The sequence below is a fragment of the Arthrobacter sp. TMT4-20 genome, from assembly GCF_054510775.1.
Genome location: NZ_JBTNDW010000012.1, coordinates 1 through 55,312 on the forward strand (window position 1 = coordinate 1; position 55,312 = coordinate 55,312).

54 protein-coding genes, 1 tRNA gene, 1 pseudogene and 2 riboswitches are annotated in these 55,312 nt (G+C 64.3%); of the genes and pseudogenes, 21 read left to right on the forward strand and 35 right to left on the reverse strand.

Annotated features, from left to right (window positions below; genetic code table 11):
- Nucleotides 1-134 (forward strand): annotated as a pseudogene (locus ACX80Z_RS12175) (IS30 family transposase); the annotation flags it as partial.
- Between the two features lie 549 nt (nucleotides 135-683).
- Here ACX80Z_RS12175 and ACX80Z_RS12180 read toward each other — a convergent pair.
- The 3 genes from ACX80Z_RS12180 to ACX80Z_RS12190 form a co-directional block, all read right to left on the reverse strand.
- Complete coding sequence (locus tag ACX80Z_RS12180; protein WP_459316057.1) at nucleotides 684-878, reverse strand: PLD nuclease N-terminal domain-containing protein; 195 nt, start codon at nucleotides 876-878, stop codon at nucleotides 684-686.
- 252 nt (nucleotides 879-1,130) lie between these two features.
- Nucleotides 1,131-1,838, reverse strand: coding sequence for a class I SAM-dependent methyltransferase (locus ACX80Z_RS12185; RefSeq protein ID WP_459316058.1), 708 nt, complete (start codon nucleotides 1,836-1,838; stop codon nucleotides 1,131-1,133).
- A gap of 118 nt (nucleotides 1,839-1,956) precedes the next feature.
- On the reverse strand, nucleotides 1,957-2,808 hold the full coding sequence (locus tag ACX80Z_RS12190; protein ID WP_459316059.1) for a phosphotransferase: 852 nt from the start codon (nucleotides 2,806-2,808) through the stop codon (nucleotides 1,957-1,959).
- A 258-nt stretch (nucleotides 2,809-3,066) separates the two neighbouring features.
- On the opposite strand from ACX80Z_RS12190, the gene ACX80Z_RS12195 reads away from it, so the two are divergent.
- The 6 genes from ACX80Z_RS12195 (at nucleotide 3,067) to ACX80Z_RS12220 (ending at nucleotide 8,341) form a co-directional block, all read left to right on the forward strand.
- On the forward strand, nucleotides 3,067-3,651 hold the full coding sequence (locus ACX80Z_RS12195) for a recombinase family protein (RefSeq protein WP_459316060.1): 585 nt from the start codon (nucleotides 3,067-3,069) through the stop codon (nucleotides 3,649-3,651).
- 369 nt (nucleotides 3,652-4,020) lie between these two features.
- Nucleotides 4,021-4,821, forward strand: a complete 801-nt coding sequence (locus tag ACX80Z_RS12200; RefSeq protein WP_459316061.1) for an SRPBCC family protein — start codon at nucleotides 4,021-4,023, stop codon at nucleotides 4,819-4,821.
- A 5-nt stretch (nucleotides 4,822-4,826) separates the two neighbouring features.
- Entirely contained in the window at nucleotides 4,827-5,507 is a 681-nt protein-coding gene (locus tag ACX80Z_RS12205) for a DUF4166 domain-containing protein (protein WP_459316062.1), read from the forward strand.
- Nucleotides 5,508-6,807: 1,300 nt separating this feature from the next.
- A complete protein-coding gene (locus tag ACX80Z_RS12210; protein ID WP_019481111.1) occupies nucleotides 6,808-7,692 on the forward strand; it encodes an aminodeoxychorismate lyase in 885 nt (294 codons plus the stop codon).
- A gap of 124 nt (nucleotides 7,693-7,816) precedes the next feature.
- Nucleotides 7,817-8,002, forward strand: a complete 186-nt coding sequence (locus tag ACX80Z_RS12215; RefSeq protein ID WP_459316111.1) for a YciI family protein — start codon at nucleotides 7,817-7,819, stop codon at nucleotides 8,000-8,002.
- Entirely contained in the window at nucleotides 8,003-8,341 is a 339-nt protein-coding gene (locus ACX80Z_RS12220; RefSeq protein WP_116778431.1) for a YciI family protein, read from the forward strand. It abuts the gene before it with no gap.
- A 120-nt stretch (nucleotides 8,342-8,461) separates the two neighbouring features.
- On the opposite strand, the gene ACX80Z_RS12225 is transcribed toward ACX80Z_RS12220, so the two are convergent.
- Genes ACX80Z_RS12225 through ACX80Z_RS12235 form a run of 3 tightly spaced genes read right to left on the reverse strand, consistent with a single transcriptional unit; the run spans nucleotide 8,462 to nucleotide 11,381 of the window.
- Complete coding sequence (locus ACX80Z_RS12225) at nucleotides 8,462-9,265, reverse strand: energy-coupling factor transporter transmembrane component T family protein (protein WP_019481762.1); 804 nt, start codon at nucleotides 9,263-9,265, stop codon at nucleotides 8,462-8,464.
- A complete protein-coding gene (locus tag ACX80Z_RS12230) occupies nucleotides 9,262-10,758 on the reverse strand; it encodes an ABC transporter ATP-binding protein (RefSeq protein ID WP_459316063.1) in 1,497 nt (498 codons plus the stop codon). Before ACX80Z_RS12230 ends, ACX80Z_RS12225 begins: the two co-directional genes overlap by 4 nt.
- A gap of 5 nt (nucleotides 10,759-10,763) precedes the next feature.
- A complete protein-coding gene (locus ACX80Z_RS12235) occupies nucleotides 10,764-11,381 on the reverse strand; it encodes an ECF transporter S component (protein ID WP_024477112.1) in 618 nt (205 codons plus the stop codon).
- A 68-nt stretch (nucleotides 11,382-11,449) separates the two neighbouring features.
- Nucleotides 11,450-11,567: riboswitch (TPP riboswitch) on the reverse strand.
- A gap of 137 nt (nucleotides 11,568-11,704) precedes the next feature.
- Between ACX80Z_RS12235 and ACX80Z_RS12240 the strand changes: the two genes are divergently transcribed.
- On the forward strand, nucleotides 11,705-11,965 hold the full coding sequence (locus tag ACX80Z_RS12240; RefSeq protein WP_459316064.1) for a DUF4235 domain-containing protein: 261 nt from the start codon (nucleotides 11,705-11,707) through the stop codon (nucleotides 11,963-11,965).
- Between the two features lie 7 nt (nucleotides 11,966-11,972).
- On the opposite strand, the gene mnhG is transcribed toward ACX80Z_RS12240, so the two are convergent.
- The 6 genes from mnhG to ACX80Z_RS12270 are packed head-to-tail and all read right to left on the reverse strand — an operon-like array spanning nucleotide 11,973 to nucleotide 18,313.
- Nucleotides 11,973-12,368, reverse strand: coding sequence for a monovalent cation/H(+) antiporter subunit G (gene mnhG / locus ACX80Z_RS12245; RefSeq protein ID WP_024477114.1), 396 nt, complete (start codon nucleotides 12,366-12,368; stop codon nucleotides 11,973-11,975).
- 3 nt (nucleotides 12,369-12,371) lie between these two features.
- Nucleotides 12,372-12,629, reverse strand: a complete 258-nt coding sequence (locus tag ACX80Z_RS12250) for a monovalent cation/H+ antiporter complex subunit F (protein ID WP_019481757.1) — start codon at nucleotides 12,627-12,629, stop codon at nucleotides 12,372-12,374.
- A complete protein-coding gene (locus tag ACX80Z_RS12255) occupies nucleotides 12,626-13,210 on the reverse strand; it encodes a Na+/H+ antiporter subunit E (RefSeq protein WP_459316065.1) in 585 nt (194 codons plus the stop codon). The genes ACX80Z_RS12250 and ACX80Z_RS12255 overlap by 4 nt, the downstream gene beginning before the upstream one ends.
- On the reverse strand, nucleotides 13,207-14,817 hold the full coding sequence (locus ACX80Z_RS12260; protein ID WP_116778434.1) for a Na+/H+ antiporter subunit D: 1,611 nt from the start codon (nucleotides 14,815-14,817) through the stop codon (nucleotides 13,207-13,209). Before ACX80Z_RS12260 ends, ACX80Z_RS12255 begins: the two co-directional genes overlap by 4 nt.
- Entirely contained in the window at nucleotides 14,814-15,308 is a 495-nt protein-coding gene (locus tag ACX80Z_RS12265) for a Na(+)/H(+) antiporter subunit C (RefSeq protein WP_019481754.1), read from the reverse strand. The genes ACX80Z_RS12260 and ACX80Z_RS12265 overlap by 4 nt, the downstream gene beginning before the upstream one ends.
- On the reverse strand, nucleotides 15,305-18,313 hold the full coding sequence (locus tag ACX80Z_RS12270) for a Na+/H+ antiporter subunit A (RefSeq protein WP_459316066.1): 3,009 nt from the start codon (nucleotides 18,311-18,313) through the stop codon (nucleotides 15,305-15,307). Before ACX80Z_RS12270 ends, ACX80Z_RS12265 begins: the two co-directional genes overlap by 4 nt.
- A 221-nt stretch (nucleotides 18,314-18,534) precedes the next feature.
- Here ACX80Z_RS12270 and ACX80Z_RS12275 point away from each other — a divergent pair, with 221 nt between their 5' ends.
- On the forward strand, nucleotides 18,535-19,950 hold the full coding sequence (locus tag ACX80Z_RS12275; protein ID WP_459316067.1) for an MFS transporter: 1,416 nt from the start codon (nucleotides 18,535-18,537) through the stop codon (nucleotides 19,948-19,950).
- Nucleotides 19,951-19,970: 20 nt separating this feature from the next.
- Here ACX80Z_RS12275 and dcd read toward each other — a convergent pair whose 3' ends face one another.
- Complete coding sequence (gene dcd, locus ACX80Z_RS12280) at nucleotides 19,971-20,546, reverse strand: dCTP deaminase (RefSeq protein ID WP_459316068.1); 576 nt, start codon at nucleotides 20,544-20,546, stop codon at nucleotides 19,971-19,973.
- A 34-nt stretch (nucleotides 20,547-20,580) separates the two neighbouring features.
- The gene (gene kynA, locus ACX80Z_RS12285) at nucleotides 20,581-21,435 is read right to left on the reverse strand and encodes a tryptophan 2,3-dioxygenase (protein ID WP_459316069.1); all 855 of its coding nucleotides are present in this window, start codon (nucleotides 21,433-21,435) and stop codon (nucleotides 20,581-20,583) included.
- Nucleotides 21,436-21,562: 127 nt separating this feature from the next.
- Between kynA and ACX80Z_RS12290 the strand changes: the two genes are divergently transcribed.
- Nucleotides 21,563-21,636, forward strand: a tRNA-Gly gene (locus tag ACX80Z_RS12290).
- A gap of 18 nt (nucleotides 21,637-21,654) precedes the next feature.
- Here ACX80Z_RS12290 and ACX80Z_RS12295 read toward each other — a convergent pair.
- The gene (locus tag ACX80Z_RS12295) at nucleotides 21,655-21,993 is read right to left on the reverse strand and encodes a YnfA family protein (protein WP_019481749.1); all 339 of its coding nucleotides are present in this window, start codon (nucleotides 21,991-21,993) and stop codon (nucleotides 21,655-21,657) included.
- Between the two features lie 95 nt (nucleotides 21,994-22,088).
- Nucleotides 22,089-23,468: an MFS transporter gene (locus ACX80Z_RS12300; RefSeq protein ID WP_459316070.1), complete on the reverse strand. Its 1,380-nt coding sequence runs from the start codon at nucleotides 23,466-23,468 to the stop codon at nucleotides 22,089-22,091.
- Nucleotides 23,469-23,581: 113 nt separating this feature from the next.
- Between ACX80Z_RS12300 and ACX80Z_RS12305 the strand changes: the two genes are divergently transcribed.
- The 8 genes from ACX80Z_RS12305 to ACX80Z_RS12340 all read left to right on the forward strand — a co-directional run bounded on the left by ACX80Z_RS12305 (nucleotide 23,582) and on the right by ACX80Z_RS12340 (nucleotide 32,292).
- Nucleotides 23,582-24,442, forward strand: a complete 861-nt coding sequence (locus ACX80Z_RS12305; RefSeq protein ID WP_019481747.1) for a LysR substrate-binding domain-containing protein — start codon at nucleotides 23,582-23,584, stop codon at nucleotides 24,440-24,442.
- 103 nt (nucleotides 24,443-24,545) lie between these two features.
- Nucleotides 24,546-24,974 (forward strand): aspartate 1-decarboxylase, encoded by a 429-nt coding sequence (gene panD, locus ACX80Z_RS12310; protein ID WP_024477119.1) that lies wholly within the window; start codon nucleotides 24,546-24,548, stop codon nucleotides 24,972-24,974.
- A 172-nt stretch (nucleotides 24,975-25,146) separates the two neighbouring features.
- Nucleotides 25,147-26,466, forward strand: a complete 1,320-nt coding sequence (locus ACX80Z_RS12315; RefSeq protein ID WP_035766329.1) for an extracellular solute-binding protein — start codon at nucleotides 25,147-25,149, stop codon at nucleotides 26,464-26,466.
- 53 nt (nucleotides 26,467-26,519) lie between these two features.
- Nucleotides 26,520-27,428: a carbohydrate ABC transporter permease gene (locus tag ACX80Z_RS12320; RefSeq protein ID WP_050994835.1), complete on the forward strand. Its 909-nt coding sequence runs from the start codon at nucleotides 26,520-26,522 to the stop codon at nucleotides 27,426-27,428.
- Complete coding sequence (locus ACX80Z_RS12325; protein ID WP_019481743.1) at nucleotides 27,425-28,273, forward strand: carbohydrate ABC transporter permease; 849 nt, start codon at nucleotides 27,425-27,427, stop codon at nucleotides 28,271-28,273. Before ACX80Z_RS12320 ends, ACX80Z_RS12325 begins: the two co-directional genes overlap by 4 nt.
- Before the next feature lie 52 nt (nucleotides 28,274-28,325).
- Nucleotides 28,326-29,654, forward strand: coding sequence for an ABC transporter ATP-binding protein (locus ACX80Z_RS12330; RefSeq protein ID WP_019481742.1), 1,329 nt, complete (start codon nucleotides 28,326-28,328; stop codon nucleotides 29,652-29,654).
- A gap of 3 nt (nucleotides 29,655-29,657) precedes the next feature.
- Entirely contained in the window at nucleotides 29,658-31,280 is a 1,623-nt protein-coding gene (locus ACX80Z_RS12335) for a helicase HerA-like domain-containing protein (protein WP_459316071.1), read from the forward strand.
- A 46-nt stretch (nucleotides 31,281-31,326) separates the two neighbouring features.
- Complete coding sequence (locus ACX80Z_RS12340; protein ID WP_019481740.1) at nucleotides 31,327-32,292, forward strand: hypothetical protein; 966 nt, start codon at nucleotides 31,327-31,329, stop codon at nucleotides 32,290-32,292.
- Here the strand turns inward: ACX80Z_RS12340 and ACX80Z_RS12345 are convergent.
- The 10 genes from ACX80Z_RS12345 to ACX80Z_RS12390 form a co-directional block, all read right to left on the reverse strand.
- On the reverse strand, nucleotides 32,289-34,295 hold the full coding sequence (locus ACX80Z_RS12345; protein ID WP_116778438.1) for an NHL domain-containing thioredoxin family protein: 2,007 nt from the start codon (nucleotides 34,293-34,295) through the stop codon (nucleotides 32,289-32,291). The genes ACX80Z_RS12340 and ACX80Z_RS12345 overlap by 4 nt on opposite strands.
- Nucleotides 34,292-36,475 carry a cytochrome c oxidase assembly protein gene (locus tag ACX80Z_RS12350; RefSeq protein WP_459316072.1) on the reverse strand — a complete coding sequence of 728 codons (2,184 nt, stop codon included), beginning with the start codon at nucleotides 36,473-36,475 and terminating at the stop codon, nucleotides 34,292-34,294. The genes ACX80Z_RS12345 and ACX80Z_RS12350 overlap by 4 nt, the downstream gene beginning before the upstream one ends.
- A gap of 127 nt (nucleotides 36,476-36,602) precedes the next feature.
- Nucleotides 36,603-36,893, reverse strand: coding sequence for an HU family DNA-binding protein (locus ACX80Z_RS12355; protein ID WP_019481737.1), 291 nt, complete (start codon nucleotides 36,891-36,893; stop codon nucleotides 36,603-36,605).
- 142 nt (nucleotides 36,894-37,035) lie between these two features.
- Complete coding sequence (locus ACX80Z_RS12360; RefSeq protein ID WP_162148057.1) at nucleotides 37,036-38,202, reverse strand: MFS transporter; 1,167 nt, start codon at nucleotides 38,200-38,202, stop codon at nucleotides 37,036-37,038.
- Between the two features lie 112 nt (nucleotides 38,203-38,314).
- Entirely contained in the window at nucleotides 38,315-38,620 is a 306-nt protein-coding gene (rpsN, locus tag ACX80Z_RS12365; RefSeq protein WP_019481735.1) for a 30S ribosomal protein S14, read from the reverse strand.
- Between the two features lie 4 nt (nucleotides 38,621-38,624).
- On the reverse strand, nucleotides 38,625-38,792 hold the full coding sequence (gene rpmG / locus ACX80Z_RS12370; RefSeq protein ID WP_019481734.1) for a 50S ribosomal protein L33: 168 nt from the start codon (nucleotides 38,790-38,792) through the stop codon (nucleotides 38,625-38,627).
- Nucleotides 38,792-39,028, reverse strand: a complete 237-nt coding sequence (rpmB, locus tag ACX80Z_RS12375) for a 50S ribosomal protein L28 (protein ID WP_019481733.1) — start codon at nucleotides 39,026-39,028, stop codon at nucleotides 38,792-38,794. Before rpmB ends, rpmG begins: the two co-directional genes overlap by 1 nt.
- A gap of 228 nt (nucleotides 39,029-39,256) precedes the next feature.
- Nucleotides 39,257-40,372, reverse strand: coding sequence for a glucose-1-phosphate adenylyltransferase family protein (locus ACX80Z_RS12380; protein WP_459316073.1), 1,116 nt, complete (start codon nucleotides 40,370-40,372; stop codon nucleotides 39,257-39,259).
- Nucleotides 40,369-40,866, reverse strand: coding sequence for a MarR family winged helix-turn-helix transcriptional regulator (locus ACX80Z_RS12385; protein ID WP_024476546.1), 498 nt, complete (start codon nucleotides 40,864-40,866; stop codon nucleotides 40,369-40,371). Before ACX80Z_RS12385 ends, ACX80Z_RS12380 begins: the two co-directional genes overlap by 4 nt.
- A 58-nt stretch (nucleotides 40,867-40,924) precedes the next feature.
- On the reverse strand, nucleotides 40,925-41,695 hold the full coding sequence (locus ACX80Z_RS12390; protein ID WP_459316074.1) for an SGNH/GDSL hydrolase family protein: 771 nt from the start codon (nucleotides 41,693-41,695) through the stop codon (nucleotides 40,925-40,927).
- 108 nt (nucleotides 41,696-41,803) lie between these two features.
- Between ACX80Z_RS12390 and ACX80Z_RS12395 the strand changes: the two genes are divergently transcribed.
- A complete protein-coding gene (locus tag ACX80Z_RS12395; RefSeq protein ID WP_459316075.1) occupies nucleotides 41,804-42,766 on the forward strand; it encodes a diacylglycerol/lipid kinase family protein in 963 nt (320 codons plus the stop codon).
- 27 nt (nucleotides 42,767-42,793) lie between these two features.
- Here the strand turns inward: ACX80Z_RS12395 and ACX80Z_RS12400 are convergent, their stop codons facing one another.
- The 7 genes from ACX80Z_RS12400 to ACX80Z_RS12430 form a co-directional block, all read right to left on the reverse strand.
- Entirely contained in the window at nucleotides 42,794-43,432 is a 639-nt protein-coding gene (locus ACX80Z_RS12400) for a M23 family metallopeptidase (protein ID WP_459316076.1), read from the reverse strand.
- Nucleotides 43,433-43,493: 61 nt separating this feature from the next.
- A riboswitch (cyclic di-AMP (ydaO/yuaA leader) is annotated at nucleotides 43,494-43,677 on the reverse strand.
- 105 nt (nucleotides 43,678-43,782) lie between these two features.
- Nucleotides 43,783-44,919 carry a siderophore-interacting protein gene (locus ACX80Z_RS12405; RefSeq protein ID WP_459304013.1) on the reverse strand — a complete coding sequence of 379 codons (1,137 nt, stop codon included), beginning with the start codon at nucleotides 44,917-44,919 and terminating at the stop codon, nucleotides 43,783-43,785.
- Nucleotides 44,916-45,803, reverse strand: coding sequence for an ABC transporter ATP-binding protein (locus ACX80Z_RS12410; RefSeq protein ID WP_459316077.1), 888 nt, complete (start codon nucleotides 45,801-45,803; stop codon nucleotides 44,916-44,918). The genes ACX80Z_RS12405 and ACX80Z_RS12410 overlap by 4 nt, the downstream gene beginning before the upstream one ends.
- Nucleotide 45,804: 1 nt before the next feature.
- Nucleotides 45,805-46,914 carry a FecCD family ABC transporter permease gene (locus ACX80Z_RS12415; protein WP_459316078.1) on the reverse strand — a complete coding sequence of 370 codons (1,110 nt, stop codon included), beginning with the start codon at nucleotides 46,912-46,914 and terminating at the stop codon, nucleotides 45,805-45,807.
- On the reverse strand, nucleotides 46,911-47,966 hold the full coding sequence (locus tag ACX80Z_RS12420; RefSeq protein WP_459316079.1) for a FecCD family ABC transporter permease: 1,056 nt from the start codon (nucleotides 47,964-47,966) through the stop codon (nucleotides 46,911-46,913). The genes ACX80Z_RS12415 and ACX80Z_RS12420 overlap by 4 nt, the downstream gene beginning before the upstream one ends.
- 205 nt (nucleotides 47,967-48,171) lie before the next feature.
- A complete protein-coding gene (locus tag ACX80Z_RS12425) occupies nucleotides 48,172-49,164 on the reverse strand; it encodes a glutathione S-transferase family protein (RefSeq protein ID WP_459316080.1) in 993 nt (330 codons plus the stop codon).
- A gap of 92 nt (nucleotides 49,165-49,256) precedes the next feature.
- Nucleotides 49,257-50,366, reverse strand: coding sequence for a YihY/virulence factor BrkB family protein (locus ACX80Z_RS12430; protein ID WP_019481396.1), 1,110 nt, complete (start codon nucleotides 50,364-50,366; stop codon nucleotides 49,257-49,259).
- A 91-nt stretch (nucleotides 50,367-50,457) separates the two neighbouring features.
- Here ACX80Z_RS12430 and ACX80Z_RS12435 point away from each other — a divergent pair, with 91 nt between their 5' ends.
- Nucleotides 50,458-51,528 carry an NAD-dependent epimerase/dehydratase family protein gene (locus ACX80Z_RS12435; RefSeq protein WP_459316081.1) on the forward strand — a complete coding sequence of 357 codons (1,071 nt, stop codon included), beginning with the start codon at nucleotides 50,458-50,460 and terminating at the stop codon, nucleotides 51,526-51,528.
- Between the two features lie 56 nt (nucleotides 51,529-51,584).
- Here the strand turns inward: ACX80Z_RS12435 and ACX80Z_RS12440 are convergent, their stop codons facing one another.
- Both ACX80Z_RS12440 and ACX80Z_RS12445 read right to left on the reverse strand, forming a co-directional pair.
- Nucleotides 51,585-52,673, reverse strand: a complete 1,089-nt coding sequence (locus ACX80Z_RS12440) for a mechanosensitive ion channel family protein (RefSeq protein ID WP_459316082.1) — start codon at nucleotides 52,671-52,673, stop codon at nucleotides 51,585-51,587.
- Between the two features lie 98 nt (nucleotides 52,674-52,771).
- Nucleotides 52,772-53,593: a CPBP family glutamic-type intramembrane protease gene (locus ACX80Z_RS12445; RefSeq protein ID WP_459316083.1), complete on the reverse strand. Its 822-nt coding sequence runs from the start codon at nucleotides 53,591-53,593 to the stop codon at nucleotides 52,772-52,774.
- Nucleotides 53,594-53,700: 107 nt separating this feature from the next.
- Here ACX80Z_RS12445 and ACX80Z_RS12450 point away from each other — a divergent pair, with 107 nt between their 5' ends.
- Entirely contained in the window at nucleotides 53,701-55,086 is a 1,386-nt protein-coding gene (locus ACX80Z_RS12450) for a dihydrolipoyl dehydrogenase family protein (protein ID WP_019481392.1), read from the forward strand.
- Nucleotides 55,087-55,312: the final 226 nt, after the last annotated feature.

Here is a 55,312-nt window from a genome sequence, read left to right on the forward strand (position 1 = left end):
CCCAGCGGTTGCTCGAGGTCGCGGCCGAACTCAATGACCGGCCGCGTAAAACCCTCGGCGGAATCACCCCCGCATACGCCATGCAACAACTACTATTCGAACCAGAAACCCTTACCGTTGCGACGACCGCTTGAATACACCGATCCTTTCCGGGCGATTTTTTGCCACTGTCGTGAGGCCAATGGAGAACCGCGCAGTGAGGACGGTAGATCTGGGTACCGAAGGAAGTGCGTCGACCTTTATCGAAGGAAGGTGGTGGAGAAGCTGCCGGGTTCGCACTGGCATCCATGGCGGTAATGCTGGGAGCGTACTACGGTGCCGGCTGGGGCGGTCGGCAAGCAACCAAAACCGAGGAGTATCGCCAAGAACTTCTCGGAAACAAGCGACGCCGACGACTTACTACTATGACGATGGCTCTTGAAGTGACGACCCGGTTGAGGACAGTGAAGCTTCTCGAGATGCCGATCGATAAAGCTAACCCTCTTGCATGCCTGCTTGAATCGGGCGACTTCAGAGCACAACTACTCGAGTATTCGTGTTGATTTTGTTTGCTGCTCCATGCTTCGCCCCCCATAGTTTTACAGGACCTCATGTCGCGGGGGTCCCCCACCGCGACAGACACTTGCGGCCGGCTTTTGGATGGGCGCTCTCACGGGTGGGTCCGTGAACGGTGGTCTTTGCTACTAGCGGGAGTTGACTAGGGGTTCACTGTCTGCGGGAGCGCTGCGGCGACCGAAAAGGAACCAGGCGGCTGGGCCAAAGAAGGGAAAAATAAGCGTTGCCAACACCCAGGCTACCTTGGTGCTGCTCGTGAGGTGCTGGGTGCGGAGTATGTCGATGAGTGCCGCTATGAAGAGCATCAGGGCCAGGACAGCCATTCCCAAGACGGTAAACTCCCATGCATTCGGCACAAGGGGATTCGAACCCTCAACGGCTAGTGACAGCACCTAAAACCCCCATCGCGACAGCGTCTTTCCGGACGAAGCTTGAACAAATCAGACCAAAGAAGTAGGTAGCAGCCTACAGCCCGAAATTGCTAGAACGGTTGCGCTTCGAATATCGGGAGCCCTAGGGGATCCTTGACCGCGACACTCAAGCCGGCATCTCGCCTGCTCGTCCGAAAACTGCGCTCAAATCGCTTTGGTCAGGGTGTGGAGAAGATAGCCATAAGAAAGCTTTGTTTGATTCGCGTGGTCTTGGAGCCAGGACCGCGCCGTGCCCGGAGGGAATTCCATGGCAACTACCTCTTCCAGGTCGTGAACCGAGCGAAAAGTCCAACTACTCATGACCTTTTCGGTAGTAGCGCCTCGGTCCCGCCACCACTGCAGAATAAATTCACCAGGCCCTTGATACTTGGCAACGTTGCCAGCCCGAAGGAGATCAGCGAAGTCGCCATTTTCCTGGTCATTGTCTATGACCACCAGCGAGCCGCCGGGTCTGAGAACACGGATCACTTCAGCCAATCCGGCTGAGCAATCGTTGCTTGGCGAGGGAAAGAAGTAGGCAAACCGAGCATGCACAACGTCGACAGAGGCATCCTGCAGTGGGATGTGTTCCGCCGACCCATGGAGCACCTCCGCAGCTGGCGTCCTACTAGCGGCCGTCTCCAGAAGCGTCGTGTCCGGTTCCACGCCGTAAAGTCTGCGTGTGTTCGGAGAGTAGCGAGGTAACCAATATCCGGTGCCGCATCCCAGATCCAGAAGGTCTTTCCCGTCCCACGGCGCAGTTGCCTCAAGTGCGCGCCAGAGCGTTCCCTCATGGTCGATCGCTTCGTTCTCCTTCTCGTAGAGGAGGACGTTCTGACCTTGGTTCCACGCCCTGGTGAAATCAGTAAACATAAAGTCGACCCTCCCACAGATTGGTTGGTATCCGGGAAACTGGCGTCTTCCCAGCGATCCTCAGCGAGATGCGGATAAAGACTTGCTTGGCGACTCGCAAGAGCTCCTCGACGCAGTTCTAAAAGCGGGAGATCGCGTCTTCCAGCATCCGGTGTCCCTGTGTTTCAAACTCAACGTCACCTACCAAAAAGGCCCATACCGCGGTGCCGATGGCCTCACGCAGCAAATCCATCGACCAGACATGAGCTTCACGTGGGTCCGCGCCGTAGCCGTCCAAGAAGGCGGCCTCTAACGCGGGAAGCTCCTTCCACTGCTGGGTGGCAAGTCGACAGAAGTCCGTAGCTGGTGGCCGGAAGTCGAACCGGCCGAAGTCAATAACTCGCACCCGTTCTCGTTCGATCAGCCAGTTTCGCGGCTGCCAGTCGCCGTGCGTCGGTGCGACAACGATCGACGCCGGACGGTACGCACTGAGGACCCGCCTCGCTTCGGCCTCGACTGCCGGGGCGATTCTGTGCTTTCGATCTAGCCAGGCGTTCGCCTTCTCTGTCGCACGGATTTCGTACTCACCATCCAAGCGTGAATGCTGATTGTGGAACGCCCGAAGTGCGGAGCCTGCCTGCGCGTGAACGTCCGGAGCGAACTCATGAGATGTCCCCTCGACCAGCGTGCCGGGTTGATACGTAGATATCAGTATGTTGACGGCTCGATCGGCAGCTACGAGTTGTCCGGTTCGAGCAAGTCTGACGAGCGGCTCGGTATAGGTTTCGTGTGCCGTGATTTCTCGCCCGATGTGATGGTTGGTTACTGGCGCAGCCTTCACTACGAAGTCCACGTCGTCAGCACGCACATGAAGAACCTTCGTGTCTACGAGCCCCCAAGACAAGTCCTCGATCACCACAGGCGCTCCAAGCAGCCGCGCGACGTACTCGGATTGCGTTCTATCCAGAAGTTCTAAATCCCAGCTGGTCATCGAAACAGCCTATGCGACGGTGTCCGTAAGCCGGTCGATCACCGGGTGCTGCTGGTCCGGCCAGGCACTGAGGCTGCGCGGTTGTGTGCGGACCGGTTACCCCATCCGATGTGAATGCCCCGCAAAGCTCCACATCGTGACTTCAAAAGCTGTCCGTGTTGGCGGAACCATCAGGATTCATAATTCTCATATCTATGCCTCGAAACCCTATGCTCGAATCAGTGTACGAAACATTAGATACGAGACACTTGGAGCGATATGACAAAGCTGATCGGATACGCACGAGTCTCAACTCGGCCTCAGTCGACAGATCGGCAGGAGGCAGACCTGATAGCCGCCGGGGTACGGCGTGATGACTTGTATGTTGACCAGGGGGTGTCCGGGGCTCGGGCGACGAGACCCCAGTTCGATCAAGCACTCGCTGCGTTGGAAGCGAAGGATACGCTCGTGGTGACGACCCTGGACAGGCCGGGACGTTCCACACAGAACATGCTCGACTTCGCCCAGGAACTCCGCAGCCGAGGAGCTGGTCTTCGGGTGCTGAACCTCGGCGGCGGCGACGTCGACACGTCCACCCCGATGGGCTCAATGTTGTTCACGATCATGGCGGCGCTGGCGCAGATGGAACACGACATCAAGCGAGAACGGATCATCGACTCGATCGGGAAACGGCGAGACGCCGGGAAGGATCTAGGAGGAAGGCCACGCCTGATCAGTGACAGCAAAATCCGAAACGCTCTCAGACTCGTCGACAGTGGTGAGCCGGCCGCGCAGGTCGCCCGCGACCTTGGCATGTCCCGTGCAACCTTCTACCGCCGGTCACGGGAGCTGAACGCGAGGTAGAACACGCCGCTTACCGCTGCGAACGGCGCCACTCAGCGTTGCGACTCAGACATGTGGGATTGTTGGCGCCGGAGGAGCGGTGAAAAAGTGTTGCGGTGAATGGCCGGCTTACGGGCGGGCCCTTTGTCTGCATGATGTTGGAACGGCCCAGTTGAACTGAGGCGGCGGTCACTGGGCCCGTAGGGTGTGGTTATGAGAGCACGCATGAATGATCCGTGTTAACTGCACTATTGACACTGCTGCCTTTCGAGCGTGTGTACGGTTTGGGTGTATCGCCCGACTCTTATACCGGACGAGCGCCTCGGTACACGGAGAGCATCGTGAGCCTTGCCCGGCAGGCCACTCCACGCTGTAGTCTACGATGCTGTGATGGGGGAAAGAACTCGCAGGGCGACGTCTGTTTCACGCACACCGCTCTACGTTGAGGCCACAATCCGGGCGTCATTGGACCGGGTGTGGAAGCTCAGTCAGGACCCGGAGTCGCATCCCCGATGGGATCTGCGCTTCTCACGTATCACCCTGATCGAAGCGGACGATGACGGATTTGTTCGATTCCGGTACGAGTTCTACCTGCCACTACACATCATCCGCGGAACAGGCACATCCTTGGGCAACCGGGTCAGATCCGACGGGCAGGCCACCTCGGTCCTGAAGTTCGACACTAACGACCCGATCTCACCCATCGGCCAGGGATCCGGCTACTGGCGCTACATCCCCACCGAGGACGGCATCCGCTTCATCACCGGTTACAACTACCAACCCGGAATGGGCGCCCTCGGGAAGGTCCTGGACTCCTGGTTGATCCGCCCAGCCCTGGGCTGGGCCACCGCGGTGAGCTTCGACCGATTACGACTATGGGCGGAAACCGGCCTCGCCCCCTCCGACGCCCGCAATCGCTGGCTGCTCGACACCACGGCAAGAGCCACCGGCTTCCTCACCGCCTGCGTCCTCCTCCGCAACGCATTAGCCGAGCGATCAGCCGGCACCGCAGCACTAGCCCTGACAGGGGCCCTAGTTACACTGCTCGCCCCGCCCCACTCCACGGTTCCGAGAGCCGCGCGATGCCTACGCAAGGCACCCGATCCACGATCCGCGCGCGCCCCGTCCGCACTGGAGGATCTACCGGAGCCAGCCACGCGGGAGCAGAGCGCAGACCGGGGAGAGCGGTAACACCTATGGCGTCGATCTTCGAGAAAACACTCGGCGAGGACTTTCACCGCATGCACCCCATGCTGCAGAAACGCTTCGGCGTCGATACCGACGCAGGGTACGCGTGCGTGGGACGAGGGACCTTCTCAGAGGTCCGCCGCGGGGCCCGATGGACAGTCCCGTTCCTGCAACTGGGTGCGTACCGGAACATCCTCTTCCCGGACCAGGGGCAAAACATTCCATTCACGATTGAGAACTACCCCTACATCGACGGATTCGGCCGCCCCACGGTCACCTTCGTCAGGACCCTCGACTTGGGCACGACCACACGCCGGTTCGACGCCACCATGATCCACAGCGACCATCGCGGCGGCATCGTCGACTACCTCGGCACACACCAGCACCTCGTCACCGACTTGGCATTGGAGGTCCTGACTGACGGGTCACTTCACCTGCGATCGGGACCCCAAAGGTTCTACGAAGGCTTCGCCGGCTTCACGTTCCCAGCCATCTTCACCGGCACAGCGGACCTCTACGAAAACTTTGACGACACCCGAGGCGTCTTCACCATCCAGATGCAAGTGCGTAACCCCCTCCTCGGATTCCTCTTTGGATACCGCGGCGAGTTCACCTGCACCTACCCGACACTCCACAACGGCAAAATCCCCGAGCACCTGAAACCCGTCAGGGAAGAACACCGCGAATAAGACAACTCACCTGGCAACACCTCGCCCGAATCGTTACAGGGCTCTTCAGGAAAATGCAGGCGGAGCGGCGACAAGCTTGGAGGTCAGCTCCTGGCTGTAGGTAGAGAAGACAGCGAGTAGGGGTGCGGCATCAGGATGGTCATCGAATTGCGCGATCAATGCCTGCTCGGTATGCCAAAGGTACGGAGCTGACGATCGCATCTACGCGCGAAAATGCAATGGCTTCAATCTGTGTTCGCCCGACACCGTCCCCAGAAGAAACCAGACAGCGCGCTCAGTTGCCGGCGCTAGTGCAGAGAATGCCCGAAATCTCTCTTCGGTGCTTGCCGGTCTGGATGATGCAGGTATCAAGGCGCTCATTGATACTGGCGTGCCGGTTGGCATGGGAATTGGGGGGACAATTGAGCCACGCGAGTTCATCCCAAGGTCTCCGCCCTGCTGAGGTAGTCAACTGATAGGGAAATAGCGTAGGTGCGCGGAAGCTGCTGCTAATGTCGGCCCATGGTCACCATCCATCGGGTAAGCAGCAACTCCTCAGAGGGGGCGCCGGTTGCCCTGGCACTTCCAGGTGCTGGGTACACAGTGCAAGCGCCATTGCTCTATTGGCCAGTCCTCGCTCTCGTCGAGGCTGGCTTAGATGTGTGGACTATAGACTGGCATACTGAATTCCGCGAGGCAGGCGGCCAAGACAAGCTGAGTTTTGTGGAATCTGCTTTAGCCCGCTTGGACGACACGATACCCACACAGCCAGAGATAGTGATTGCGAAGTCGTTGGGAACTTACGCTCTCCCTCATTTCGCGAAAGAACAAGTGCGAGCTGTGTGGCTGACTCCCATTCTCAGTGATCCTGTAATCGCCAGGGCCATGGCAGGAGTCTCCTTTGGACAGCACCTCGCAATAGGTGGATCGGCTGATCCTTCCTGGCGACGGGACCTGGTTGGGGACACACAAGCCCAGCTTGTGACCGTCGAGTCCGCCAATCACCGGCTCGAAACGGTTTCGGTCGGCTGGCGCGAGTCAGCAAACACACAGCTCAGCATCATCGATCAAGTCATCGACTATCTCGGTGTCCGGTGAGAGAAACTTTGACGCACCATTGAATTGCAGTCGGGGGCAGGTAGAGGTCCGTTTTGCCCTATACAGAGCCGCGTATAAGTTTTCGAGGCCGTTTGTCGTGTTGGGGGATCACAGAATAGGACGACAGAACCGCCAACTGAAGCTGAGATTAACCGCCATTTCTGGCTAACAGACACAGGTGCGGCACCGTCATCCGCGTCAGTGAGGCAACTAAGCTGATCGCATGACTGTTCTTGTGTTCCTGGATCCCGCCCACGACGACGGCCGCGTCGTCGACGCATCACTGCCACAGCTCATGGCGACCGACCTTGGCGCAACGCGCGGGGACGGCATATTCGAGTCCCTGCTGGCCCTCAACGGAGAAGCCCGGAAGGTGCAGGCGCACCTGGACCGGCTCGCCTCATCAGCCCGGGCCCTTGACCTTGATCTCCCGTCCGAGGATGCCTGGCGGCGGGCCATCACCACCGCACTCGACGAGTACGCCGCCGGGGCTCATGTCCAGGCGGATACTGAGCTTGCCGTGAAGCTCATGGTCACCCGTGGGGTTGAGGGAGCTGACGCCCCGACGGCGTGGGTTCAGGTGGCGCCGGTGCCGGCGAAGACCCAGCAGCAGCGCAGGGATGGGCTTGCGGTCCTGTTCCTGGAGCGCGGGTATGACAGCACGGTGGCGCAGCGGGCACCGTGGCTGCTCATGGGTGCCAAGACGCTGTCCTACGCGGTCAACATGGCGGCGGTCCGGTACGCGCGGGCGCACGACGCCGACGACGTCATCTTCACCTCATCGGACGGCAAGGTCCTCGAGGGTCCGACGTCGACAGTCCTCCTGGCACGGGTCCGGGACGGCGTCAAGACCCTACTGACCCCGCAGCTGGAAAGCGGGATCCTCCCCGGCACATCGCAGAGTGCGTTGTTTACCGTAGCGAAGGCCGCCGGCTGGGAACTCGGGTACGGCCCGCTGGTGCCCGCTGACCTGTACGACGCCGACGGCGTGTGGCTGATTTCCAGCATCCGTCTCCTCGCACCGGTCAACTCCCTTGACGGTCAGCCGATCACCACCACCCCGGAGCTGACCAGGGAGCTGTCGGAGTTGGTGGCGAAAATTTCCTGAGGCCGGTTGTCGAACCCGGCCTGCCCCAACCGTCAGGGGAAGGAGTTCGCCAGGCGCTGCGCCGAGGGCCGGCACCTCATGACGGGCGGCGCCGAACTGCAGCCGCCCACCCACGGCACGGATCCTGCGCGGTGGGAGCGTTGGTATGGCCGACGGCCCGTACCCGGAGACCGCCGAACGGCTGGGCGGTTTCTCCCTGGTGGAAACCGACGACCCGGAGGCACTGGCGGAATTCGTCAATGAGTTGTTGGCTGATACCACCGGGCCGGCTGAAAGCCGGGCCATCATTCGACCACGCGAGGGCAGCTAAATGAAAATTGCAGTGTTTCTATACCAGGATGAGTCGATCTGGGCCAACGCCACCGAGGCCGAAGTGGAACAGTACATGGCCCAGCACGACGCCTTTTCCGAGGCGGCCCGCCAGCAGGGAAAGATCGTCGCGGGTGAGGCGCTCCCCAGCGTCTCGACCGCGACGACGGTGCGCCGCCGCGGTGACCAGGTGAGTCTCACCGACGGCCCGTTCGCCGAAACGGCCGAGCAGTTGGGTGGTTTTTACGTGTTGGACGTCCCCGATCTGGGTGTGGCGGTGGAACTGGTGAAGTTGCTGCCCGAATACACGGTTGAGTTGCGCCCCATCACCGACTACTGACCGGATTCCTGACCGCTGCCAGGCCCGTCCGACGACGCAGCCGCTGCACTTGAGCGGGCCTGGCAGGGGCGCTGGGCTCGGCTGCTTGCGCTGCTCGTGGGCCACTTCGACCCGGCGCCCCTAGGAGGCGCCGATCAGGAAGTTCCACGTCCCCGCCCACACCGCCGCGGCCACCGCGGTCCCGGCGATCAGCACCCCGGCGAGGCAGACCCAGAGGTCCAGCCGGGTAAAAGTGCTTTCCCTCGCCCAGGTCCGGTCGCCGGCCCCGAATCCGCGCGCCTCCATTGCCACCGCGAGCCGGGTGGCCCGCCGGATCGCCTGCACAATCAGACCGAACCCCTGCCCCAGGAAATTCCTCAACCGGGCTACCGGATTGCCTTCAAACCCGACGCCGCGGGCGTGCCGGGCCAGCCCGAGAGTCCGCCATTCGTCCACCAGCAGCCCAACGAGGCGCAGCCCCGCAAGCGCGCCGAGCACAAACCGGTGCGGCATCCGCAGCTTTTGCGCCAGGGCATCGGCCAGGTCCGTCGGATCCGTAGTGGTGAGCAGGAAAATTCCGGGCAGGGCGATGGCCAACCCGCGCAGGCCAATCGCAATGCCCGAGTTCACCGAATCCTGGGTGAACAGAATTGGGCCGAACTCCAGCAGGACAGCGCCGGTCTTCTCGGCGAGCAGCGCCGTGCCGTAGGCAGCAACCACTGCCGCCAGCACCAGAGGCCAGGTCCGCTTCAGCAGTTGCCAGGCGCTGATCCCCAGCAGCGGGAGCAGCAGCAACTCGCTCACGAGGACGACGGCGGCGCTGACCCAGTCGATGCTGAGCATCACCACCACGGTGACCAGCACGGCAGCGAACAGTTTGGATAGCGGGTTGGCCCGCGGCAGGAGCCGGCCCGTGAGGTGGGGGGTCAGAACGTCAACACTCACGGACGCACCTCCACGTCGGCTCTGCCGTCGGCGACCCGTAGCAGCCTGCTGCCCAGCGCGTCGGTGAACTCCTGGTCGTGGGTGACCGCCAGCAGGCTGCCACCGTCCTGGATCAGTTCGGCAAGCAGCGCGACGAGTTCGGCCCAGGTGTTGGCATCCTGCCCGAAGGTCGGTTCGTCCAGGACCAGGATGTCCGGGTCTGTTGCCAGCATGGTCGCCACCGAAAGCCGCCGCTTTTCACCGCCGGACAGGGTGAAGGGGTTTGCCTGCAGCAGGGAGGTCAGCCTCAACCGCTCGGCGATGGGATCCACCCGCCGCCGGACCGCCGCCTCGTCAGTACCCCCTAGCCGGCGCGGACCAAATTCCAGCTCGTCGATCACCCGGTTGGTGAGGAACTGGTGCTCGGGTTCCTGGAAGACCGTCCCAATCCTGGTCACCAGTTGCGCTGATTTCCAGGCGTGCGGGCTACTCCCGGCTCCGCGGGAGAGGGCCGGTGCGGCCTCCAACTGGCCTCCCCGCGCCGGCAACAACCCGGCCAGGGTCAGCGCGAGCGTCGATTTTCCGCCACCGTTGGGGCCCACGATGCCCAGGGATGAGCCGGCGTTGAGGGCGACGTCGACGCCGTCGAGCACCGCCGGTCCCCGCTTGGCCCGCGCCACTGATAGTCCCCTGGCAGTAAGCAGCTCCTCCCCCGGTGAGGATAGCTGCGTGGGAACCGACGGTTGATGACCGGGGAGCCACACCCCCGCCGCCGCCAGCCGGGCCCGGGTCGACGCGTCGGTCAGCACCGTTCCCGGGGGGCCGTCGGCGAGGATCCCGCCGTCGGCCGCCAGCACCACCACCCGATCCACCACATCGGCCCACACCGCCACTCGATGCTCTACCACCACAAGGGTGGCGCCGGTGCGGTCCAGGACCCGCCCGACGGCGTCCCTTACCTCCAGCACACCGGCCGGGTCGAGATTGGCGGTCGGTTCGTCAAGCAGCAGGAGCCCGGGTTGCATCGCCAGCACCGCCGCCAACGCCAGGCGTTGCTTCTGGCCGCCGGACAACGCACTGGTGGACCGGTCCAACGGCACCTCAAGCCCCACGTCGTCGAGCGCCCGCCGAACCCGCTGCCAGATCTGATCGCGTGGTACGGCCTGGTTCTCGGCGCCGAAGGCCACCTCGTCACCGACCCGGGCCAGCACAATCTGAGAGTCCGGGTCCTGAAGCACCAGCCCCGCGCGACCGCGCACCTCGCCGGGAGGCCGCCCGTCGAGGGTGAGGGAGCCGTGCTGTTCGCCCTGCCCCTCATCGCCGAGGACACCAGCCAACCCGTGCAGCAAGGTTGACTTCCCGGACCCTGACGCGCCGAGCAGCAGCACCCGTTCTCCGGGCGCTACTGTCAGGTCAACGTCCCGGACCGCCGGGGTTTTCCGGCCGGCGTGCCGCCAGCTCCAGCCTTGCGCGCTGATGCTGACGGCAGACGGCGTATTTCCGTGGTCAGCCATACCGGTTAGACGTCAGCCGTTCGTCCGGAGGCGAAAGCCGACAGCACCCCCGTCTTGGCCAGGGCACGGACCGCCAGCCACGACACCAGGCCAGCGATAATCACGCCCGAGATCGAAGCGAACACCACGTACATCAGTTGCCATTCGAAGGCCCAGAGGGCGTTGTACAGGATGTTTTCGCTGATCGAGAGGGCCAGGCCCGCGCCAAGCCCGGCGAGCAAAGCCACCCCGAGGTTCCACCTGCGGTACAGGAACAAGAGGAAGATGAGCTCGGCCCCGACGCCCTGAATGGCTCCGGAGAGCAACGTGGTCAACCCGAACTGGGTGCCCAGCAGCGCTGAAACCGCTGCAGCCAGCACTTCGCAGTAGATGGCTGCTCCGGGTTTCCTGATGATCAGACCGCCAAGTACCCCCGCGATCAGCCAGCCACCCGTGTAGAGACCGGCCAACGGCGGGAACGCTCCGGTCAAGGCAGCGATGCCCGTGTAGCCGGCCGACCAGGCGAAGAACACCACCCCGACGGCGACCGCCACCACCGAGGCAACGACAATGTCGACCACGCGCCATTGATATCGGGCGCGCAGCGTCGACGTGTTTTGAGTTGGTGCAGTTGATGAAGCCATGTGCATTTACCTCCTGAGGTACAGGAGGGGAGGGTATCCGGGCCCATGGCGAGTGCCACCGGCCGGGCACCCTGAGATACTCGACTCCCTTCGCCGGTACTAGCCGGATCAGGTTCGAGGGTCTGCGGTAGGCCGCACTCTCAGCGCCCGTCCATCTGGATGGACGGCGCTCCCCTGTCGTATGTTTAGCAATTTCAACTCTACACCTGAGAGGTTCGTACCCACCACGGCGGCTGGCGGCGGGCTCCCGGCTGTGCTGGTGCGTCTCACCTCAACAGGAAAACGCTAGGCTTGAGAAAAGAGCCACCATCGAAGGAGACACCATGAATCAGCTTATGAAACTGCTGGGCGTAGCACTGAGCCTTGGCGCGGGCATCGCCGGAGCCAAGGTCGTGGATTTCATCTGGCACAAGACCACCGGCAAAGCCTCACCGAAGGACGAGGACGGGCTCGAAAACAGCCTCCGTTCCGCTATCGCGTTCGCGCTGATCTCAGGTGCCGTGCGCGCCGTCCTGCAGGTCCTCACCAACCGCACCACGCAGCGGGCAGCCAACCGGTTCGCGAAGACCCGCGACCTGACGTAGGTCCTATTTACGTCTCATCGGGGCGCTCGGTCGGATTCCGGCCGGGCGCCCTCTTGTTGGCGGCGTTCTCCACCACCTCGTCAAGTTCATCCATGCTGAGCAGGTCTCGCCGCAGGTGTTTGGTGCGGTATCCCGCCCGGCCCACCATGTGGGCTGAGACGGGGACGGTCAGGAGCATGAAAATCCAGCACACCAGCAGGACCGGGATCAACACCCAGCTGCGCATCTGTAAGCCCATGGCCAGAAGGAACAGCAGCAGTCCCAGCACCTGGGGTTTGGTTGCCGCGTGCATCCGGGTGAGGAGGTCAGGGAAACGGAGCAGGCCGACGCCGGCAGCAACCGACATCAGTGCCCCTCCGATCATGAGAACGGCTGTCACCACGTCAATGAGAGTCTCGCTCATGCCCTACTTCCTGTCCGTGACGAACCGGGCGACGGTCACGGATCCAATGAATCCGATCACCGAAATCCCGACCAGAAGCACAATGTTGTCCAGGTGCCGGTTCACTGCCATGTCCACGGCCAGCGCTCCACCAATGATGGCGAGCAGCACGTCGATCGCGAGCACCCGGTCCAGGATCGAGGGGCCTCGCGCAATCCGATACAAAGCGCACAGGGCGGCGAATCCGAGCAACAGTCCCACAATAATTACGGCGCTGGTCATTTCCGGATCCCCTCCTCACGCTCTTCGTTCTCCTGATCGAACCGGACCTCAGTCTGCAGCAGCGCCAGATCATCCGGGGTTCCCATAATCCTGATCAGCCAGGCTTCGGTGGCCCGCACATCGGACCTGATCTTCGCTGCACCCTCCGGCGTCTTCACATTCAGGCAGTGCAGGTACAGCGTGGAGGTAGAGCGGTCCACCTCCACCACCAGCGATCCGGGGATCAGGGAGAGCGCGTGCCCGGTGACGGTCACCAGAAGGTCGGACTGGCTCCGAAGCTGGACTGCCACCACCGCGTTGACAAGCCTCGGGCCCTGCGTGAGCGAGAGCCAAAACACTTCGAAACTCGCCACCACGAGCTTGTACAGGAATCGTCCGATGAACGGAACCGCGTACAACACGTTGAATCGGCCGCTGAGCTCCACCGGCGGCAGGTACAGCAGGTTGGCCACTGCGTAGGCGATCAGGCCGCCAAAAATGAGGTTCCCCGGACTGAAGTCCTGCCACAGTGCGCCCCAGACGATGACCAGCCAGATAATCAGGGGCAGTTCCGTGATGAAGGGGATCTTCTGTCGGCTCATGGCGCGCTCCCTTCGCCCAGGACCGCTTCAATGTAATCGGTCCGCTCCAGCATGTTCTGCGCAGCGTTGTCGCTGATTTCAAACAACGGACCCGCCAGGAGGGTAAGGGTCACTCCCAGACCGACCAGGCCCATGGTGGGACCGACCATGGTGCGGGGTAGCAGGTTCACCGGTTTGCGCCCGGAGAACCGCCCAGTGGTCTCGCTGTTGACGCGCTGCGAGGTGCGAACGGCTGATCCGTCTGCCTTGGTGGCGAGCAGGATGGGATCCGGGTGCAGTGCGTCTTCGGGGCGGCGCCAGAAGGCGCGGTTCCAGACGCGGGCAATCGCCAGCAGGGTCAGGAGGCTGGTGAGCACACTGGCGCCAACCGCCACATAGGCGATGGGTGTGCCCAGTTCGACGCCGGCCTGCAGGATACCCAGCTTGCCGAGGAACCCGGAGAAGGGCGGTATTCCGGCCAGATTCATTGCCGGGATAAAGAACAGTACGCCAAGTAGCGGCGATAGCTTGGCGAGCCCACCAAGGCGATCCATATTGGCGGTCCCACCACGGCGTTCAATCAACCCGGTCACCAGGAACAGGCTGGTCTGCACCGTGATGTGGTGCGCCACGTAGAAGATCGCGGCGCCCAATCCGACGACGGTTGAGATCGCCAGCCCGAAGATCATGAACCCGATGTGGCTGACCAGGGTGAAGGACAACATTCGTTTGATATCCGACTGCGCCAAGGCCCCGAGGATCCCCACCACCATGGTGAGGATTGCCACCACCATCAGCAGGGTGTTGATGCGGTCCCCCGGGAAGAGCAGCGTCTCGGTGCGCACCATTGCGTAGACGCCGACCTTGGTGAGCAGGCCAGCGAACACGGCAGTTACCGGTGCGGGCGCTGTCGGATAGGAGTCAGGCAGCCAGAAGGACAGGGGGAAAACGGCTGCCTTAATTCCGAACGCCACCAAGAGCATCAGGTGCAGCATCATCTGCGTGGCAGGGTCGATCTCCCCGAGCTTCACCGCAAGATCGGCCAGGTTGATGGTTCCCGTTGCGGCATAGATCATGCCGATCGCAATCAGGAAGAGCAGCGACGACACCACGCTGACCACCACGTAGGTCACTCCCGCGCGGATCCGCTGGGTGGTTCCGCCGAGGGTCATCAGCACATAGCTGGCCGTCAGCAGGATTTCAAAGCCCACATACAGGTTGAACAGGTCGCCGGACATGAACGCGTTGGAGACGCCGGCCACCAGGATCAGGTAGGTGGGGTGGAAGATCGAGATGGGGCCGTCTTCATCGCCGTCGGTCATGCCCTGCCCGGTGGCGTAAATCAGCACCGCGAGGCTGATCGCCGTCGAAATAACCAGCATGAGGGCAGAAAACTGGTCGACCACCAGGGTGATGCCGAACGGCGGCATCCACCCACCAATGAACACCGCGGTGGCTCCGTGCTCTGCGGCATTCTGCAGGAGGAACAGTTCAAGGATCAGGGTGATGCTCAGGGTCGAAATGCTGACCGCCCGCTGCGAGCGGGAATGCCGGATCAGGAGGAAGGCAACCGCTGCGCCAAGGAACGGGAGGACCACGGCCAGCGGTGCGAGGCTTGCAATGTTCACCGTGGCTCCTTCGGTTCGGAGGGAAGATCAAGGACGCCCGCGTTTTGAGAGCCGGGCGCTTCCTCGGCTTCCTCCAGCGGGGTGAACTCGGTGGTTTCTTCGGGGACATCGGCGTCGTCTTCAGCGTCGAAGCTACCCTGGCTGGCGACCCTGCGGTCCTCCATATCGTCCTGGACCTCGTCGCGGCGGCCCAGCACCCAGGACCGGTAGATGATGCCCAGCATGAAGGCGGTCACGGCGAAGGAAATCACAATGGCGGTCAGAATCAGGGCTTGGGGCAGCGGATCCGAGTAGGCGTCGGCGGCGATCTCCTCCGAGTACAGGGGGGCAACGCCGGCCCGACCGCCCGCGGAAAGCAACAGGATGTTGGCGCCGTTGGCCAGCAGGATCAGACCCAGCAGGACCCGGGTCAGGCTGCGTTCCAGCAGCAGGTAAATGCCCCCCGCGAAGAGGGCTGCCATGACCACCAGCAGGGTGATGTTGACGCTCATCGAGCTACTCCCTCGCCGGTTTCGGTATGTTCTTGCTGTTGTAGCTTCATCTCGCTCGGGTCGTTCTTCGCCGAGAGGCCCTCGCTGCGTTCATCGATCTCCGAGCCCAGACTGCGCAGCACGTCGAGCACCAGCCCGACGACCACCAGGTACACACCAATGTCGAAAATGGTCGAGGTGACGAACTTGACGTCGCCGAAGACCGGCAACCAGAACTCCAAGATGGCCGTCTGGAGGATCTGGCCTCCCAGCAGCAGCGGGATCAGCGCGCTCAGGGAGGTGGTCGCCATACCCGCGCCGAGCAGGACCCCCGCGCTCACCGGGCTGGCTTCCGCCAGTTCAAATCGGCCACCCGCCAGATAGCGCACGGTCAGCGCCAGCCCCGCCAACAGTCCACCCGCGAATCCACCGCCCGGCAGGTTGTGACCGGCGAGGAGGAGGTAAATGGAGAAGATAATGATCGAGTGGAAGAGCAGCCGGGTGACGACTTCGAAGATGATCGATCGGCGTTCGGGCGCGAGGGTCCGGCCGGCGACCAGCCACGCGTCCCGGGAGACTGACGAGAACTTCTTCGCCAACTCCAGTGCTGCGGCTTCCCGACCGAACTCGGCAATGGGTTCCTGGCCGCGATCGACGGATCCGGATTTGACGGTCTCTGCCCGCTGGCGGGTGTCGCCCCGGCCACGGATGAAGATCAGGCTGGCGATGCCGGTGGCTGCGATGGCCAGCACTGAAATTTCCCCGTACGTGTCCCAGGCCCTGATATCGACCAGGGTGACGTTGACGATATTCTCTCCACCGCCGCCCTCGTAGGCCAGACCCGGGTACTCCAGTGACACCGGGCTGGCGACCCGTGATGCCATGGATGACATGGCGATTGCCACCATCACCAGGCCGAAGGAAATTCCCAGCACGGCGCGCAGCAACCGGTACCGTCCCGGCTCCCGCTGCCACAGCCGCGCGGGTAGCGAGCGCAGCGCGAGCACAAAAGCCACCAGCACAATGGTTTCCACCAGCATCTGGGTCAACGCCAGGTCCGGCGCACCCTGCAGCGCGAAGATGAGGGCCATCCCGTACCCGGTCACCCCGACCATGAGCACTGCCATGAACCGCTTGGTAGCGCGGACCGCAGCCAGAATGCCGATAATGATGACGACGCCGGCCGCCACCTGCGCTGGTGAATCAGCGATATGCCACCGATCCGGGAGCGGTGCATCGTAGAACAGGATCGCCGCCAGGGGGGCGAGGATGGCCATGGTCAGAATGACGAAGAGGTAGAACGCCAGCGAACCGCGCTGGGTGCGGCCGGTGATCCAGACGGCGACGTCGTCGAGCGTGCCGATGGTGTACTTGTAGCCGCGTTCAGCGTCGACCACTGAGGGAACCCTGGACTGGGCTCGCTCGACGTGGGCCCGGAACCAGAACAGCAGAATACCGACGGCGATGGTCACTACGGAGAGCAGCAGCGCGGGAGTGAACCCGTGCCAGAGGGCGAGGTAACTTTCCTCGCCGTCGGCTTCGAAGAGGGTGACGTAGGGCTGGATGATGGAATCCACTGGTGCAGGCCAGAGGCCGAGGACCACGGTGAATACGGTGAGCAGCGCCGGCGCGAAAAGGAAGGATTTCTCCACCTGCGTGAACGGGGTGGCGGCTTTGCCCTTGCAGGCGAACCCGCCCCAGACGAATCGCGCACTGTAGGCGAAGGTCAGGGCAGAACCAACAACGATGCCGACAAGCAGGAGTGTGCCGACGGGGGTGGGATCGATCTCCGCCTGGTGAACGAAGGTCTCGAAGACGGATTCCTTGGCCACGAAGCCCAGCAGCGGTGGGAGTCCCGCCATCGACGCAGCGGCGATCGTGGCGATCACGGCCAGGGCGGGGGCGGTTTTCCTGATTCCCGCGAGTTTGCGGATGTCCCGGGTGCCAGCCTGATGGTCGATGATGCCGACCACCAGGAACAGGGTGGCCTTGAACAGACCGTGGGCCAGGAGGAGGCCCAATCCGGCCAGCGCCCCGCCGGGGCCGCCGAGTCCGACCACCATCGTGAGGAACCCGAGCTGACTCACCGTTCCATACGCGAGAATCAGTTTCAGGTCATGCTGGCGTAGCGCCCGCCAACCGCCCACGAGCATGGTGGCAAGGCCGATTATCAACACCATCGGCAGCCAGGAGGCAGCATCAGCGAACCCCGGCGCGAACCGGGCGACCAGGTAAATACCAGCCTTCACCATCGCCGCGGCGTGCAGGTAGGCGCTCACCGGGGTGGGCGCCGCCATCGCTCCGGGTAGCCAGAAGTGGAACGGGACCAACGCGGATTTGGTGAGGGCACCGACGAGGATCAGCCCGATGGCGACGTCGATCACCAGTCCGTTGGACAGCAGCGACTCGGACTGCGCCATGATGTCCGAGATCCGGTAAGTCCCGGCGGTCTGGCCCAGCATGATCATGCCGACCAGCATGGTCAGACCGCCGAAGGTGGTAACGATCAGGGCCTGGAGAGCCGCGCGGCGCGCCGCCAGCCGATGCCGCGAGTAACCGATCAGCAGGTAGGACAGGACAGTGGTCAGTTCCCAGAAAATGAACAGCAGGATCATGTTGTCGGCGGTGACCAGGCCGAACATGGCCCCAGCGAACGCGAGCAGTTGGGCGCCGAACGGGCCGATGTTCGGTTCGTCCTGCTTGAAGTACCGTGCACAGTAGAACAGGACCAGGGCGCCGATACCCAGGATCAGGATCGACAGTATTGCCGCCAGGGCATCCACCCGGAAAGCCAGCTCGAGGTTGAGACCGGGAATCCACTGGAAGGCTATCGAGGGCGGGGCATTGGGCTGGCCCTCGAGGAGACTCTGCCCCTCGCCCGTGTACTGGTCGAAGGTGATGACCAACCAGACGAAGGCCGCTCCGGGAACCGCCCCGATCACGTAGAAGGCCGAGCGGCCGAGCCGGCGGAAGATCAACGGCGCGACAAAGGCTACCGCGAATAACGCGATGAGCACGATTAGCACGATGATCTCCTGATCTCTCAGATGAGACGGTCAGCTGATAGACAGCGCGGACGGTCAGGGGCTTCGACTTATTCTACCTGTGGAATACAGGCCGTCCCGACGTGTTACGCCGTCGGCGACTGTTTCGGGGTTTCCGGAATACCGTGCCTGACCCGCGCGTTTGTGCGATCAACGGAAGATGTTCATGGGTTTGCGGGTATCCGCGGGATAGCATTCACCGTATGAGCGTGGATCCTCCCCAGCCGGTGCCGTCCCATCCAGTTCCAGCTGCCCGGCCGGAGGGTACGACATCGGGCACGACGGCGTCCGGTGCGGGCCGTCTGCTGTCCCGGCCGGTCCTCGCGTGGGCCTCCTGGGACTGGGGATCGGCCGCCTTCAACGCGGTCATGACCACCTTCGTGTTCACCGTGTATCTGACCAGCGACGCGTTTGGTGGGGAGGCCAGGGCCTCGGTGGTGCTGGGCTGGGGTCTCGCCGCTGCCGGGGTGCTCATCGCGCTACTGGCACCGGTGACGGGGCAGCGTTCCGACAGCGGCGGCCGGCGCAAGCTCTGGCTCGGCGTGAACAGCCTCCTCGTGGCAGTCCTGACCGGGCTGTGCTTTTTCGTCTTCCCCCAACCCGAGTTCCTGCTCCTCGGGGTCGCGCTGATTGCACTGGCCAACGTCTTCTTCGAGTTCGCCGGAGTCAACTACAACGCCATGCTGACGCAAATTTCCACCCCGAGCAGCATCGGCCGGATCAGCGGGTTCGGGTGGGCCATGGGCTACGTGGGCGGCATCGTCGCCCTGATCCTGGTGCTCGTGGCCTTCGTGGAGCCAGTGTTCGCCTGGTTCGGCTCCGATACCACCGACAGCCTGAACATCCGGCTGGTCGCAGTGTTCTCGGCAATCTGGTTCCTGGCCTTCGCCCTGCCCGTGATGTTCGTCGTCCCGGAGGTACCGCGCAAGGAGAAAGCAGCCCAACTGGGCTTCTTTGCCTCCTACGGTCTCCTCTTCCGGCGGGTCAAGGCAATCTACCGGACCAGCCCCCACACCATCTTCTTCCTGCTGGCCAGTGCCATTTTCCGTGACGGGCTGGCCGCCGTTTTCACCTTCGGCGGCATCATCGCCGCGGGTACGTTCGGCTTCACCCTGAGCGAGGTGATTGTCTTCGCCATCGCCGGCAACCTGATTGCGGCGGTCGGTGCCATCGGCGGCGGTTTCCTGGACGACAGGACTGGGCCCAAACGGGTCATCATCATCTCGTTGATCGGCCTGCTGGTAGCCGGGTCTGCCGTCCTGGTCCTTGGCCCGGGCACCCACGATGTGTTCGGCTACACCTGGACCGGAGATACGACGTTCTGGGTCTTCGGGCTGATGCTCACCCTTTTCGTCGGCCCGGCGCAGGCCTCATCTCGTGCATATCTTGCGCGTCTGGCTCCGGACGGAGAAGAGGGTGAACTGTTCGGCCTGTACGCCACCACGGGACGAGCCGTCAGCTTCCTCGCACCCGCTCTCTTCGCGGCGTCGATCACCATCTTCGGTGAACAGCGGTTTGGGATTATCGGCATCCTGGTGGTGCTGCTGGTCGGACTGCTGGTGTTGCTCCCGGTGAAGCCGCCCGCGAAGGTGGCTACCGCCGTCGTCCCGTCCTACTGAGGGTCGGCTGGGGCTGGCTGTCAGATGGCGGTGCGGTGGAAGTTCTGGTGGCTGCGCGACGCCGTCGGGCCGCGCTGTCCCTGGTACCGGTTCCCGTAGGGGCCGGAGCCGTACGGGTGTTCGGAGGGGGAGGTGAGCCGGAAGAAGCAGAGCTGGCCAATCTTGGAGCCGGGCCACAGTTTGATGGGCAGGGTGGCCATGTTGGAGAGCTCAAGGGTGACGTGTCCGGAGAACCCCGGGTCGATGAATCCCGCGGTGGAGTGCGTCAGGAGTCCGAGCCGCCCCAGTGAGGACTTGCCCTCCAGCCGTGCCGCGATGTCGTCCGGAAGGGTCACCGTCTCGTAGGTTGACCCAAGGACAAACTCACCCGGGTGCAGGATGAACGGCTCGTCCGGGTCCACCTCCACCAGCCTGGTCAGCTCGGGCTGGTCTTCAGCAGGGTCGATGTGCGCGTACTTGTGGTTGTCGAACAACCGGAAGTAGCGGTCAATCCGGACGTCGACGCTCGAGGGCTGGACCATCGCCTCGTCATAGGGCTCCAGCACAATTCGCTGGCGGTCAATTTCGGTTCGAATGTCGCGGTCGGAGATCAGCACGGTTCAAAAATACCGCAGTCCCCGGGGTTAGTGGTTATCGGCCGATCTCGGTGCGCACGGCGTAGAGCTCCGGGAAGAAGGTCAGCTCGAGGGCCTTCTGGAGAAAACCTACGCCTGAGGACCCGCCCGTGCCGCGTTTAAACCCAATGGTTCGTTCGACAGTCTTCAAATGCCGGAACCGCCAGAGCTGGAAATTGTCTTCCAGGTCCACCAGTTCCTCGCAGGCCTCGTAAAGGTCCCAGTTGTCCTCGGCGTTCTCGTACACCGCCTTGTACACCTGGACGAGTTCCGGGTTGAAGACGTGGGCGGCGCGGAGGTCCCGCTCCAACAGCTCAGCGGGGATGTTGTGTCCCCGGCGGGAAAGGAACCTGATGAACTCGTCGTAGATACTCGTCTGATCCAGCAGGGTGGCCAGCAGCTCCTGCGCCTCGGGGTCATTCGCGAAAACCTCAAGCATCCCGGCGTTCTTGTTGCCGAGCAGGAACTCGACGGCGCGGTACTGGTAGGACTGGAAGCCGCTGGAAGCACCGAGATCCCCGCGGAACTCGGCATATTCGGAGGGGGTGAGGGTGGCCAGTACTGACCACTGCTCGGTGAGGGAGCGCTGGATGTGCTTGATCCGGGCGATCCCCTTCATCGCCGATCGCAGGTCATCGACCTGCAACTTGGCACGCACCGCACGCAGTTCGTGAAGCACCAGCTTGAGCCAGAGCTCCGACGTCTGGTGCTGGATGATGAACAGCATCTCGTCGTGGTGCTCGGGGCGGCTGACCGGATGCTGCGCTGCGAGAAGCTCCCCCAGGGAAAGATAGGATCCGTAGCTCATCTTCGCGGTGAAATCCTTCTCGATGCCCGCTTCCAGGTCCCTGGTGTTCTTTTCGACGCTCATGGTCTTAGGGTACCTACCGCGGCGAGGCCCGGTGTCCGGCCCGGTGTTTTCGGGACGGTGAGGTTGGGGTAGGCTGAATCTCGTTGTTTTCGCAGGGATTCAGGCCACACTGTCGGCTGGTCTCCATGCGGGCGTAGCTCAATGGTAGAGCGCTAGCTTCCCAAGCTCGATACGCGGGTTCGATTCCCGTCGCCCGCTCCAGTTTTCGGCCCCACGGTGTCAGCCCACCGGCCGTGGAGCGAACATGATCACCGCCACCCCCACCAGGCAGAGCACCGATCCGCCGATATCCCAGCGGTCCGGACGGAATCCGTCAAACACTATGCCCCAGGCCAGGGATCCCGCGACGAATACCCCACCGTAGGCAGCGAGGATCCGGCCGAAGTTCGCGTCCGGCTGCAGGGTGGCGATAAACCCGTAGGCCGCGAGCGCCATCATGCCCAGCCCGGCCCACCACCACGGTTTACCTTCCCTGATGCTTTGCCACACCAGCCAGGCACCGCCGATCTCGGCGACCGCGGCAATGACAAAAAGGACCACAACGAGGACGACAGTCATACTGCATTATTGCCGAGTGGTGGGTGTGGCGGGTTCAGGGGACCCGACCGCCCCGTCACAGCCACCCGCTCGGCGGGCAGTTGGACGGGTGCGGGCTAGACGGCCGCGTGGCTCCTAGCATCGGGGGATTTCGGGACGATCGCCACCAGCCGCCGTCGTTGGCTGGGTGAAACTGTGTAGCGGAACCGCAGGGTCAGCTGGCCCTTCTGAGCGAGAACGACGGCGAACACGCCGGCTGCCAGCAGCGGCACTCCGCCGGCGATCAACACCGTGGTGTGCGCCCCGATGTTTTCGGCCAACCAGCCGATCATGGGGCCGCCGATCGCCTGGCCGCCGATGAGGACCATCATGTACAACGCCATGACCCGCCCCCGGATGGCGAGGTTGGACGAAATTTGCACCAGCTGATTGGTGCCGGTGATGAACCACAGGCACCCGATCCCAGCGAAGAACATCAGGATCGCGAAGACCGCCTGGTTAGGTGCCACCGATCCAAGAGCCATGAAGCCGCCAAACGCGGCCGCACCGCCAAGCACCCCGCGCAGGCGGAGCGTCGTCCGCCGGGTGGACGCGAGCGCACCGACCAGCGACCCGGTGGCCAGTGCTGTGTTCAGGAAGCCATACCCCTGGGCGCCGGAGTCGAAGACGGTGTCGGCGAATGCAGCCATGAGTACGGGTGTGCTCATGGCAAACACCGAGACGAATGCGCCCATCAGCATGCACCAGAAGATGGCCGGTTTCCTCATCACGTAGCGGGCGCCCTCACGGAGCTGGCCTTTCGACCGGGGCGCCCTGGCCGCGACGCTCAGTTGGTCGGTCCGCAGCAGGGCGAGGGTGGTCACCGTGTAGAGGCAGGCGACGGCGTTCACCGCGAACGCCCACCCGCCGCCGATCGCGGTGATCAGCACACCGCTGACCGCGGGACCCACCATGGCCCCCACCTGGAAGATTGATGAGTTCAGGCTGATCGCGTTGCGCAGGTGCACTGGCCCCACCAGGTCGTTGACGAACACCTGGCGTGCGGGGGCGTCCACCACGGTCACCAGCCCCAGGGTGAAGGCGATGACGTAGACATGCCACACTTCGACGACGCCGGTCAGGGCTAGCACCGCCATTGCCGCTGCCATCAGGGCGGCCATGCTTTGCGTGATGATCAACAGGATGCGTTTGGGATAGCGGTCCGCGATGATTCCGCCATACGGGCCGAGGAGGAGGAACGGCGCGAACTGCAGTGCAACGGTGATCCCGACGGCGGTGACCGATCCGGATAGCTCCAGAACCATCCAGTCCTGGGCGATGCGTTGCATCCAGACGGCGATCACTGCGACCAGGTGGGAGATCGCGAATCGGCGGAAGTTGGGGATGCGAAGTGAGATGAACGTGTCACGCCAGGCTGGACGCTGGTTGGTGATCGGCAGGGGCGCGGTAAGCGTGGGGTCTCCAGCCGGGCCGGCGGAGGGTGGTGGGGGTGCCAAGGTGTCTTCCTGTGCTGAAGGGGTGGGATCGTTTTCCACGCTACCCACCGCCAATCCATGATGAAAGCGTATGGTGGCTATAACTCGTATTCGGAAACGTAATAGGCGGCATTATGTTTGACCCGGCCCAACTGAAAACCTTCCTTGCCGTCGCCGAGACCCTGAGCTTCACCGGCGCCGCGGGCCGGCTCAACCTCAGCCAGCCCACCGTGAGTCAACACATCCGGAAGCTGGAGGAGGCGGCCGGCAGGCTCCTGATTTCCCGGGACACCCGCGAAGTCAGCCTGACCGACAACGGCGACGCGATGGCCGGCTTCGCACGGACCATCCTCGCCGCCCAGGAACAGGCGATGGTCTACTTCTCCGGATCGGCCATGCGCGGCCGACTCCGGTTTGGGGTGGCCGACGACCTCGCCATCACCCAGCTGCCACGCATCCTCCGCCACTTCCGGCAGCTCTACCCGCAGATCAACCTTGAGCTCACCGTGACCCAGAGCCCGCTCCTGTTGCGCCGGCTGCGCGCGGGCCAGCTGGACCTCATCTTCATCAAGTACATGAGCGGCACCGGCGAGGGCACCCTGGTGCAAAGTGACCAGCTGGTCTGGGCCGGGCACGGTAAAACCACCCTTGAGGACGGCGCTCCCGTGCCGTTGATCGTCTACCAGTCCCCCAGCCTCACCCGCCAGATGGCCATCGATGCGCTGGAGAAGGCTGGCCGAACCTGGCGCATCACCTGCAACACCCGGGAGATCAACGGCGTCCTGGCCGCCGCCCGTGCCGGTATTGGGTTAGCCGTGTTCCCGCAGTCCCTGATCCCGGAGGATCTGGTGCAGGTCAGCAACCGTTTCAACCTTCCACCGGTGGGCGCGGTCGACTTCACCCTGCTCAGCAACCCCCTCGCCAACCAGGAGCTCGTGGCGGCGTTGACCTCCGCGATCATGGGCCGCGCGCTGCGCAAAGCCCCGGACGCCTGAGCCGCCCGGCCTTCGGCGCCCGACCCGCCAACCCCGGCCGCACCAGCAGCGTGCCGAACACCACATAGCCGGGCACTTCGGAACGGCGGTAGTGTTAACGCTGATGAATCGCACAATGTTCAAGTCCAAAATCCACCGCGCCACGGTTACCCACGCTGATCTGCACTACGTGGGTTCCGTCACCGTGGACCTTGACCTGCTTGAGGCCGCCGACATCCTGCCCGGTGAGATGGTCTCCATTGTGGACGTGACCAACGGCGCCCGGCTGGAGACCTACACCATTGCTGGCGAGCGTGGATCGGGCGTGCTCGGTATCAACGGCCCGGCCGCGCACCTGGTCCATCAGGGAGACACGGTCATCCTGATCACCTACGCCCAGCTGACTGACGCGGAGGCACACAGTTACCTCCCCACAGTGGTGCACGTCAATGAGCAGAACCGCATCGTGGACCTGGGAACCGACCCGGCCGAGAGCGTCACCGAGGGGCTCGAACGGCCCCCTCACGCCCTGAACAACTCAGCACTCCGGTAGCAAACGCTTACGTTCCCGCCATCTTTCGTCGTCAACCTTGACCGGATCGCAACCCTTCAATCTGGCGATTTCCCCACTCAGGGCATATGGTCTCAAAGACAAGGTTGCTTTGGTTCGCCCGCTGTACCTCGGGTGAACGGACTGTCTACAACGATGTGGAGGCGCGGTGGGAATGCCGAACAGGCGAGGGAAAATTCATCCAGTCCGGAGCCGGCCGAAAGCGGCAGCTGTGGCGACACTGGCGATCGGAACCATGTTGCTGACGGGTTGTGGGCCGGCGGAAAGCGTGACAACGCTTACCTGGTACATCAACCCCGACGCCGGCGGGCAGGCTGCCATAGCCGCCAGCTGCACCGAAGAGGCCGACGGCGCCTACCGGATTGAAACGTCCCTGTTGCCTACCGATGCAGCAGCCCAACGCGAGCAGTTGGCGCGGCGGCTCGCAGCCGGAGACACCTCAATGGACATCATGAGCATTGACCCGCCGTTCATCCCCGAGCTCGCGGAACCCGGCTTCCTGGCACCCATCCCCGAGGACTCAGTCGACGTCTTCACCGAGAACGTGCTCGAAGGCGCGCTGGCCGGTGCCACCTGGAAAGAAGAACTGGTAACGGTGCCGTTCTGGGCGAACACCCAGATCCTCTGGTACCGCGAATCGGTCGCCGAGGCCGCCGGGCTGGACATGTCCCAACCCGTGACCTGGGACCAACTGATCGAAGCAGCCACCGAGCAGGACAAGCTCCTCGGCGTGCAAGGCTCCCCCGCGGAATCAATGACCGTGTGGATCAACGCGCTGGTTGAATCGGCAGGGGGCCAGATCCTCGAGAACCCGGAGGCTCCCGCCGACGAACTGCAACTGGGCCTCACCTCCGAGGCCGGGCAGGAAGCGGCACGGATCATCGCCACCATCGGCACCGAGGGCCTCGGCGGCCCGGGCCTGCCGACCTCCACCGAGAACACGTCCCTCACCCTCTTCCAGGGCGACGACGGCTCCTTCATGGTCAACTACCCGTTCGTCTGGCCCGCCACCCTGGGCGCCGTCGAGGCTGGGTCCATCGACCAGTCGGTGGTCGACGACATAGGTTGGGCCCTGTTTCCGGCCGTCACCGAGGGCGAGGACACCGCACCGCCGCTGGGCGGGATCAACCTCGGAGTCGGCGCGGCCAGCGACAACCCTGACCTGGCCTACGAAGCGATCGAGTGCATCGTCCAACCGGAGAACCAGACCGAGTACTTCATCACCAACGGCAACCCGCCGTCCAACTCGGAGGCGTACGACGATCCAGCGATTGAGGAAGACTTCCCCATGGCGACGACCATCAGGGACTCCCTCGAACTCGCGGCTCCTCGCCCTCAGACACCGTTCTACAACGAAATCTCCACCGGACTGCAGCAGGAATGGTCGCCACCCAACGAAGTGGATCCTGACCAGACCCCCGAACAGTCCCAGGAGTTCATCACCGCAGTGCTCAGAGGGGAGAGGCTACTGTGAGTAGCTCAACGATCAACAAGCCTGATGCCGGCGACAAGCTGAAGAAGCAGAAGATGCAGCACAGCGACCGGGTCAAAGCCGAACGCCGGATGGGCTGGTACCTCGCGGGCCCCGCCTTCGTGGTGATGCTGATGGTGACCCTCTACCCGATCCTGCAGGCCTTCTTCGAGTCCCTGTTTGCGTTCCGGCTCACCGCCCCCGATGAGCGGGAGTTCATCTGGTTCGCCAACTACATCACGATCCTCTCCGACAGCGTGTGGTGGCAGGGCCTCCTGGTCACGGTCCTCATTACGGTGATCACCGTCGCCGTCGAACTGGTCCTGGGCTTCGCCCTGGCCCTGGTCATGAGCAAGGCGCTGAAGTCTCTCAAAGGCATCCTCCGTACCGCGATCCTGGTGCCGTACGGCATCATCACCGTGGTGTCGGCGTACGCCTGGTTCTACGCCTTCGACATCAACTCGGGGTACGTGAACGCCTGGTTTGACTGGGTCCCCGGCATCGACTCGGACCTCAACTGGTTCGCTCAGACCGGCACCTCACTCTTCGTGATCATGGCGTCGGAGATCTGGAAGACCACCCCCTTCATCTCACTGCTCCTCCTCGCCGGCCTGGCGCAGGTGCCCGATGAGCTGACCGAGGCCGCCAAGGTCGACGGGGCCACCTGGTGGGAGCAGATGCGCAAGGTCGTCATCCCCAACATGAAGGCGGCGATCATGGTCGCCGTCCTGTTCAGGGCCCTGGACGCGTTCCGAATATTCGACAATGTCTTCATCATGACCAATGGCGAGAACAACACCGAAGTGCTTTCGCTCCTCGCCTACCGGACGTCGATCAGCCGCCTCGAGATTGGTCTCGGCTCGGCCGTCTCGGTCCTGCTGTTCCTGTGCGTCATCCTGATCAGCTTCGCTGCCATCAAGATCTTCAAAGTGGATCTTGCCGGCACGAGAGGAGAAAAGAAATGAAGAACTCTTCCCGGCGCGAAAAGATCTGGTGGGCAGTAATCTCGGTTCTGGTGCTGCTTTACGCCCTGTTCCCGGTGGCTTCCATCCTGGCTACCTCGTTCAAATCTCCCAGCGACCTGACCAACGGAAGTTTCCTGCCGTCGTCGGGAGCTGCCACCATCTCCAACTACGAGCAGATCCTCGTTGGTGACGCGCAGGAACTGTTCCTGACCTCCCTGCGCAACTCCATCGGCATCTCGCTCATCGCCACGGCAATCGCCGTCGTCCTGGCCACCCTGTGCGCCTATGCGATTGCCCGTCTCGACTTCCCGGGGAAGCGGCTCGTGCTCACCACGGCCCTCGCGGTTTCGATCTTCCCCGTGATCTCGATTGTCACCCCGCTGTTCAACCTCTGGCGCAACATCGGCCTGTATGACACCTGGCTCGGGTTGATCATCCCCTACCTGTCCCTGACCCTGCCGATCTCCATCTGGACGCTGGCTGCGTTCTTCCGCCAGATCCCGTGGGAGCTGGAGCAGGCGGCGCAGGTCGACGGCGCCACCACCTGGCAGGCCTTCCGCAAGGCCATCGTCCCGCTGGCGGCACCCGGGGTGTTCACGACGGCGATTATCGCGTTTTTCATCGCGTGGAACGACTTTGTGTACGGCATTTCGCTGACCTCCACCGAAGCAGCGCGGCCGGTTCCGGCGGCGCTGGCATTCTTCACCGGAGCCTCCCAGTTCGAGTCACCCACCGGCGCCATCTCGGCCGCTGCGATCATCGTCACCATCCCGATCGTCCTGCTGGTCCTGCTGTTCCAACGTCAAATCGTTTCCGGCCTGACCTCGGGCGCCGTCAAGGGCTAATGGCGCAGTCCCAGCCGCCTGCGCCAGTCACATAGAAAAGGATCACCAGAAAATGGCTTCAATTACCCTCAACAACCTGGTCAAGAAATACGGCGACGGATTCCCCGCCGTCAATGACATCAGCATCGACATCGCCGACGGCGAGTTCATCATCCTGGTGGGCCCCTCCGGCTGCGGCAAATCCACCCTGCTGCGCATGATCGTGGGCCTGGAGGACATCACCGACGGCGAGCTCCTGATCGACGGCGAGCGCGTCAACGATAAGGCACCCCGGGACCGCAACCTGGCCATGGTGTTCCAGAACTACGCCTTGTACCCGCACCTCACGGTGTATGAGAACATCGCCTTCCCGCTGCGGCTCGCGAAAGGCAAGCACAGCGAGGAACAGGTGAACAAGCTTGTCACCGAGGCGGCAGCCACCCTTGAACTGACCGACCACCTGCAGCGGAAGCCGGCCAACCTTTCCGGTGGCCAGCGCCAGCGGGTTGCCATGGGCCGGGCCATTGTGCGCCAGGCTGATGCGTTCCTCTTCGACGAGCCGCTGTCCAACCTGGACGCGAAATTGCGCGGCCAGATGCGCTCGGAGATCTCCCAGATGCAGCGCCGGCTCGGGGTGACCAGCGTGTACGTTACCCACGACCAGACCGAGGCTATGACCCTGGGCGACCGGGTGGCAGTCCTGAAGATGGGCGAACTGCAGCAGATCGCCTCCCCACGGGAACTCTACGAGCAGCCCCGGAACCTTTTCGTTGCCGGCTTCATCGGCTCTCCATCGATGAACTTCATCCCCGCGACCATTGAGAACGGCAAACTGCAAACCGTCCTCGGCGACCTCGACGTCCCTGCCGAGAAGCTGGCCAAGGTTGAAGGCAAGAAGGTGGTGCTGGTGGGCGTCCGGCCGGAGTTCTTTGAGGACGCGAAACTGGTCGAGGAGTCCAAGCTGCCCCACGGCTCGATCTTCACCGCCACGCTCACCCATACCGAGTGGCTCGGCAACGAACAGTACGGTTACATCAACTTCAACCCGGACCCCGAAATGCGCGAGCTCCTGAACAACCTGGCCCGCGAAATGGATGCCGACGAACTCCGCCCGCAGATCGTTGTCACCCTCGACGCTGCCAGCCGGATCCGTGGCGGACGCGAAGCCGAAATCTGGCTGGACACCCGGAAGCTGCACCTGTTTGATCCTGAGTCCGGGGAGAACCTCACCCGCGACGCCGAGGCGGGCGCAGCGCTGACTGCTGAAGCCGGTCAGGAGCGTGCCGAGGAGATCGCCACGGCCAAGGAAGCGGACCGCGTCAACGGCCACGGAACCCCGGATTCGGGCAGCGGCAGCACCGACAACGGTCAGGGTGGCGGCAAACACGCCGCGGCGAGCTGACCATTGGTGGAGCGTGACGGTTCGGAACTGATTGCCGGGATCTCCTCCGGATATACCTTCGAGGGGCCCTCGATCCATCTCGGTGCCGCAGTGCTGGATGGCGAGGTGTACCCCGAAGCGGCGGTGCGTCTTCCGCTGGCGATGATGAACCGTCACGGGCTCGTCGCAGGGGCAACCGGCACGGGAAAAACCATCACGCTGCAGGTCATGGCTGAGCAGCTCAGCGCCCAGGGTGTCCCGGTGTTCCTGGCGGACATCAAAGGGGACCTGACCGGTCTCTCCACCCCGGGACCCGGCGGTGAGAGGCTGCTGGCCCGCACCCTGAGCGTGGGCCAGCAGTGGTCCGCCAGGAGTTTCCCGGTCGAGTACTTCTCCCTGGGCGGGCACGGTGCCGGTGTTCCCATTCGCGCAACCATCTCCGAGTTTGGGCCGCTGCTGCTCTCCCGGGTGATGGACTTGAATGAGACCCAGGAGTCCAGCCTCACCCTGATTTTCCACTACGCTGACCTGGCCGGGCTGGAATTATTGAACCTCGCTGATCTTCGGGCAGTGATTTCGTTCCTCACCTCCGACGAGGGCAAAACCGCTTTGAAGGACCTCGGTGGCTTGTCGAAGGCTACCGCGGGGGTGATCCTGCGGGAGCTGATCACCCTTGAAGCGCAGGACATGGCCAGATTCTTTGGAGAACCCGAATTCGACACCGCCGATCTGCTCCGCCAGGCCCCGGACGGCAGGGGAATGATCAGCTGCCTCGAACTGCCCACCCTCCTGCAAACACCCCAACTCTTTTCCACCTTCCTGATGTGGCTGGTAGCCGATCTTTTCGCCGACCTGCCCGAGGTGGGAGATCAAGACAAACCCAAGCTGGTGTTTTTCCTCGACGAGGCGCATCTGCTCTTCGACGACGCGTCCAAGGAATTTCTGCGGTCCATCCAGACGTCAGTCCGCCTGATCCGGTCCAAGGGTGTCGGCATCTTCTTCGTCACCCAGACGCCCAGGGATGTTCCAGCGGACGTCCTCGGGCAATTGGCCAACCGTGTTCAGCACGCGTTGCGCGCCTTCACCCCCGAGGACGCGAAGGCTTTGAAAGCCACGGTGTCCACCTTCCCCACCAGTGACTACGACCTGGCTGAGGTTCTCACCTCAGCAGGGACGGGCGAGGCGGTGGTGACCGTCATGAACGATCGGGGCGCGCCCACCCCCGTCGCCTGGACCCGAATGACCTCCCCCGAATCGACGATGGGCCCCTCAGTGCCTGCTGTCGTGGAGGAGATCGTCCGGGCCTCACCGCTCCGCACCCACTACGAAACGGCGATCGACAGCCATTCGGCCTTCGAAAAGCTCACCACTCCCGCTCCGCCCAGCGCGACGCCGCCCCGGGCCGAACCAGCTGCTGATGACGAGGCCCGCCGGATTGAAGAGTCAATTACGGGGCACCGGGGCGCCCCGCCACCGTCCTCCGGTCCGGCTGGGACACCCCCACCCCTCGGCGTTCCCACGCCGGCACCCCGGCAGCAAGACGGTGAACTGATGGAGTTCGCGGTCAAGGCGGCAGGCGCCATCGGGGCGGAGCTCGCCCGGGGTTTATTCGGCACACAGCGGAGGCGCAGTCGTCGTCGTTGGTAACCGGGCACCACTCAACGGGTAACGTAATAGCGTGCAAACGTCTTCTGTGATCAAAGTCCTAGCAGCCTGGCTGCTCGGTCTGATGGTCGTGGTTGCGGCCGCGATTGCCACTGTGGTGGTGGTCAATACGCACATTTTCAACCCCGAGGAACAGGTCCACGACTACCTCGAAGCACTCTCGGACGGCGACGGCGAACGCGCCCTGGGGCTCCTCAACGCGTCGGTGCCCGAGGCCAACGCGGCCATGCTCAACGGTGCTCCGCTGCAGCAGTCGATGGCAGCTGTTGAGGGCGTGGCGGTCGGTGAGGCGGTGGAGGTCGGTGACGGCCGGGTGGAGGTCACCATCACCTACACGGTCCGCGGTGCAGCACACTCGTCAACGTTTTCCCTGGAGCGCACCGGTACGGAGTGGCTGTTCTTCAACACCTGGGAGTTTGTTCCGTCGGTGCTGCCCACCCTCGAACTGTCGGTGATCAACCAGGTCGAGGCCACCCTCAATGGGACCAGGGTCGGCATGCCCGAGGGCAGAAACCAGTTCGCCGTGTTTTACCCCGGGGACTTTGAAGCCCACTACACGAGCGAGTACTTCGCTGCGCCGGCCCAAACCGTTGCCGTCACCGACCGCTCGGGCGGCCAACGAATAGCGCTCGCTACCGCGGCCACCGATGCGCTGGTGGAGGCGGTGGACGGCCAGATCCGGCGCTTCCTGGATGAGTGTGCGGCGCAGACCGTGTTCCAGCCCGCCAATTGCCCCTTCAACTTCCAGACCGAGAACCGGGTAGCCGGGGACATCCGCTGGTCCATCACGGAATACCCGACGGTCTCCATCGAGCCGTTCAACGGCAGCTGGGTGATGGCGCCGCTCTCAGGCAACGCCGAACTGTCCACCTCGCTGCAGGACCTCTTCACCGGCTCGATCGAACCGGTGACGGTCCCCCGCGAGTTCGGCTTCACCGCCCGCCTGTCAGTGGGCGACGACGAAATCGCCGTCACCCCGGTGGTCCAGTACTAGTCGAGGCCCCGCAGGTCCAGGGTCAACCCGGTTTCGCCGTCGTCGCTGATCCGCACCGGGATACCCCAATCCTGCTGGTAGAGGTGGCATGCTGCATGATCGGGGATCTCGCCGCCCGGCTCCCCGTCACAGGCCGCCGCGCGGGCGGTGATGTGCAGAACGCCCTCGCTGACGGCGTCGGACAGCACCAGTTCGCGGGTCAGACCCACCGACGTTCCGCCACCGGATACCAGTAGTTCCTCGGGTGAGGAGGAGATCTTCAGCTGGGTGGGGTCACCCCACCGGTCGTCGAGTTTCTGTCCCTTGGGCGCGGAGAACCGGATCGTAAGCGCATGCGATCCGGCGACGACGGGGGTCTGCGGTCGTTGCGTCTGGGACGCGCCTTCATCGACGGCGAGCGCTTCCTTGGGGATCGGCACCCGGACCAGCTGGTGGCGGTTGGCTTCCACCACAATGAGGAGCGGCTCGCTGCCCGACGCGGTGGGGGTCAGGTCCACCAGAACGTCGCAGGGCTCCGAAAGACCGCGGGCCAGGGTTGAGACCTGCCCCGTGGCTGGATCGTACCGGCGCACCGCGCCGTTGTAGGTGTCGGCGATGGCCACCGACCCATCGGGGAGGGCGGTAATGCCCAGCGGGTGCTGCAGGCGTGCCTGGTCCGCGGCGCCGTCCCTGAAACCGAAATCAAACAACCCGGTCCCGATGGCGGTCCGCACCTGGGTGCGGCGGTGACCGTTGAACTCGGGGAAGGAAAGGGTCCGTACTGCCGACGTTTCCGAGTCGGCGACCCAGAGGTTGCCGCTGGCATCCTCGGCCAGGCCCGAGGACTGGGCGAACCAGGCCTCGGATCCGTCGCCGTCGAGCAGGCCCTCCAGTCCGGTGCCCGCGAGGATGTCGACGGATCCGGTGACTGGATCGAACGTAAACAGCTGATGGGTGCCCGCCATGGCAATCACCACGCGTTCCAGCACGGTGGACCACAGCACGTCCCACGGCGAGGACAGCGAGACCTCCAGCGGCCGGGTGCCCAGGTGGGTGTCGGTCAGGCGAGGGGTGGCGTCCTCCGGGGATTCTACGTCGTACCCGCTCGGCTGGTCGAAGTTCTCCTGCAGCTCGGCGGGGCGTGCCTTCACGTGGTTGCCAGCGTCCAGCAGCCGCTGCACGCCGTTGCCCGCAATGGTGGTGACCGCGCCGTCGGCGAGGGCCACGCCACGGAGCAGGTGGTTCACGGAGTCGGCGACGACGACGTCGTACCCGACCTGCCGGGCAACCTGCTGGGGCAGGACCGCGAGGCCCTGCGGCTCGTTGAACTGGGCCCCGGCAGCGGTGCCGTCGGCAGCGCCCTTCTCCCCCGAGCCGATGGTGCGGCGGACGGTGACCAGGTCGGCGTCGAGCTCCACCAGCCGGTGGTGGCCGGTGTCGCCGATCAGGAGCGAACCGTTGGCGAGGGGGACGGCTTTGCCCGGGAACCGGAGGTCGCCGGCGGTGCTTTCGGCAGGAACGTAGGGTCCGTCGCCGCGGTGCAGCGTGCCCTTCGCGGAGTGTTCCTCCACCAGCTCCTGGACGAGGGACTCCAGCCCGGCAGCGTGGCCCTCACCGGAGAGGTGCGCCACAATGTACCCCTCGGGGTCGACGACGACGAGGGTGGGCCAGGCGCGGGCGGTGTAGGCCTGCCAGGTGGTCAGCTCCGGGTCGTCCAGCACCGGGTGCTGGATGTCGTAGCGTTCCACCGCGGCGGCCAGGGCGTCCGGGTCCGCTTCATGTTCGAACTTGGGTGAGTGGACTCCCACTGTGACAACCACGTCGCTGAACTTCTGCTCCAGCGGCCGCAGCTCATCCAGGACGTGCAGGCAGTTGATGCAGCAGAAGGTCCAGAAGTCGAGGATGACGATCTTCCCGCGCAGATCTTCGAGGGTGAGCTGCCGCCCTCCCGTGTTGAGCCAGTTGCGGCCCACCAGTTCGGAGGCACGCACCCGGTAATCGGTGCGGATCGAGGTCTCAGTCATTCACGCTCTCCTGGTTGGTCAGGCTTCTGGGATGATGCTGGCTTTCCGGGTCCCGGTGTGCCTGGACCGCGGCGGTTGTCGCGTTCCGCCAGCGAAGCGAACATGTTGTTGTAAGCGGTGAGATCGGCGTCGTTATTCCTGTCCGCCGCACGATCGGTCCGTTTGGACTCCCGGGCGTCGTCACGCGACCACATGATGGCGACGCCGATCGCCACCAGCAGGGTGGGAATCTCGCCGATCCCCCAGGTCAGGGCGCCGCCGAGTTGCTGGTCCTCCAGCGCCGAGGGGCCCCAGTCCCGGCCCATGTTGCCGAACCAGGAAGCCTGGAGCAGTGACGTGGACCCCATCAGCGCGACACCGAAGAAGGCGTGGAAGGCCATGGTGGCGAAGAGGAGCAGGATCCGCAGCGGATACGGTGCGCGGCGTGGCACCGGATCGGAGCCCAGCATCGAAAGGACGAAAATGTACCCGGTGATTAGGAAGTGCACGTACATCAGTTCGTGGCCCACATGTTCCCGCATCGCGAAGCCGAACAGCGGTGAATAGTAGAAGATCACGATCGATCCGGCGAAGTTGGCTGCGGCGAACAGCGGGTGGGTCACCAGCGCGGAGAAGCGCGAGTGCACCAGCACCAGGATCCACTCGCGGATCCCCCGGGACCCGTCGCCGCGAGGGGTCAGCGCCTTGAGCGCCAGCGTTACCGGCGCGCCGAGGACCAGGAAGAGCGGAACCACCATGGTCAGGGCCATGTGACCCACCATGTGTGTACTGAACAACACCATGCCGTAGACGGCTGGAGCACCCGAGGTGATGTAGGTCAGCAGCGTCAGCCCGACCAGCCAGCAGGCAAGCCGCAGGAGCGGCCATTTGTCGCCGCGTTTGCGGACCTTCACCACGCCCCGCACGTAAGCCACCCCGACGACCGCCACGAAGGCCACCCAGAGCCAGTCGAAGCGCCATTCGGTGAACCAGCGTTCAAACGTCAGCTCGGGCGGCAGGTCATACCCGGAGAGGATCCGCGCCGGCGAGGCGTCGGGGGCGATCTCCTCGCTGACAGGCGGGGCCGTCCGGGACAGGGCAACAGCAACACCCGAGACTGCGCCCATGATCAGCAGTTCCACGGCGATCAGCTGCCACAGCACCCGCCGGGCGGAGAGCTGGCCTCCCGTGAGCGACCCGCTGCCCGTTCCGAGCTGGGGAATGATCCACTGCCGGTGCATGAGGCCGATCCCGCCGAGCAGCAGGGTGGCAACCGTCTTGAAGGTGACCAGCAGGCCCCACTCCGAGCCGAGCTGGCCCAGATCGTTGATGCGGAGGCTGGCGTTGATCACACCGGACAGCACCACCAGGATGAAAGCGAAACCTGCGAGGGAGGAAAAGCGGCGCAGCACGCTGGAGGTCAGGACGCCCAGCCGCCCGCTGATCACCGCCAGCACAATGATGCCGCCGATCCACAGGCAGACCCCCACCAGGTGCAGGGCGATCGAGTTGATGGCGGCGTAGTGGTCGTCGCCGCTGGCTGAGTGGCCGATCAGGGCCATCGGCATCAAGCCGAGGAGCGATAGGACACCGGTCAGTGCCAGCCAGCCGCTGGATCGGGCCCCGAAGGTCATGGTGGCGACGACGGCGGCGATCAGGACGGTGGACAGCCAGGCGCGGCCGGTGTCGAAGTCGGTGAGGTAGGAGGCCAGCCCCTCCGTGTAGCCGGGGTCGCTGCTCAGCGGCAGGCCGGCGGCGTCGGAGTAGGTGAACAGCAGCACACCGACGGCGGCGAGGGTCCACGATACTGCGGCGACGGAGGCGAGGGTCATGACCGCGCTGAAGGCGGGGTGTTCGTCGCCCGGGGTGCCGGCGCTGCTGGTGCGCGCATTACTGGTGCGGCGGTGGGTCGATCCGACCCGGCGCGGGAGGATCATGACGGCGAAGACCAGCGAGCCGATAACGGCGGCAACCGAAATGTTGTTCAACGCCTTGGCGACCGGCAATCCCCAGCGGGTCAGGGCACCCGGGTCGCCCAGCTGACGCGGACCGGCAGCCCCCGAGAACAGCAGGGCGAGGATGAGTGCGACCACGACGGCGGCACCGCCGGCAATCAGCCAGCCAACCTTCACCCCTGGGGTCTGTATGCCCGGGCGGTCGGTCGGCCGGGGCGCCTTGGTTGTAGTAGCCACATCTACCATTGTCTACCCTGCGTAGAACGGGTAACAATTCGGTGACTCACGCCCGAAGTTGAAGTTCGACGTTAAAAGGAAAGGCCGCCACCGGAAAGGGTGGCGGCCTAGAGTCCTTAGCGGACCGGGTGACTGACTACTTGACAGCAGCCTTCAGCTTGGAGCCGGCGGTCAGCTTGACGCTGCTGCCTGCTGCAATCTGGATGGTCTCGCCGGTCTGAGGGTTGCGTCCGGTGCGGGCGGCACGCTCGGTGCGCTCGACAGCGAGCCAACCTGGGATGGTGACCTTGACGTTGTTGGCAGCTGAGGTTGCCAGTACATCGAACAGTGCGTCAAGAACGCCGTTAACGGCGGTCTGGCTGGTGTCAGCCTTCGCTGCTACTTCTGCTACCAGTTCGCTGCGGTTCTTGGTTTCTTTCGTTGCCAATTTACGTCCTCCTGGACTTGTCCGTTATTTGTAAAGCCTTCACGATTCTGAAAGCCTCTGTGCGAAAACTTACCAGCTTGAGCACCAAACTCCGGTCGTTTCCGGCGTTTTTGGGGGTTTTTAGATGCCAAAGGGCACTATTTCAGCTGCTGACTCGGGGAAATCCCTGTTTGGTGCCGGTGAAGACCACGACCAGCGCCCCGAGTGCCAGCCCCGCCGCAGCGAATCCGATTCCCGACGGGCCACCCACTGTCAGCATCTGCGCACCCACCAGCGCTCCGGCGCTGATCCCGATATTGAACGTCGAGTTATGAACGGCAGCCACGGTGTCCGGGTGGTCCCGGAACGCGCTCATCGCTGCGGTCTGCACATAGGCGGGAACCGGACCGTACAGCAGGCCCCACAGGATCACCACGGCCAGGGTCCAGCCCGGCGCCCCATCCAGCAGCGCGACCCCCAGGAAAGACACCGTCATCACCAGCAGGGAGAGCAGTAACGCGGGACGCAACGCCGAGTCGGTGAACCGGCTGCAGATCGCGAGTCCCAGAATCCCGGCTCCGCCGTAGGCGAGCAACGCGAATCCCACGTTCTCAGCGGTGAAGCCTGACTGGAGCAGCACCGGGGTGATGAAGGTGTAGAGGGCAAACTGGGCGGTCATCATCACCACCACCGCGACTATCACCCGCCGCAGTGCAGGTCCCGCCAACGCCTCACGCAGCTGTGCGCCGCCAGAAACCTTGGACCCGCCAATGCCCGGCATGACGACGGCGGCGCCCACCGACAGGAGCAGCGCAATGATGGCGGCGCAGCCGAACGACCAGCGCCACCCGACCGTCGCCCCCAGCCAGGTACTCAGGGGCACCCCGAGAGCGATCGCGACGGCGTTGCCCGCGTTCACCAGCGCCATCGCCCCACCCAACCGGCCCGGCGGTGCCAACCGGCTCGCGTAGCCGAAGACCACCGCGAAGAACAGTGCGTGACACGCCCCGGCCAGGATTCGCCCGGTCAGCGCCACCGAGTAATCCTGCGCCAGGCACAGCACGATGTTGCTGACGCCGTAACCGGCGAGCAGCCCCACCAGCAGCGGCTTTCGGGGCACAGCACTGGTCCACGCGTTCAACGGGATGGAGGCGAACACCACCACTGCTGCGTAGGCAGAGACCAGCAACCCGATGGCCGACTCGGTGACACCCAGGTCCTCCGCCATCAGGGGCAGCAGACCAATGGGGAGCACCTCTGTGGCGACCGCAAGGAACCCACCCACGGACAGCAACAGCATCGGAGGTTCGAGCAGTTTCTGCTGCCGCACGGGCATTCCCTTCAGGATGGGTGCAGTCTGTCAGGACCGGCGCTTAACGCAAGAGGACGGCGACCCAGGGTCGCCGTCCTCTTGCAAACTGGTAGTTACCAGCCAGCCGGAGTTACCAGCTGGACTTGGTCACACCGGGCAGCTCGCCGCGGTGAGCCATGTCGCGGAAGCGAACACGGGAGATACCGAACTTCTGCAGCGTTCCGCGGGGGCGGCCATCGATCTGGTCGCGGTTGCGGAGGCGTACTGGCGACGCGTTGCGGGGCAGCTTCTGCAGGCCGAGGCGTGCAGCTTCGCGGGCTTCGTCAGTCGCGTTGGGGTCAACCAGCGTCTTCTTCAGCTCGAGGCGCTTCTCGGCGTAGCGCTCAACAATTACCTTGCGCTGTTCGTTGCGGGCAATTTTAGACTTCTTAGCCATGTGTTTAGCGCTCCTCTCGGAATTCGACGTGCTTGCGGATCTTGGGATCGTACTTCATCAGAACCATGCGGTCCGGGTCGTTACGGCGGTTCTTGCGGGTCACGTAGGTGTACCCCGTGCCGGCCGTCGACTTCAGCTTGATGATCGGGCGTACGTCTTTATCTTTTGCCATTAGAGCTTCACTCCCCGAGCCAGGATCGACGCGACGACGGCGTCAATTCCGCGCACATCGATGGTCTTGATGCCGCGGGCCGAAACCTGCAGCGTGACGTTGCGGCGCAGGGACGGAACCCAGTAGCGCTTCTTCTGGATGTTCGGGTCAAACCTGCGCTTGGTGCGGCGGTGTGAGTGGGAAATGCTGTGCCCAAAGCCCGGCTCGGCTCCAGTCACTTGGCAGTGAGCTGCCATGACGATCCTCCAAAGAGTTAATGAAAATACCTAGAACCAGCAGTCTTGTCTGCTGGGAATGCAACCAGGGGCGCCCCAAACGACAGCCGAAACTGTCGGGATGATTAGCGGTTTTCGCGCAACTTGAGCCCCTAACTACCGATTCCCCGGAAGATATGATCCCAAGAATCGGAGCAATTGCGCACGCTCCGCCACCTGATGCCCTCCTATTCTAGGAGCTGCCGGGGGTTAAGACCAATCGCCGTTGCGGTCTACCACCGTCACGACGTCGTCGTCGCCCACCTGCGCTCCGGCGTCGAGCGTGGCACCGGAGTCAACAATGGACCGCACAATCCGGGCCCCGGAGGGAACGGTGACCCCGTTCAGCAGGATCGAATCGACGACGACGGCGCCCGCCTCCACCACCGTGTCCGACCCAATCACGCTGTGGCTGACTTCGCCGAGGACGCGGCTGCCCGGCGCCAACAGCGAGTCGGCCACGACCGCACCTTTCCCGACAAACCCGGGCAGTCGCTGGGAGCTGCTGGTGAGGATGGGCCAGGCCGGGTGGTCGAACGCCAGACCCTCGCCATCAAGCAGTTCCATGTGCGCCCGGTGGTAGTTCTCGGGGGTACCAAGATCGAGCCAATACCCTTCAAGGCGGTGTTCCACCACGGTTGAATGCTGCACCAGGTGGGGCAGCAGCTGGTCGCCGTAGTCGTCGAGGCCGCCCTCTTCCTTCTCCAGCAGTTCCAGGGTGTCGAGCAGGTGCGCGGCATCGAATAGGAAGACTTCGGTGGCCACCAGGGTGGTCTTGGGCTTGTCGGGCTTGTACTCGAAGCCGGTGACGGCGCCGCCGGACACCTCGACCACACCGTGGTTGGAGGCGTCGCCGTCGAAGTGTGTGGTCACGATTGTCGCGGCGGCTTTGGCCTCCAGATGGGTTTGGACGACATCGCGGAAGTCCAGCTGGTACAGGTGATCGGCGCTCAGAAGCAGCACCAGATCGGGGTCGAACTCGCGGATAAACGCTGCCTGCCGGAACAGGCTATCGGCGTTTCCGTCCGCGAAGCCCTCCCCTTCCCTGCCCTCAAACGGCGGCAGGACACGCAGCCCGCCGTTGGTGCGGTCCAGATCCCACGGCCGGCCATTGGCCAGATGGTCGTTGAGCGAGTTCGGCTGGTACTGCTGCACCATCCACACATCCGAGAAGCCGCTGTGATGCAGGTTGGAGAGGGGGATGTCGATCAGGCGGTAGGAGCCGGCGACGGGCAGCGCCGGTTTGGCACGCTTATCCGTCAGCGGCCCCAACCGTCCACCCGAACCGCCTGCGAGAACGATCGCAAGGACGGACGGTCGGTTCATGGTTGCACTCCAGGTGTGGGTTGATTCAGGATCCAGTGGGTACTGTCGAGGCGGGCCAGGATCTTCTTGCCAATCCGCTCCAGGTCGCGGACGTCGTCGTCGGTCAACGCGTCGAAGACCGATTCCCGTACATGGTCAACATGCTCGCGGGCCAGTAACTGCAGATTCGTCAGCCCGTCCTCGGTGATCCGGGCGGTGGTGACCCGACCATCGCTGGCGCTGGGGCACCGGGACACCCAGCCGCGCTGCTCAAGTTTCTTCACCACATGGCTCAGGCGGGACAGTGACGCATTCGACCGGGCAGCAAGTTCACTCATCGCGAGGGTGAGGTCATCAGTCTCGGAAAGCATCGCCAGGACGTGATAATCGAACAGCGTGATCTTGGCCTGCCGGAACAGGTGGGCGTCCAGCGTGCCAGGGAGCATGGTGGTGACGGCGTAGAGCGCAAGCCAGGCTTGCCGCTCCTCGGGATTCAGCCATCGGACACCACTCATCCCGCCATTCTGGCACAGACACCGTTCGCCAGCGGTGCCCCGCGGGCCGGCTGGGACCCTAGGCCCACGCCGGGCGGGTGAGCTCCGGGTACTTGGCCGTCAGCACATCCCCCGAAGACACGCCGCGCAGGCGCCGCCCCACCCACGGCGACAGATAGTCGCGCGCCCACTGGGCGTCCGCTCGTAGCTGATCTATCCGCGACGACGCCGGCGCGGCCTCCAGCTCGGGCAGGTCGATCTCGTGGGAGGCCCGCAACACTTCGAGCACCCGCCTGGCCATGAGGGTGTGTCCGGCGGCGGACATGTGCATCCGGTCAGTGTCCCAATAGCCCCAATTCTGGAACTCCCTGAACCGCCAGTAGTCCACCACGTCGGCGTGGTGCCGGTCAGCAATTTCACGGACCAGTTCGTTATAGATGGCCGTCCGCCCGCGGGTCTTGCCGAACACCGCCGACCCCACCGAATCAAAACCGGTAAACAGCACCACGGCGGCGCCCGAGCTTGCAAGGCGGGCCACGCCGTCGTCGTAGGCGGCCATCAGGGCGTCAATGTCGATCCGCGGCCGCAGAATGTCGTTGCCACCCGCGTAGATGGTGATCAGCGTGGGCTGCAGGGCCAGTGCCCGGTCAACCTGTTCGTCGAGAACCTGGCGCACTTTCTTGCCGCGGACGGCGAGATTCGCGTATCCCCAGGAGCTGTCGGCAAGGATCAGTTGCTCGGCCACCCGGTCAGCCCACCCCCGCACCCCATTGGGGCTGACTTCATGCCAGTCGCCGACGCCTTCCGTAAACGAATCACCGAGGGCCACATATCGTTGAGAGAATTCCACTAGAAGAGGCTACCTGCTCCCGCCGCGCGATAAGGTGGCATTGCAAGCAGACTGATAACTTTTTGCAGCGCACCCCCGCTCCCCTCCCCACAACCTGAGAAGGACATCATGACCCAGCCCTCCGACACTCGGACCAAGCGCGCCGCGTTGATCATCAACCCGGTCAAGAACACCGGGGCTGATATTCGTGCGATCGTTTCGGAGCTCTGCGCTGCCGAGGGGTGGGACGAGGTGCTGTACCTGGAGACATCGGTTGATGACCCCGGCCGTGGCCAGGCACAGGAAGCCGTCGATGCCGGCGTGGACGTGGTGATCGCCGCTGGCGGTGACGGAACGGTCCGCTGCGTGGCCGAGGTCGTCAACGGCACCGGCGTCGCACTGGGGCTGATCCCGCTCGGCACCGGCAACCTGCTGGCCCGGAACCTGGACATCGCCGTCGACGATCCGGAGGAGGCCGCCAAGGCAGCCCTGTTCGGCACCGAACGCAACGTTGACGTCGTTCATGTCACGGTTGACCGCGCCCAGGACTCGCACGTGTTCCTGGTGATGGCGGGGCTGGGGTTTGACGCGTCGATCATGGCTGACACCCGTGATGACCTCAAAGACAAGGTGGGCTGGCTGGCCTACGTCGACGCCGGCATCCGGAACCTGAGCGGCAAGCCTGCACGCACCCGGATCACACTGGACGGCGGCGAGGTCATCGAGCGTCGGCTGCGCAGCGTGATGGGCGGCAACTGCGGCAAGATCATGGGCGGGCTGGAGATTTTCCCCGGCGCCAAGATTGACGACGGCCTGCTGGACATCATGACCGTGGCGCCCACCGGCCGGCTCGGCTGGTTCGGCGTCGTGGGTAAGCTGTTTGCCCGCGGAAAGGGCAAGGACCCGTCCCTCGAGTACTTCCAGTGCAAGGAAGCCGAGATCCAGCTCGACGAGCCGCAGGAAATCCAGCTCGACGGCGACCCCCTCGGCAAGGGCACCCACATGGCCCTGCGCGTGGACGCTAATTCGTTGCGGCTGCGGATGCCTTACGGCAAGAAGGATCCAGCAGTCGTCACCCACCCGGAGCCCTAAGCCGCGAGGGCCGGGTCCGGGCCGGGGCTAGAGCCGGGTCTGGGGATCGACTTTTTCGCCGTCGACCAGTAGCTCGAAGTGGAGGTGGCATCCGGTGGAGTTGCCGGTGCTGCCGACGGCGCCCAGGCCCTCGGCTTTGCCCACTTTCTGACCCACGGTCACGCCGAGCACACTGAGATGGTTGTACGAGGTTTGGAGGCCCCCGCCGTGGTCCACCACGATCCGCTGGCCACCACCATAGGCATGCCACCCGGATTCCACCACGGTGCCCGCGCGTGATGCGAGGACCGGCGTACCGCAAGCCCCTGCGTAGTCGGTCCCGGTGTGCAGCTCGTCGCCGTACCCGCCCATCGGGTTCACCCGGTAGCCGAACGACGAAGCAATTTCGGCACCCTTGATCGGGGTGGTGAACGCCGCCGCGTCGCTGGACAGGACAGTGGTTTTGGCCTTCGGGGTTGCGGCCGTCGCGAGCGGGGACTCCCTGCTGAAATCAATGTCTGCTTCAGCGTCAGCAGTAACCGGTGCGGCTACGGCGGGGCCGGTTCCGGCGGTAGGGGCTGCCGAGGGGGAAGCCTCCGGCGAGGGAAAGGCTGCGGTGAGAACGAGGCCCGCCGCTGCGGCGAGGACTCCCACGGCCAGCACAGCTGACCGGCGGTTGGATTTCAAGGTGGACTTAGGCGGGGCGGACGCGCGGCGGCGCCCGGACGTGACCGGCTGGAGCAAAACAGGAGCCTCTCTGCAACGCCGGTGAAGTTAGCTGTCGGATTCGAGCAAGAGTTGACTCGGCCCACTGCTGCTCTTCCAGTGAGCGGAAGAGTGGTTTGCGAAGGGCTGCACCCCAAGGCAGAAAACTGCCGAAGATGGGTCCTCCACCCCTGCCACGGTGAATTGGGGGCCGGCTGCTGACAGGGTTAGGCGTGCAGTCCGGGAGCCACAATGATGCGGATGGCTCCCTATAAGAATAGGGCGCTTAGCCGAGAAGTTATAATTTCGTTACACAGATCACGGCGTGGCGACTAGCCAAGTTCGGATCGGCCCCTGCGCCAATACCCCATGAAGGCCACCTGCTTGCGGTCAATCCCGACGTCGCGCACCAGATAACGCCGCAGCCCACGGACCACCGCGGCCTCGCCCGCGATCCAGGCATAGAACGGGAGCGCACCGGAGGGCCGGTCCGGGTTCAGCGAGGAATTCAGCGTTGACGCGTTCAGCCGCTGCGGGGTTTCCCACAGGATCGTTTCGTCAATGTTCACTTCTTCCGGCTCGGGGCCTGCTGTGGCTGCGGCAGCGGCGGCGAGGGTCAGCCCGGCGCGGGAGCTGGCATCGACTCCGACGGCGAACGGCGCGGCCAGCGACACCCAGCCGGGCACCCGAACCGTATCCCGGACCGCCGCGTCCAGCAGTTCACCGTGGGGGCGTTCCCCCCGGGCGAGCCAGATGATTTCCACCGCTGAGGTGGTGGACACAGCCTGGAAGTCTGCGTGGTCCGGCACTTCAAGGAAGGCGTGCCCGCCGACGTCGGCGGGGAGGGACTCCAGAATGGCGCTGATGGCGGGGACAGCTGTCTCGTCGCCAGCGAGGAGGACCTGCTGGGCGAGCCCCGGACGCCACTCGATCCCGCCGTAGGAGCCGGCGGTGGTGCAGGTGGCGGCGTGGACGTTCGGGCCGATCAGCCAGATCCGATCGCCGGGGGTGGCGGCGGCGGCCCACAGCGACGCCGGCCCCCCGTTCCCCTCAGCATCGAAGTGCATCACGAAGTCGACGTCGATCTCTGGCTGGTCGCCATCGCACCGGGCCGCCCTGACGGTGTAGGTGCGCATGGCGCCGCGCTCGGCGGGGTCCATCGCGAGCCACCGCTGATACCAGCCCGAGCCCTCGGGCGGTGACTCGAGGAGCTCCCGCATGTTCACGCGGGGGGCATCGTCGTCGCGGGTGGCGGGGATCATGACTTTGATCCGCAGGTCGAGCGTTGGCCCCTGCACCCCGAAGTCCCTCAGGCAGGACCCGCCGAAGGTGATGCGTTGGAAGTTGTCGCTGAGGCGCTGCACCCGGGTGACGACGACGTCGAAGGCTGATACCGCCGAAACGGTTCCATCGGTGCGCTGGGATGCGCGCTCGCTCCGTCGGGCCGTGCGATTGCTGACTTCGGTCATGTTGCTGCCTCCAGGTGGTGCGCGGACAGCGTGTCCTGCGGGTTAGGCAGGAACCCCTGCCCGGTGGACGTTTCGGGTGACGACTGAGTAGCTCCGTCGCCTGAGTGGTGCCGGCCGACCGGCACCACCATGGGTGTGCCGGATACGGGGTCCGGGATGACGCGGCATTGCAGACCGAAAACCGAGGTGACGGTCTCCTCAGTCACCACCTTGGCGGGACTGCCCTGCGCGGCGATCTGGCCGTCCTTCATGGCGATGAGGTGATCGGCGTAGCGTGCGGCGAGGTTCAGGTCGTGGAGCACGATGGCCACCGTGGTGCCGTCGCGCCGGTTCAGGTCGGTGATCAGATCCAGTACTTCCACCTGGTGGGTGACGTCGAGGAAGGTGGTGGGTTCATCCAGCAGCAGGATGTCGGTTTGCTGGGCCAGGGCCATCGCGATCCAGACCCGCTGCCGCTGCCCACCGGACAGTTCATCGACAAAGCGGTCAGCGAGCTCAAGGGTGTCGGTGGCTTGGAGGGCGGAGGCGACGGCGACGTCGTCGTCGTTGGTCCACTGCCGGAACCAGCCCTGGTGCGGGTAGCGGCCGCGACCCACCAGGTCGGCGACGGTGATCCCGTCCGGGGCTACCGGTGTTTGCGGGAGCAGCCCGAGGATCCGCGCGACGGTGCGGGTGGACAGCGAGTGGATGTCCTTGCCGTCGAGGTTGACGACGCCGGCCGATGGCTTCAGCAGGCGGGCCAGGCCGCGCAGCAGGGTGGACTTGCCGCAGGCGTTGGCACCGACGATCACCGTGACCTTGCCGGCCGGCAGCTCGACGGTGAGGTCCTGGACCACTTTGCGGTCGTCGTATGCGAGTGTCAGCTCGCTGGCTGTCAGAGCCATTTCAGCCTCCCTGTCCTGTCCTGTTGGCGGTCACGAGCAGCCACAGCAGGAACGGGGCGCCGAGGACGCCTGTTACTACGCCGACCGGAAGTGACACACCGGGAATCATGTTGGCTGCCACGAAGTCTGCGGCGAGAACTATCACCGCGCCCACCAGTCCGGCCGCGGTGAGAGACACGGCGCCCTTCACGAGGCGGCGCGCGATCGGGCCGGCGAGGAAGGCGACGAACGCCACCGGCCCGGCGGCGGCGGTGGCAACGGCAGCCAGGGCCACTCCGACGGTGATCAGAGCTAGCCGCGATGGTTCGACCCGGATGCCGAGACTGGCGGCGGTATCGTCGCCGAGTTCCAGTCCGCGCAGCCCCCGGGACAGGACGGCCGCCGCGGGGATCAGCAGCAGCAGGGCGAGGATGAGGATCGTGGCGCGGTCCCAGTTGCTGGAATTCAGGGAGCCGTTGAGCCAGACCAGGGTGTCCGATGCGGTGCGGATATCGGTGCGGGTGAGCAGGAAACTGACCACCGCGTGCAGCACCGCGGCGAAGCCAATTCCCACCAGGATCAGCCGGTACCCGGCCGCCGAGCCGCGGCGGGAGAGCAGGTAGATCGCTGCCGCGACGGCGAGGGCACCGATCAGGGCGGAAAGGGAGACCGCAACGCCCGCCGCCCCGAACAGCACTATTGCTGCCACGGCGGAGGCACTGGCTCCGTAGCTGATCCCAATGATGTCGGGGCTGGCCAGCGGGTTCCGGAGCATGGTCTGGAAAATGGTGCCCGCCAGGCCGAAGGCCACTCCGATAAGGACCGCGATCACCGCGCGGGGAAGCTTGTTTTCCATCACGATGAACGTAGCGCCGGGGATATCGGCGCCGCCGAGGATCCTGAAGAAGTCCGGGATGGTCACGGTATAGGTGCCGAGCAGGACGGAGACCGCGAACAGGACGGCGGTGATCCCCGCGAGGATACCGATCACCAGGCGGCGCTGGGCTGCTTGCCGGCGTCGACCGCCGCTGACGGTAGCCGACGGCGGTGTGGCAGCGCCATTCGGTGTGGCAGCGACGTCCGGGGCGGCGGGTGTGGCCGCACCGGTCGGGGGCGCTGGGTGGAGGCTCATAGTTGGGCCAGCTTCCGGCGGCGGACCAGCCAGATGAACACCGGGGCGCCGATGACGGCGGTCATGATCCCCACCTGCACCTCGCCGGGTGGCAGGATGAGCCGGCCGACAATGTCGGCTCCGATGAGCAGCACCGGGGCAAGTGCCACCGAGAAGGGCAGGATCCAGCGGTAGTCGGGGCCGGTGAGCACCCGCACCATGTGAGGGATCACCAGGCCCACGAAGGCGATCGGTCCGGCGGCTGCGGTCGCAGCGCCACAGAGGATGACGACGCCCAGCGCCGCGACACCGCGGGCTACCGCCACGTTCTGGCCGAGCCCCTTCGCGATGTCGTCACCGAGGGACAGGCTGTTCAGTGCCTTACCGGTCAGGAGGGTCAACAGGATGCCGACCACGAGGAACGGCAGGACCGGCAGGAGGACATCCCAGCCACGACCTGACACAGTGCCGACCTGCCAGAACCGGAACCGGTCGAGCGTCTCCTGGCTGGACACCAGGACGGCGTTCATCAGACTGCCCAGCCCCGCGGACAGGGCCGCCCCCGCGAGCGCCAGCTTGATGGGGGTGGCGCCTTCCCGGCCGAGGCTTGCGATGGCGTAGACCACGACGGCGGCGAAGGCTGCCCCGGCGAACGCGAACCAAATGTAGCCGGTCACCTCGGCGATCCCGAAGACATAGATGCCGATGACGACGGCGAGCGCGGCTCCTGCGTTGACGCCGAGGATGCCTGGGTCAGCGAGCGGGTTCCGGGCCACTCCCTGCATGGCGGCACCGGCGAGGCCGAGGGCGGCGCCGACCATGAGGCCGGTGACGGTGCGGGGAATACGGGAGTGGACGACGGCGTGGTCGCCGTTGGCCGGGTCGAAATCGGTCAGCGCAGCGACCAGGACGTCGAAGCTGATGGGCCGGGAGCCGAATGCGAGCGAGGCGGCGCAGACCAGGGCGAGGACGACCAGCACTGCGCCCAGCTTCAGAACCCGGCGCTGTCCGCGGGGTCTGGCTGAGGCGATCGGAGCGCGGTCAAGAGGGGCTGGAGCAGTCTGCACTGCCATCGCATGCCTCCTCACCGTCTAACTCCGGACAGAAGTAAGGCTAGCCTACGGTTACCTCTATTAAGAAACGGTTATGTTCCCTAATTAGCCAGAGTGGGTCGCTCGGAGGAGCACCCGGCGGGTCGCTCCCTACCCGCCGAAACCCCACCCAGCAGCCGGGGAATCCGGTACGGGCGGGGCATCAAGTGACACGGTTTAGCTGGCTTTAGGCAGCGGTGGGCGGGGTTCCCTGCCCGAAGGGCTTGCCGCCGAGGCCTTCCCTGCCATGCTCGGTGTGCCAGTTGGCCAGATCCGGGCCTTTGGGCACAATCCCGGTCGGGTTAATGTCTTCGTGCACGATGTAGTAGTGATCCTTGATCTGGTCAAAGTCGATCGTGTCGCCGAAGCCGGGGGTCTGGAACAGGTCCCGGGCGTAGCCCCACAGGGCCGGCATTTCGGTGAGCTTGTTCCGGTTGCACTTGAAGTGTCCGTGGTAGACGGCGTCGAAGCGCACCAGGGTGGTGAACAGGCGGACGTCGACCTCGGTGATGGTCTCCCCTACCAGGAACCGCTGGTGGCTGAGGCGTTCCTCCAGCCAATCCAGCGCGGTGAACAGGCGGTCGTAGGCGTCGTTGTACGCTTCCTGCGATCCGGCGAACCCGCACCGGTAGACGCCGTTGTTCACCTCGGTGAAGATCCGCTTGGCGACCTGATCGATCTCTTCACGCAGTTCCTCCGGGTACAGATCGGGGGCGCCGTCGCGGTGGAAATCTTTCCACTCAGTGGAGAAATCAAGGGTGATTTGCGGGAAGTTGTTGGTGACGACGGCACCTGAAGGCACGTCGACGATCGCCGGAACGGTGATACCGCGCGGATACTCGGGATCCCGCTTGAAGAACGCTTCCTGCAGTCGTTCGATGCCCAGGACCGGGTCGCGTCCGTCAGGGTCGAGGTCAAAGGTCCAGGACCGCTTGTCGTGGGTCGGGCCCGGGGTCCCCAGCGAAATGGCGTCCTCGAGTCCGAGGAGCCGGCGCACGATGATGGCGCGGTTCGCCCAGGGGCAGGCGCGGGCGGCGATCAGCCGGTACCGGCCGGCCTCCACGGGAAAGCCGTCCGACCCGTCCCGGGTGATCCGGGTTTCGATATAGGTGGTGTCGCGGCTGAATTCCTTGCCCGTGTTCACGTAGGCGCCACGAGTGCTGTGTTCGTTCTCGGTCATCTCTTCAGCCTAATCTTCTGTCGCTGGGCTGTTGGTTGGAACAGCCCAGCGACAGAGGTGGAATTGATCACTGGGTGATCGCCGGTTGGCGATCAGTTGTCCTGGCTCTGCCGGGCCGACTCGCGTTCGTACTTCCGGCGCAGCTCACGCCCGTTGTCGATGTCTTCGAGTTCCTTGTCGAGCTTCTTGCGGCTTGCGGTGGCGTCCCGTGGAGGGAGCTGGATGGTTTCCTCAGCTTCGATGCCGGCCTGGAGTTGCCGGCCGCGCTCCAGTTCGGCGTCGAACTCTGCACCGAAGAGCAGTGAGAGGTTAGCCAGCCAGAGCCACAGCAGCAGCACGATGACGCCGGCGATCGCCCCGTAGGTCTCGTCATAACTGCCGAAGTTGCCAACGTAGAAAGAGAATCCAGCAGTGGTGAGTCCGAGGACCAACAACGCAACAAACGATCCCATGCTCATCCAACGGAACTTGGGCTGCTTCACGTTGGGCGCCCCGTAGTACAGGATGGCGATCATCAGGATGGCAAAAACCACCATGACCGGCCACTTGGCGATGTTCCACACGAGGAGGGCCGTGTCGCCGAGACCAATCACATTCCCGACCGATTCGGCGATCGGTCCGGACAGGACCAGCAGGAGGGCCATCAGCACCACCAGCAGCAGGACTATAGCGGTGATGAGGAGCATTACCGGGCGCAGCTTCCAGAACGGACGCCCCTCCTCCACTTCGTATACCCGATTCATTGCCCGGCTGAAGGCGTTGACGTAGGCGGAGGCAGACCAGAGCGCACCGAGAACACCGATGATCAGCGTCAGACCAGCACCCTGTGAGGTAGCGAGACCTTCAATAGTGCTTTCGAGCGTCTCGTTCTCGGCTGCACCCGGTGCTACCCCTTCAAGGATGTCCAGCACGGTGTTGGTGGTGGTTTCCGCCTGACCGAAGACACCGAGCAGGGAGACCACCGCCAGCAGCGCCGGGAAGATCGCCAGCACCGCGAAGTAGGTCAGGGCAGCAGCCAGATCGGTGCACTGGTCTTTGCCGAATTCACGGAGGGTGCGCTTGAACACGTATCCCCAGGCCGGCTTCTTGATCTCGGTGGGGCTGTCGGGCTTCCGGTCGTCGTCGGGACTCGGCGCATTGCGTGCTTTGTCCTGGGTCTGCGCTTCGGGCGAATCCGCCGCTGTGCCGCCGCTGGGTGCCATTTGGTACCTCCACATAGTTCCTACAGGTCCAGCTGACTATTGTAAGGACCCTTACTAGTGCATAAGCCTACCTAAGGATTACCGTTGGCAGATGGCTTTCTCCCAGATTAGTCCAGCCGGCACCCTCCGAATTGCGGTTGTTGGCGCCACCGGTAACGTCGGAACCGCTCTGTTACGGCGCTTGCAACGGGCTGCGGCCGAGCATCCGGGCGGCGTGGAAATCGTCGGCTTCGCCCGCCGGCTTCCTGACACTTCCCGGGCCCCCTATGCCGGGTGCGCATGGCACGCCCTCGATATCGGGACCGACGAGGGGCGCAGCACGCTCACCGCAGCGCTCGACGGCGTTGACGCCGTCGTGCACCTGGCCTGGGCCATCCAGCCGAACCGCAATGAACCGGCGATGCACCGCACCAACGTCACCGGTACCGCCAACGCGCTGCAGGCGACCGCCGACGCGGGAGTGCGCCACTTCGTCTGCGCGTCATCGGTGGGTGCCTATAGCCCGGCCTCGAAGGGCCAGCGGGTGGATGAAAGTTGGCCGCATGGGGGCATCAGCACCTCTCACTACAGTCGGCATAAGGCTGAGCAGGAAGCGCTCCTTGATGACTTCGACCGGCGGTACCCGGAGATCCCCGTCACCCGGCTTCGCCCGGGGCTGATCTTTCAGCAGGATGCAGGGAGCGAGATCGGCCGCTACTTCCTGGGCCCGCTCGTCCCGAAGTTCCTGCTCGATCGGCTGCGGCTCCCGGTCATTCCCATTCCCGATCGGCTGATCTTTCAGGCGGTCCACGCCGACGACGTCGCAGACGCCTACTGGCGGGCCGTCGACCGGCGGGTGGGCGGTGCCTTCAACATCGCTGCCGAACCGGTGCTCACACCGGCCAAGGTCGCGGGGCAGTTGGGCGCCCGACGAGTGGTGAACCTCCCCGTGAAGGTGCTGCGCGCCGTCGTCGGCGTGACCTGGGCGCTGGGGCTGCAGCGTACCGATCCGGGGTGGATCGACATGGCTGCCCTGGCACCGGTCATGAACACCGACCGTGCACGCACACTGCTCGGGTGGGAGCCGGAGCATTCCTCACTCGACGCCATCCGCGCCGTGCTGACCGGGCTTAGCGCGGGCGACGGCGTGGACGGCTCCCCCAGCCTCAAACCCCGCACCTAGCCCTCCACGCATTGGAACGAGTCAACACAAATAGCAGGTTTCACGCCGGAAAGTGGTTATTTGTGTTGACTCGATCCGAGGGCGGCGGGTTGGGGAGCTTCGAGGGCTTGGGGAGGGTGCACCGCCTCCCACCGCTGCCGGGGCAGCGCCTCGCGGTGGTGGGTCTGTAGGAACACGACCATTGATTCGCGGATCAGGCACTTCAGGTCCCAGAGGGCGTCATTGTCGACGGCGCTGACCAGGACTCTGGCCCGCACCATCCCGTCGGTGGCCTGAGTGATTTGCAGGGTGCTGGTGCGCCCGTCCCACAGCGTGGTCTCGGCAAGTATTGCGGCCAGGTGGGCCCGCATCGAGTCGATGGGGACCCGCCAGTCGAGGTCCAGGTCAACGGTGCCGAGCAGTTCGGAACGGCTCCGCGTCCAGTTCTCGAACGGCGTGGTGGTGAAGTAGGTCGAGGGCAGGATGATCCGGCGGTCGTCCCAGACCTTGACCACCACATAGGTCATGGTGATTTCCTCGACCGTGCCCAGCTGTTCTTCAACGAACACGGTGTCGTCGATCCGCAGGGCGTCGGTGAAGGCCAGTTGCACCCCGGCAAAGACGTTGGCCAGGGAGCTCTGGACGGCGAGGCCGGCGACAATGGAGATTAGCCCGGCCGAGGCCAGGATGCCAGCGCCGAGGGCACGCACCTCGGGGATCGTCAGCAGCACGCTGGCCAGCGCGAAGGTGATCACCAGTGCCACTCCCACCCGGCGGGCCAGCATGATCTGCGTTTTCAGGCGCCGCATCCGCCCATGGTCAACGGTGTCCCTCCCGTATTTCCGCAACGCCACCGCCTCAAACACCAGCAGGAGCGACGCGACCAGCCAAGCCACGGCCCCAATGAGAGCCAGCACCAGCGCGTAGTCCACCGGCCCAAACCAGTCGGTGTCGGCGGCAGTCACCGCGAGGGCTATCCGCGCGCCCACAATGGCGAGCACGAGCCGCACCGGGTTCAGCGCCCGACGGGATGCCCCCTGAATGGCGGGGACCTTCCGCAGGGCGCGCACAGCTATCCGGCGCAAAATGGCTGCGAGCAGCACGGCTGCGATCAAGGCCGCAGCGACCCCGACCACCGGGGCCAACGCGTTGACTAGTTCATCCATGGCTTCACCGTCTCAGATGACAGTGGGTAGCTGTCCAGCCGGAAGGGAAAACTGTGGGGAGACTCTCATCCCACGATCAGGCGGGGATCAGCAGGTGGCTAGTACAGGAAAACATCAAACCATTCGCGGTTGTGCGCGTGAATCAGCACCAGGAACAACACAAAGTCGAACAGCAGGTGAACCGCCACAATGTAGCTCAATGATTTGGTCTTCTTGAAAATCCAGCCCTGCACCAGCGCAAAGGGGTAGATCAGCAAAGGCCCCCAGGCGTGGAAGCCCAGTTCCCAGAGGAACGAGGTGAACAGCACCGCCTGCAGCATGTTGGCCTGCCAGTCCGGCAGATGCCGCCGCAGCAGGGTGAAGGCCGTACAGATGAAGAACAGCTCGTCCCAGATGCCCAGCACATTGGTGCCGAGGAACAGCCGCGCCACGGTGCTCGGATCCGAGGCTGCCGGCCAGTTCTCAAACACGCCGGTAGGAATCATGTAGACGGGCAGGAGAAAGTACCCCATCACGACGACGGCCACCAGGTACCAGCGCTCGGTCCGCGTCCACTTCTGGCCGGTGAGTACCGGAAACCGGATGGCGTGGTCCTTGAACACAAACCGTGAAATCGAATACGGCAGCCCCACCGCCAGGACCATTGCTGTCCCCATGGTGAACATGTGTTCGAAGCTGATGTCGGTGGTGATGGGCACCAGGCTCATGATCATCAGTCCGAGTGACAGCAGCGCCAGATCCTTGAACAGCTGACGCCCAATGAAGAACGACGACGCCAAGGCGGCCGCCAACAGCAGGTAACCCAGCCACCGCTGATCCAGTCCGAACATCACAAACCCCGACCCGGCGATCAGCACCGCAGGGATCAGATTCGCGGCAGTCTTCCGCGTTTCCTTCAGGGTCTCCGGCTGGGTTGTCATACCACTGAGATTACCCGGGACGTCTGAAGTACGGGAGTTTTGGGGCATTTGCCGCTATACAGGAAGCAGCAGCCGATCGCGCCCCGACCACCCACAGGAGCAAAGCCATGGAATACGACTTCGATGTTCTGATTGTGGGCGCTGGCCCTGCGGGGATGGCAGCCGCGGTGCGGGCCGCGGAACTCGGCGCCCGCGTGGCTGTAGTGGAACGGGCGAGGCTCGGCGGCACCTGCGTGAATTCCGGGTGCGTGCCGACCCGGGTCCTTGCGAAGACGGCCCGCCTGTACCGGGAGGTGCGCACCGCCTATGACTACGGGATCGTCGTCGCCGAACCGTCGGTTGACTGGCCCCAGATCGTCCGGCGCGTCAGGTCCACCGTGGACCGGGTGCTCGCGGCCAAAGGGTACGACGACGTCGTCGCCCGGTTGGGCATCACCCTGCTCACCGGCGAGGCCTCCTTCGCTGACTCACACACCCTGACGGTGGACGGCCGCGCAGTGACGGCCGGTTCGGTCATCCTCTGCGTTGGCGGCAACGCGCGCCGCCTACCCATCCCCGGCGCCGAGCATGCCGTCCTGCCGCCGGACATTCTCGACCTGCCGGATCTGCCGCGGGCCATCGCCGTGATCGGCGGCGGGCACACCGGCGCGCAGCTGGCCACCATCTTCCATGCACTCGGTTCCCGGGTGCTGCTACTGGATCTGGCGCCGCGCATCCTCACCACCGAGGACGCCGCTGTCTCGGCGGCGGTCACCGATGGGTTCCGCGCCCGGGGTGTGCGGGTGGAGACAGGGATCGGCGGGATCAACCAGATCACCAGGGACGACGACGGCGGGCTACACCTGCACTGGACAAGCCCAACCGGAGAGCAGGTGGAGGCGGTCGACACGGTCGTGATGGCTGCCGGTTGGCCGGCGAACATTGAGTCTCTTGGCCTGGCCGCGGCCGGTGTCCAGGCCCAACGCAACGCGATACCGGTTGACGACTATCTGCGCTCGAACGTTCCCCACGTCTATGTGGCGGGGGACGCGAACGGCTCCAGCATGCTGGTGCAGGCCGCCGTGTTTGAGGGCGAAACCGCTGCCGAGAACGCGGTCCTCGGAGCGCATCGGACCACTCCACACCATCTGCTGCCCGCCGGTGGTTTCACTGACCCGGATTACGCCGGCGTCGGCCTCACCGAGGAAGCGGCACGGGCGCGTGACCGGGAGGCGACCGCCGTCGTCGTACCCTATGGCGAGGTGGAGCGCCCCATCATCGATGACCGGGAGCAGGGGTTCCTGAAACTGGTGCTGGACCGGCACCGGGAGCTGATCCTTGGAGCGCACGCAGTGGGAGAGAACGCGGTGGAGGTGATCCAGGCGGTCGCTGCGGCGATGGCTGCGGGCACCGACGTCGCAACCCTCGCGCGGGTAAAGTTCGCCTACCCCACCTACACGGCAATTATCGGCGAGGCGGCGCGATCAGCCAGACAGTCGAGTCAGCACAAATGACAGGTTTCGCCCCGGATACCGGTTGTTTGTGTTGACTCGATCCCTGGGGACGCCTACCGGGCTGGTTCCTTTTTGCGGGTCGGAGCTGAACGCGCATCCGGTCAGCGTGAACACCGGTACTGCTAGGGTTGAATCATCCCAAAACTGCACAGGGGGCTTACCATTATTTACTGCCGGGCAGGAATCCGCCGCCAGATTAATTGCCCCACTGCAGAGACTTAAGGAG

What these genes read in the sequence shown, in the direction of transcription:
- ACX80Z_RS12240 (WP_459316064.1), top strand. Translation starts at nt 11,705, where the DNA reads ATGAATCAGCTTATGAAACTGCTGGGCGTAGCACTGAGCCTTGGCGCG.
- ACX80Z_RS12425 (WP_459316080.1), bottom strand. Translation starts at nt 49,164, where the DNA reads ATGACCGAGAACGAACACAGCACTCGTGGCGCCTACGTGAACACGGGC.
- ACX80Z_RS12235 (WP_024477112.1), bottom strand. Translation starts at nt 11,381, where the DNA reads ATGGCTTCATCAACTGCACCAACTCAAAACACGTCGACGCTGCGCGCC.
- ACX80Z_RS12445 (WP_459316083.1), bottom strand. Translation starts at nt 53,593, where the DNA reads ATGACAACCCAGCCGGAGACCCTGAAGGAAACGCGGAAGACTGCCGCG.
- rpmB (WP_019481733.1), bottom strand. Translation starts at nt 39,028, where the DNA reads ATGGCAGCTCACTGCCAAGTGACTGGAGCCGAGCCGGGCTTTGGGCAC.
- mnhG (WP_024477114.1), bottom strand. Translation starts at nt 12,368, where the DNA reads ATGAGCGAGACTCTCATTGACGTGGTGACAGCCGTTCTCATGATCGGA.
- ACX80Z_RS12305 (WP_019481747.1), top strand. Translation starts at nt 23,582, where the DNA reads ATGTTTGACCCGGCCCAACTGAAAACCTTCCTTGCCGTCGCCGAGACC.
- ACX80Z_RS12450 (WP_019481392.1), top strand. Translation starts at nt 53,701, where the DNA reads ATGGAATACGACTTCGATGTTCTGATTGTGGGCGCTGGCCCTGCGGGG.
- ACX80Z_RS12230 (WP_459316063.1), bottom strand. Translation starts at nt 10,758, where the DNA reads ATGGCTGACCACGGAAATACGCCGTCTGCCGTCAGCATCAGCGCGCAA.
- ACX80Z_RS12295 (WP_019481749.1), bottom strand. Translation starts at nt 21,993, where the DNA reads ATGACTGTCGTCCTCGTTGTGGTCCTTTTTGTCATTGCCGCGGTCGCC.
- ACX80Z_RS12440 (WP_459316082.1), bottom strand. Translation starts at nt 52,673, where the DNA reads ATGGATGAACTAGTCAACGCGTTGGCCCCGGTGGTCGGGGTCGCTGCG.
- ACX80Z_RS12380 (WP_459316073.1), bottom strand. Translation starts at nt 40,372, where the DNA reads ATGAACCGACCGTCCGTCCTTGCGATCGTTCTCGCAGGCGGTTCGGGT.
- ACX80Z_RS12330 (WP_019481742.1), top strand. Translation starts at nt 28,326, where the DNA reads ATGGCTTCAATTACCCTCAACAACCTGGTCAAGAAATACGGCGACGGA.
- ACX80Z_RS12435 (WP_459316081.1), top strand. Translation starts at nt 50,458, where the DNA reads ATGGCTTTCTCCCAGATTAGTCCAGCCGGCACCCTCCGAATTGCGGTT.
- ACX80Z_RS12205 (WP_459316062.1), top strand. Translation starts at nt 4,827, where the DNA reads ATGGCGTCGATCTTCGAGAAAACACTCGGCGAGGACTTTCACCGCATG.
- ACX80Z_RS12190 (WP_459316059.1), bottom strand. Translation starts at nt 2,808, where the DNA reads ATGACCAGCTGGGATTTAGAACTTCTGGATAGAACGCAATCCGAGTAC.
- ACX80Z_RS12420 (WP_459316079.1), bottom strand. Translation starts at nt 47,966, where the DNA reads ATGGCAGTGCAGACTGCTCCAGCCCCTCTTGACCGCGCTCCGATCGCC.
- ACX80Z_RS12250 (WP_019481757.1), bottom strand. Translation starts at nt 12,629, where the DNA reads ATGACCAGCGCCGTAATTATTGTGGGACTGTTGCTCGGATTCGCCGCC.
- panD (WP_024477119.1), top strand. Translation starts at nt 24,546, where the DNA reads ATGAATCGCACAATGTTCAAGTCCAAAATCCACCGCGCCACGGTTACC.
- ACX80Z_RS12220 (WP_116778431.1), top strand. Translation starts at nt 8,003, where the DNA reads ATGAAAATTGCAGTGTTTCTATACCAGGATGAGTCGATCTGGGCCAAC.
- ACX80Z_RS12430 (WP_019481396.1), bottom strand. Translation starts at nt 50,366, where the DNA reads ATGGCACCCAGCGGCGGCACAGCGGCGGATTCGCCCGAAGCGCAGACC.
- ACX80Z_RS12275 (WP_459316067.1), top strand. Translation starts at nt 18,535, where the DNA reads ATGAGCGTGGATCCTCCCCAGCCGGTGCCGTCCCATCCAGTTCCAGCT.
- ACX80Z_RS12265 (WP_019481754.1), bottom strand. Translation starts at nt 15,308, where the DNA reads ATGAGCGTCAACATCACCCTGCTGGTGGTCATGGCAGCCCTCTTCGCG.
- ACX80Z_RS12385 (WP_024476546.1), bottom strand. Translation starts at nt 40,866, where the DNA reads ATGAGTGGTGTCCGATGGCTGAATCCCGAGGAGCGGCAAGCCTGGCTT.
- ACX80Z_RS12405 (WP_459304013.1), bottom strand. Translation starts at nt 44,919, where the DNA reads ATGACCGAAGTCAGCAATCGCACGGCCCGACGGAGCGAGCGCGCATCC.
- ACX80Z_RS12255 (WP_459316065.1), bottom strand. Translation starts at nt 13,210, where the DNA reads ATGAGCCGACAGAAGATCCCCTTCATCACGGAACTGCCCCTGATTATC.
- ACX80Z_RS12185 (WP_459316058.1), bottom strand. Translation starts at nt 1,838, where the DNA reads ATGTTTACTGATTTCACCAGGGCGTGGAACCAAGGTCAGAACGTCCTC.
- ACX80Z_RS12320 (WP_050994835.1), top strand. Translation starts at nt 26,520, where the DNA reads ATGCAGCACAGCGACCGGGTCAAAGCCGAACGCCGGATGGGCTGGTAC.
- ACX80Z_RS12410 (WP_459316077.1), bottom strand. Translation starts at nt 45,803, where the DNA reads ATGGCTCTGACAGCCAGCGAGCTGACACTCGCATACGACGACCGCAAA.
- ACX80Z_RS12200 (WP_459316061.1), top strand. Translation starts at nt 4,021, where the DNA reads ATGGGGGAAAGAACTCGCAGGGCGACGTCTGTTTCACGCACACCGCTC.
- rpmG (WP_019481734.1), bottom strand. Translation starts at nt 38,792, where the DNA reads ATGGCAAAAGATAAAGACGTACGCCCGATCATCAAGCTGAAGTCGACG.
- rpsN (WP_019481735.1), bottom strand. Translation starts at nt 38,620, where the DNA reads ATGGCTAAGAAGTCTAAAATTGCCCGCAACGAACAGCGCAAGGTAATT.
- ACX80Z_RS12350 (WP_459316072.1), bottom strand. Translation starts at nt 36,475, where the DNA reads ATGGTAGATGTGGCTACTACAACCAAGGCGCCCCGGCCGACCGACCGC.
- ACX80Z_RS12210 (WP_019481111.1), top strand. Translation starts at nt 6,808, where the DNA reads ATGACTGTTCTTGTGTTCCTGGATCCCGCCCACGACGACGGCCGCGTC.
- ACX80Z_RS12415 (WP_459316078.1), bottom strand. Translation starts at nt 46,914, where the DNA reads ATGAGCCTCCACCCAGCGCCCCCGACCGGTGCGGCCACACCCGCCGCC.
- ACX80Z_RS12315 (WP_035766329.1), top strand. Translation starts at nt 25,147, where the DNA reads ATGCCGAACAGGCGAGGGAAAATTCATCCAGTCCGGAGCCGGCCGAAA.
- ACX80Z_RS12325 (WP_019481743.1), top strand. Translation starts at nt 27,425, where the DNA reads ATGAAGAACTCTTCCCGGCGCGAAAAGATCTGGTGGGCAGTAATCTCG.
- ACX80Z_RS12180 (WP_459316057.1), bottom strand. Translation starts at nt 878, where the DNA reads ATGGCTGTCCTGGCCCTGATGCTCTTCATAGCGGCACTCATCGACATA.
- ACX80Z_RS12395 (WP_459316075.1), top strand. Translation starts at nt 41,804, where the DNA reads ATGACCCAGCCCTCCGACACTCGGACCAAGCGCGCCGCGTTGATCATC.
- ACX80Z_RS12195 (WP_459316060.1), top strand. Translation starts at nt 3,067, where the DNA reads ATGACAAAGCTGATCGGATACGCACGAGTCTCAACTCGGCCTCAGTCG.
- ACX80Z_RS12345 (WP_116778438.1), bottom strand. Translation starts at nt 34,295, where the DNA reads ATGACTGAGACCTCGATCCGCACCGATTACCGGGTGCGTGCCTCCGAA.
- kynA (WP_459316069.1), bottom strand. Translation starts at nt 21,435, where the DNA reads ATGAGCGTCGAAAAGAACACCAGGGACCTGGAAGCGGGCATCGAGAAG.